This is a genomic window from Flavobacterium sp. XS2P24 (assembly GCF_030010285.1).
GTDB classification, from domain to species: Bacteria; Bacteroidota; Bacteroidia; order Flavobacteriales; family Flavobacteriaceae; genus Flavobacterium; species Flavobacterium algoritolerans.
Genome location: NZ_JASCRU010000018.1, coordinates 1 through 57,671, shown reverse-complemented (window position 1 = coordinate 57,671; position 57,671 = coordinate 1). Strand labels below are relative to the sequence as shown.

48 protein-coding genes and 3 tRNA genes (1 of these 51 running past the window's edge) are annotated in these 57,671 nt (G+C 34.4%); 23 read left to right on the top strand and 28 right to left on the bottom strand.

The features are described 5' to 3' along the window. The 3 genes from QLS31_RS11810 to QLS31_RS11800 all read left to right on the top strand — a co-directional run. Nucleotides 1-5,194, top strand: the 3' portion of a protein-coding gene (locus QLS31_RS11810; RefSeq protein ID WP_282744030.1) for a gliding motility-associated C-terminal domain-containing protein. It extends 344 nt beyond the left edge of the window; 5,194 of the gene's 5,538 nt are visible here — the last part of the coding sequence; the start codon falls outside the window, past its left edge; it ends in the stop codon at nt 5,192-5,194. A gap of 61 nt (nt 5,195-5,255) precedes the next feature. After that, nucleotides 5,256-6,173 carry a type IX secretion system membrane protein PorP/SprF gene (locus QLS31_RS11805; protein WP_099713546.1) on the top strand — a complete coding sequence of 306 codons (918 nt, stop codon included), beginning with the start codon at nt 5,256-5,258 and terminating at the stop codon, nt 6,171-6,173. Between the two features lie 19 nt (nt 6,174-6,192). After that, nucleotides 6,193-8,058: an OmpA family protein gene (locus QLS31_RS11800; protein WP_282744029.1), complete on the top strand. Its 1,866-nt coding sequence runs from the start codon at nt 6,193-6,195 to the stop codon at nt 8,056-8,058. A gap of 86 nt (nt 8,059-8,144) precedes the next feature. Here QLS31_RS11800 and QLS31_RS11795 read toward each other — a convergent pair whose 3' ends face one another. Continuing rightward, the gene (locus QLS31_RS11795) at nt 8,145-8,726 is read right to left on the bottom strand and encodes a tRNA-(ms[2]io[6]A)-hydroxylase (RefSeq protein WP_099713544.1); all 582 of its coding nucleotides are present in this window, start codon (nt 8,724-8,726) and stop codon (nt 8,145-8,147) included. Nucleotides 8,727-8,836: 110 nt separating this feature from the next. Here QLS31_RS11795 and QLS31_RS11790 point away from each other — a divergent pair, with 110 nt between their 5' ends. Further along, nucleotides 8,837-10,078 carry a glycosyltransferase gene (locus tag QLS31_RS11790; RefSeq protein ID WP_282744028.1) on the top strand — a complete coding sequence of 414 codons (1,242 nt, stop codon included), beginning with the start codon at nt 8,837-8,839 and terminating at the stop codon, nt 10,076-10,078. A 56-nt stretch (nt 10,079-10,134) separates the two neighbouring features. Here the strand turns inward: QLS31_RS11790 and QLS31_RS11785 are convergent, their stop codons facing one another. The 5 genes from QLS31_RS11785 to porU form a co-directional block, all read right to left on the bottom strand. Beyond that, a complete protein-coding gene (locus tag QLS31_RS11785) occupies nt 10,135-11,790 on the bottom strand; it encodes a pyruvate dehydrogenase complex dihydrolipoamide acetyltransferase (protein ID WP_282744027.1) in 1,656 nt (551 codons plus the stop codon). A 7-nt stretch (nt 11,791-11,797) separates the two neighbouring features. Beyond that, the gene (pdhA, locus tag QLS31_RS11780; protein WP_113637949.1) at nt 11,798-12,796 is read right to left on the bottom strand and encodes a pyruvate dehydrogenase (acetyl-transferring) E1 component subunit alpha; all 999 of its coding nucleotides are present in this window, start codon (nt 12,794-12,796) and stop codon (nt 11,798-11,800) included. A gap of 143 nt (nt 12,797-12,939) precedes the next feature. Further along, on the bottom strand, nt 12,940-13,422 hold the full coding sequence (cdd, locus tag QLS31_RS11775; RefSeq protein ID WP_099713540.1) for a cytidine deaminase: 483 nt from the start codon (nt 13,420-13,422) through the stop codon (nt 12,940-12,942). Nucleotides 13,423-13,496: 74 nt separating this feature from the next. Then, nucleotides 13,497-14,666: a type IX secretion system outer membrane channel protein PorV gene (gene porV / locus QLS31_RS11770; protein WP_282744026.1), complete on the bottom strand. Its 1,170-nt coding sequence runs from the start codon at nt 14,664-14,666 to the stop codon at nt 13,497-13,499. A 38-nt stretch (nt 14,667-14,704) separates the two neighbouring features. After that, complete coding sequence (gene porU / locus QLS31_RS11765; protein WP_282744025.1) at nt 14,705-18,541, bottom strand: type IX secretion system sortase PorU; 3,837 nt, start codon at nt 18,539-18,541, stop codon at nt 14,705-14,707. 220 nt (nt 18,542-18,761) lie between these two features. Between porU and gldJ the strand changes: the two genes are divergently transcribed. Next, nucleotides 18,762-20,447, top strand: coding sequence for a gliding motility lipoprotein GldJ (gene gldJ / locus QLS31_RS11760; RefSeq protein WP_282744024.1), 1,686 nt, complete (start codon nt 18,762-18,764; stop codon nt 20,445-20,447). A 63-nt stretch (nt 20,448-20,510) separates the two neighbouring features. Beyond that, nucleotides 20,511-21,797 (top strand): UDP-N-acetylmuramoyl-tripeptide--D-alanyl-D-alanine ligase, encoded by a 1,287-nt coding sequence (murF, locus tag QLS31_RS11755; protein WP_282744023.1) that lies wholly within the window; start codon nt 20,511-20,513, stop codon nt 21,795-21,797. Between the two features lie 282 nt (nt 21,798-22,079). On the opposite strand, the gene QLS31_RS11750 is transcribed toward murF, so the two are convergent. Further along, nucleotides 22,080-24,410 (bottom strand): glycoside hydrolase family 3 C-terminal domain-containing protein, encoded by a 2,331-nt coding sequence (locus QLS31_RS11750; protein ID WP_282744022.1) that lies wholly within the window; start codon nt 24,408-24,410, stop codon nt 22,080-22,082. A gap of 325 nt (nt 24,411-24,735) precedes the next feature. Between QLS31_RS11750 and QLS31_RS11745 the strand changes: the two genes are divergently transcribed. Further along, nucleotides 24,736-25,491 (top strand): NUDIX domain-containing protein, encoded by a 756-nt coding sequence (locus tag QLS31_RS11745; protein ID WP_121340919.1) that lies wholly within the window; start codon nt 24,736-24,738, stop codon nt 25,489-25,491. 236 nt (nt 25,492-25,727) lie between these two features. Here QLS31_RS11745 and QLS31_RS11740 read toward each other — a convergent pair whose 3' ends face one another. The 7 genes from QLS31_RS11740 to QLS31_RS11710 form a co-directional block, all read right to left on the bottom strand. Beyond that, nucleotides 25,728-25,988 (bottom strand): GIY-YIG nuclease family protein, encoded by a 261-nt coding sequence (locus QLS31_RS11740; RefSeq protein ID WP_282744021.1) that lies wholly within the window; start codon nt 25,986-25,988, stop codon nt 25,728-25,730. A 49-nt stretch (nt 25,989-26,037) separates the two neighbouring features. Continuing rightward, nucleotides 26,038-26,109: transfer RNA gene (locus QLS31_RS11735), tRNA-Arg, on the bottom strand. After that, nucleotides 26,104-26,355, bottom strand: a complete 252-nt coding sequence (locus QLS31_RS11730; RefSeq protein ID WP_099713525.1) for a GIY-YIG nuclease family protein — start codon at nt 26,353-26,355, stop codon at nt 26,104-26,106. The genes QLS31_RS11735 and QLS31_RS11730 overlap by 6 nt, the downstream gene beginning before the upstream one ends. 49 nt (nt 26,356-26,404) lie before the next feature. Then, nucleotides 26,405-26,476, bottom strand: a tRNA-Arg gene (locus QLS31_RS11725). Then, nucleotides 26,471-26,722, bottom strand: a complete 252-nt coding sequence (locus QLS31_RS11720; RefSeq protein ID WP_282744019.1) for a GIY-YIG nuclease family protein — start codon at nt 26,720-26,722, stop codon at nt 26,471-26,473. The genes QLS31_RS11725 and QLS31_RS11720 overlap by 6 nt, the downstream gene beginning before the upstream one ends. 49 nt (nt 26,723-26,771) lie before the next feature. Beyond that, a tRNA-Val gene (locus QLS31_RS11715) sits at nt 26,772-26,846 on the bottom strand. Nucleotides 26,847-26,931: 85 nt separating this feature from the next. Continuing rightward, the gene (locus tag QLS31_RS11710) at nt 26,932-28,164 is read right to left on the bottom strand and encodes a folylpolyglutamate synthase/dihydrofolate synthase family protein (protein ID WP_282744018.1); all 1,233 of its coding nucleotides are present in this window, start codon (nt 28,162-28,164) and stop codon (nt 26,932-26,934) included. A gap of 129 nt (nt 28,165-28,293) precedes the next feature. On the opposite strand from QLS31_RS11710, the gene QLS31_RS11705 reads away from it, so the two are divergent. Together QLS31_RS11705 and QLS31_RS11700 are read left to right on the top strand one after the other, a co-directional pair. Continuing rightward, nucleotides 28,294-28,989, top strand: a complete 696-nt coding sequence (locus QLS31_RS11705; protein WP_282744017.1) for a MotA/TolQ/ExbB proton channel family protein — start codon at nt 28,294-28,296, stop codon at nt 28,987-28,989. Between the two features lies 1 nt (nt 28,990). Beyond that, nucleotides 28,991-29,386 carry a biopolymer transporter ExbD gene (locus tag QLS31_RS11700; protein WP_282744016.1) on the top strand — a complete coding sequence of 132 codons (396 nt, stop codon included), beginning with the start codon at nt 28,991-28,993 and terminating at the stop codon, nt 29,384-29,386. 104 nt (nt 29,387-29,490) lie between these two features. Here QLS31_RS11700 and QLS31_RS11695 read toward each other — a convergent pair whose 3' ends face one another. From QLS31_RS11695 to QLS31_RS11685, 3 genes are all read right to left on the bottom strand, one after another. Further along, nucleotides 29,491-30,390: an energy transducer TonB gene (locus QLS31_RS11695; RefSeq protein ID WP_282744015.1), complete on the bottom strand. Its 900-nt coding sequence runs from the start codon at nt 30,388-30,390 to the stop codon at nt 29,491-29,493. 194 nt (nt 30,391-30,584) lie between these two features. After that, entirely contained in the window at nt 30,585-31,811 is a 1,227-nt protein-coding gene (locus QLS31_RS11690) for a Glu/Leu/Phe/Val dehydrogenase dimerization domain-containing protein (protein WP_282711823.1), read from the bottom strand. Nucleotides 31,812-31,878: 67 nt separating this feature from the next. Further along, nucleotides 31,879-32,949, bottom strand: coding sequence for an anhydro-N-acetylmuramic acid kinase (locus QLS31_RS11685; protein WP_282744014.1), 1,071 nt, complete (start codon nt 32,947-32,949; stop codon nt 31,879-31,881). 88 nt (nt 32,950-33,037) lie between these two features. Here QLS31_RS11685 and QLS31_RS11680 point away from each other — a divergent pair, with 88 nt between their 5' ends. From QLS31_RS11680 to QLS31_RS11635, 10 genes are all read left to right on the top strand, one after another. Next, on the top strand, nt 33,038-34,177 hold the full coding sequence (locus QLS31_RS11680) for an acyl-CoA dehydrogenase family protein (RefSeq protein ID WP_121340926.1): 1,140 nt from the start codon (nt 33,038-33,040) through the stop codon (nt 34,175-34,177). A gap of 100 nt (nt 34,178-34,277) precedes the next feature. Next, the gene (locus QLS31_RS11675; protein ID WP_282744013.1) at nt 34,278-34,955 is read left to right on the top strand and encodes a Crp/Fnr family transcriptional regulator; all 678 of its coding nucleotides are present in this window, start codon (nt 34,278-34,280) and stop codon (nt 34,953-34,955) included. Between the two features lie 80 nt (nt 34,956-35,035). Continuing rightward, entirely contained in the window at nt 35,036-35,635 is a 600-nt protein-coding gene (locus tag QLS31_RS11670; RefSeq protein ID WP_121340928.1) for a peroxiredoxin-like family protein, read from the top strand. Between the two features lie 2 nt (nt 35,636-35,637). Continuing rightward, a complete protein-coding gene (locus QLS31_RS11665) occupies nt 35,638-36,096 on the top strand; it encodes a YHS domain-containing (seleno)protein (RefSeq protein WP_282744012.1) in 459 nt (152 codons plus the stop codon). A gap of 14 nt (nt 36,097-36,110) precedes the next feature. Continuing rightward, nucleotides 36,111-36,491: a DoxX family protein gene (locus tag QLS31_RS11660; RefSeq protein WP_282744010.1), complete on the top strand. Its 381-nt coding sequence runs from the start codon at nt 36,111-36,113 to the stop codon at nt 36,489-36,491. 9 nt (nt 36,492-36,500) lie between these two features. After that, nucleotides 36,501-36,989, top strand: coding sequence for a DinB family protein (locus QLS31_RS11655; RefSeq protein ID WP_113636783.1), 489 nt, complete (start codon nt 36,501-36,503; stop codon nt 36,987-36,989). Beyond that, complete coding sequence (locus QLS31_RS11650) at nt 36,977-37,687, top strand: NRDE family protein (RefSeq protein ID WP_282711811.1); 711 nt, start codon at nt 36,977-36,979, stop codon at nt 37,685-37,687. The genes QLS31_RS11655 and QLS31_RS11650 overlap by 13 nt, the downstream gene beginning before the upstream one ends. A gap of 10 nt (nt 37,688-37,697) precedes the next feature. Beyond that, complete coding sequence (locus QLS31_RS11645) at nt 37,698-38,732, top strand: D-alanine--D-alanine ligase (RefSeq protein WP_282744009.1); 1,035 nt, start codon at nt 37,698-37,700, stop codon at nt 38,730-38,732. A 4-nt stretch (nt 38,733-38,736) separates the two neighbouring features. Then, nucleotides 38,737-39,390: a hypothetical protein gene (locus tag QLS31_RS11640; RefSeq protein ID WP_282744008.1), complete on the top strand. Its 654-nt coding sequence runs from the start codon at nt 38,737-38,739 to the stop codon at nt 39,388-39,390. 18 nt (nt 39,391-39,408) lie between these two features. Next, nucleotides 39,409-40,389: a M28 family peptidase gene (locus tag QLS31_RS11635; protein ID WP_282744007.1), complete on the top strand. Its 981-nt coding sequence runs from the start codon at nt 39,409-39,411 to the stop codon at nt 40,387-40,389. A gap of 1 nt (nt 40,390) precedes the next feature. Here QLS31_RS11635 and QLS31_RS11630 read toward each other — a convergent pair whose 3' ends face one another. Further along, nucleotides 40,391-40,960 (bottom strand): GNAT family acetyltransferase, encoded by a 570-nt coding sequence (locus QLS31_RS11630; protein WP_282744006.1) that lies wholly within the window; start codon nt 40,958-40,960, stop codon nt 40,391-40,393. Between the two features lie 131 nt (nt 40,961-41,091). Between QLS31_RS11630 and QLS31_RS11625 the strand changes: the two genes are divergently transcribed. Both QLS31_RS11625 and QLS31_RS11620 read left to right on the top strand, forming a co-directional pair. Then, nucleotides 41,092-41,769: an SDR family NAD(P)-dependent oxidoreductase gene (locus tag QLS31_RS11625; RefSeq protein ID WP_282744005.1), complete on the top strand. Its 678-nt coding sequence runs from the start codon at nt 41,092-41,094 to the stop codon at nt 41,767-41,769. A gap of 17 nt (nt 41,770-41,786) precedes the next feature. Next, nucleotides 41,787-42,389, top strand: a complete 603-nt coding sequence (locus QLS31_RS11620; protein ID WP_113636767.1) for a SprT-like domain-containing protein — start codon at nt 41,787-41,789, stop codon at nt 42,387-42,389. Nucleotides 42,390-42,391: 2 nt separating this feature from the next. Here the strand turns inward: QLS31_RS11620 and QLS31_RS11615 are convergent, their stop codons facing one another. The 8 genes from QLS31_RS11615 to gcvP all read right to left on the bottom strand — a co-directional run bounded on the left by QLS31_RS11615 (nt 42,392) and on the right by gcvP (nt 52,942). Next, nucleotides 42,392-43,153 carry an ATP-binding cassette domain-containing protein gene (locus QLS31_RS11615; protein WP_099713472.1) on the bottom strand — a complete coding sequence of 254 codons (762 nt, stop codon included), beginning with the start codon at nt 43,151-43,153 and terminating at the stop codon, nt 42,392-42,394. After that, entirely contained in the window at nt 43,150-43,899 is a 750-nt protein-coding gene (locus QLS31_RS11610; protein ID WP_099713471.1) for an ABC transporter permease, read from the bottom strand. Before QLS31_RS11610 ends, QLS31_RS11615 begins: the two co-directional genes overlap by 4 nt. Before the next feature lie 68 nt (nt 43,900-43,967). Further along, a complete protein-coding gene (locus QLS31_RS11605) occupies nt 43,968-44,816 on the bottom strand; it encodes a glycosyltransferase family A protein (RefSeq protein ID WP_282744004.1) in 849 nt (282 codons plus the stop codon). A gap of 94 nt (nt 44,817-44,910) precedes the next feature. Beyond that, nucleotides 44,911-45,438 (bottom strand): methyltransferase, encoded by a 528-nt coding sequence (locus QLS31_RS11600; RefSeq protein WP_099713469.1) that lies wholly within the window; start codon nt 45,436-45,438, stop codon nt 44,911-44,913. Between the two features lie 235 nt (nt 45,439-45,673). Further along, nucleotides 45,674-46,732: a ketoacyl-ACP synthase III gene (locus QLS31_RS11595; RefSeq protein WP_099713468.1), complete on the bottom strand. Its 1,059-nt coding sequence runs from the start codon at nt 46,730-46,732 to the stop codon at nt 45,674-45,676. Nucleotides 46,733-47,079: 347 nt separating this feature from the next. Further along, nucleotides 47,080-48,627, bottom strand: a complete 1,548-nt coding sequence (locus QLS31_RS11590; protein WP_282729683.1) for a DUF6770 family protein — start codon at nt 48,625-48,627, stop codon at nt 47,080-47,082. Between the two features lie 23 nt (nt 48,628-48,650). After that, nucleotides 48,651-49,997 (bottom strand): M48 family metallopeptidase, encoded by a 1,347-nt coding sequence (locus tag QLS31_RS11585; RefSeq protein WP_282744002.1) that lies wholly within the window; start codon nt 49,995-49,997, stop codon nt 48,651-48,653. A gap of 95 nt (nt 49,998-50,092) precedes the next feature. Further along, the gene (gene gcvP / locus QLS31_RS11580; protein WP_282744000.1) at nt 50,093-52,942 is read right to left on the bottom strand and encodes an aminomethyl-transferring glycine dehydrogenase; all 2,850 of its coding nucleotides are present in this window, start codon (nt 52,940-52,942) and stop codon (nt 50,093-50,095) included. 147 nt (nt 52,943-53,089) lie between these two features. Here gcvP and QLS31_RS11575 point away from each other — a divergent pair, with 147 nt between their 5' ends. Then, the gene (locus tag QLS31_RS11575) at nt 53,090-53,902 is read left to right on the top strand and encodes a hypothetical protein (RefSeq protein ID WP_282743999.1); all 813 of its coding nucleotides are present in this window, start codon (nt 53,090-53,092) and stop codon (nt 53,900-53,902) included. On the opposite strand, the gene QLS31_RS11570 is transcribed toward QLS31_RS11575, so the two are convergent. Beyond that, a complete protein-coding gene (locus QLS31_RS11570; RefSeq protein ID WP_282743998.1) occupies nt 53,882-54,343 on the bottom strand; it encodes an SRPBCC family protein in 462 nt (153 codons plus the stop codon). The genes QLS31_RS11575 and QLS31_RS11570 overlap by 21 nt on opposite strands. Before the next feature lie 249 nt (nt 54,344-54,592). Further along, the gene (locus QLS31_RS11565) at nt 54,593-56,620 is read right to left on the bottom strand and encodes a M3 family metallopeptidase (RefSeq protein WP_282743997.1); all 2,028 of its coding nucleotides are present in this window, start codon (nt 56,618-56,620) and stop codon (nt 54,593-54,595) included. A gap of 227 nt (nt 56,621-56,847) precedes the next feature. Between QLS31_RS11565 and QLS31_RS11560 the strand changes: the two genes are divergently transcribed. Beyond that, on the top strand, nt 56,848-57,519 hold the full coding sequence (locus QLS31_RS11560) for a hypothetical protein (RefSeq protein ID WP_282743996.1): 672 nt from the start codon (nt 56,848-56,850) through the stop codon (nt 57,517-57,519). Nucleotides 57,520-57,671 lie beyond the last annotated feature (152 nt).

Genomic DNA, 57,671 nt, shown 5'->3' with positions numbered 1-57,671 from the left:
TCCAAGTATTAGTTCAACTAGAACATATTATGTGCGTAGTAGGTCAGGAAGTGATATTAGTACACGTGTACCGGTTGTAGCATCAATTTATGTAGCGCCTTCAGCGGTTACTTTGACAGCTTCTCCACCAAATAATACGACAAGTCCTTTATGTTTAGGAACACCAGTTACTTTCACTGCTTCAGGTGGAGCAGATTTATTCGAATTTTCTGTTGATGGTGTTGTTATGCAAGGCATGTCAACAAATAGAATGTTTACAACTAATGCTTTAACTGATGGTCAAGTTGTTAAAGTAAGGACTAGATATGCAGTTACTATGGATGGATCTATTACTGAGACATCATGGGGAACGGGAGCTTTAGAGGATAACTTTCTTTCCGCTCCATTGTCAACTAATGCTTCAACAGGATATTTAAATTCTTTAAAAATAAGTGCTTTAGAAGATAAGGTAGTTTTAGGGATTGCTGGTAAAGTTTTAAATAATAGAAGTATTTTGTTGTTTCTTGATACTAAAAATGGAGGATTCAATATTTCAAATTATGGTGATGAAGCAGGTTCTGATCCATTAGTTAGAGCCTTTAATATTTTTAATAATAATCCTAGTACTTTCGATTCTTATTTTCAGGCTGATTATTGTTTAGTTATTTCTACAGATGCAGCCGGAACAAATTATTATGCTAATGTTATTGAATTAAGAACAGGCACTTCAGTTAAAACTTATTTAGGAAGTGCTGCGACAGGTTTTCCTTCAGCAGTAATGGGTGTTAATAAAAATAATACTGGGATTAATGATTATAGTCTAGGTTTTGAAGTAGAAGTTTTAAAATCTCTTATTGGTTATACAACAGGAGATATTAAGTTTTTTGCATTAACAATGAATGACAAAGAAGATGGTAGTCAGTCGGTTACTAATTCATTTTTGAGTCCGGAAAGAACTAGTAATTTAGATTATGGGATTGCTGCTGTAGATTATAATCTTAAAGATCCAAATCCTGTAGTTGTTGCTTCAGCGGCATTAACGCCTTGTTATTCAGAGGCAAATATTACGATGAATTTTGTTTCAATCCCTACAACGGCCAGCATTACACAACCAACATGTGCTTTGCAAACCGGAACTATTATAATTGCAACACAACCTGGGGTTGAGTATAGTATAAATGGTACTGTTTATCAAGATTCTAATACATTTTCGGGATTAGTACCTGGGAATTACACCTTATATGTTAGAAATAAATTAGATAATTCTTGTGTGCTTTCATCAGCTACTCCTGCTGTTGTTAATGCAATTCCAACTCCTCCAGTGGTTCCAACAGCGGCAAACGTTATTCAACCTACGTGTGCTATGCCATCTGGAAGTTTAGTTATAACAACGCAAACTGGAGTAGAGTATAGTTTGGATGGTACGACCTACCAATCTTCAAATACTTTTACGGGATTAGTTCCAGGAGGTTATACATTGTATGTTAGAAATATAGCAGATAATACCTGTGCCGCTTCATCTGGATCTGTATCAACAATTAATGCAGTTCCAAATCCACCAGTAGTTCCAACAACGATGAGTGTTACTCAACCTACGTGTGCTACGCCATCTGGAAGTATCGTAATAACGGCACAAGCAGGAGTAGAGTATAGTTTGGATGGGATAACCTATCAAGCTTCAAATACTTTCAATGGGCTAGCTCCGGGGTCTTATACTTTGTATGTTAGAAATACAGCGGATACTACTTGCGTAACTTCATCAGCTTCAGCAACAACAATTGACGCAGTTCCAACTCCTCCTGTAGTTCCTACTACAGTAAGTGTTACACAACCAACGTGTGGAACACCATCTGGAAGTATCGTAATTACGACACAAGCAGGAGTAATGTATAGTTTGGACGGCACAACGTATCAAGCTTCAAATACTTTCAATGGATTAGCTTCTGGTAATTATACTTTGTATGTTAGAAATACAGCTGATAATACCTGTGTGACTCCATCTGGGTCAGCAATAACAATTAATACAGTTCCTATTCCTCCTGTAGCTCCAACAACAGCGAGCGTTGTTCAGCCTACTTGTGGAACACCAACAGGAAGCATTACCATAACAACACAATCTGGGGTAGAGTATAGTTTGGATGGTGTAACATATCAAGTTTCGAATGTTTTCTCAGGATTAGCTCCAAGTACTACTTATACTCTTTATGTTAGAAATACAGCAGACAATACTTGTGTAACTTCTTCCGGGTCAGTAACAACAATTAATGCAATTCCAAACCCTCCAGCAGTTCCTACATCGGCTAGCGTTACTCAGCCAACATGTGGTACACCATCTGGAAGTATTACTATAACAGCACAATCTGGGGTAGCGTATAGTTTAGATGGTATAACCTATCAAGCTTCAAATGTTTTCAGCGGATTAGCTCCGGGTAATTACACTTTGTATGTTAGAAATATAGCGGACAATACTTGCGTAACTTCGTCTGGGTCATCAACAACAATTAATGCAATTCCAACTCCACCTGTAGTTCCAACTACAGCAAGTGTTACTCAACCTACGTGTGGTACTCCATCAGGAAGTATTAGCATAACAACACAAACAGGAGTAATGTATAGTTTGGACGGCACAATGTATCAAGCTTCAAATGATTTCAGCGGATTAGCTCCGGGTAATTACACTTTATATGTTAGAAATACAGCTGATAATACCTGTGTGACTCCATCTGGGTCTTCAATAACCATTAATGCGATTCCAACTCCACCGGTAGTTCCAACAACAGCAAGCGTTGTTCAACCTACCTGTGGAACACCAACAGGAAGTATTACCATAACAACACAAACAGGAGTAGAGTACAGTTTGAATGGTACAATGTATCAGGCTTCTAATGTTTTCTCAGGATTAGCTCCAAGTACTACTTATACATTATACGTTAGAAATACAGCGGACAATACTTGTATAACTTCTTCCGGGTCAGTAACAACAATTAATGCAATTCCAAACCCTCCAGGAGTTCCTACATCGGCAAGCGTTACTCAGCCAACATGTGGTACGCCATCGGGAAGTATTACCATAACAGCACAATCTGGGGTAGCGTATAGTTTAGATGGTTTAACCTATCAAGCTTCAAATACTTTCACAGGATTAGCTCCGGGTAATTACACTTTGTATGTTAGAAATACTGCTGATACTACTTGTGTAACTTCATCGTCTTCAGCAACAACAATTAATGCAATTCCAATTCCTCCAGTAGTTCCAACTACGGCAAGTGTTACTCAACCAACGTGTGGAACACCATCAGGAAGCATTACCATAACTACACAAACAGGTGTAGAATATAGTTTGAATGGTACAACGTATCAAGCTTCAAATGCTTTTAGCGGATTGGCTCCGGGTGCTTATATTTTGTATGTTAGAAATATTGCTGACAATACTTGTATAACTCCATCTGGATCTCCAATAACGATTAATGCAATTCCAACTCCTCCAGTAGTTCCAACAACAGTAAGTGTAGTTCAGCCTACCTGTGGTATACCATCAGGAAGTATTACAATAACAACACAAACTGGAGTAGAATACAGTTTGAATGGTACAACATATCAAGCTTCAAATACGTTCACAGGATTAGTTCCTGGAACTTATACATTATATGTTAGAAATACAGCCGATAACACTTGTGTAACTTCATCTGGATCTGTAACAACAATTAATGCAATTCCAACTCCACCAGTAGTTCCAACAACGGCGAGTGTAACTCAACCTACGTGTGGAATGCCATTAGGAAGCATTACCATAACAGCACAAACAGGAGTAGAATATAGTTTGAATGGTACAACGTATCAAGCTTCAAATCTCTTCACAGGATTGGCTCCAGGAACTACTTATACTTTGTATGTAAGAAATCTTTCGGATACTACTTGTGTCACTTCTTCGGTATCAACAACAACAATTAATCCTATACAAGTAGTGCTAGTGCCAACAGCAGTTAGCGTGGTACAACCAACATGTGCTGTGCAATCAGGAACTATTGTAATAACTACACAACCTGGAGTAGCGTATAGTTTAAACGGTATAACGTATCAGGCTTCAAATACATTTGCAGGATTGGCTCCGGGTAATTATACCTTGTATGTAAGAAACACAGCTGATATTAGCTGTTTAAATACATCAGCCTCAGCGGTAACGATTAATGCAATTCCAACTCCTCCCGTAGTTCCAACAACGACTAGCGTTGTACAGCCAACATGTTCCGTTACATCTGGGACTATTGTGATAGCAACTCAATCTGGAGTAGAATATAGTTTGAATGGTACAACTTATCAAGCTTCAAATACATTTACGGGATTAGCTCCAAACAATTATATATTATATGTTAGAAATATTGCTGATAATACATGTTCAGTTCAAAGTCTGACAAGTGTAACTATTAATCCACTTCCTTTATTACCGTCAACTCCAACTTTGGTTCAAGTTGTACAACCAACATGTTTAGTACCATCAGGAAGTATTACAATTAGTACTCAAGCAAACGTTCAGTACAGTTTAGGTAATGGTTATCAAAACAGCAATGTGTTTAATAATTTGGCGCCAGGGAAATATACAATGAGTGTGCGATTTACAAATAGTATTGCCTGTATAACTATAGGTGCTGAAATAACTATAAACGCGATTCCTCCACAAATTCAATTTGAAACAATAGGTGATTGCGAAAATAAAGAATATGTTATAACAGCAAATCCACTATTAGGCTCATATGATCCAAACAATGTGTCTTACCAATGGAAGGATAATACTGGAGCTCCTATCGGAACTAATTCAAATGTGTTAAACGTAACTGATGTGATAGCATCAACTCCAAGCGGACAAGTAGTGTTCCCTGTAACATATACCCTTACTGTAACTTCTACGAATACGGGTTGTGAAACATCAAATAATGTAGTTATAGAGTCTGTTTATTGTAATATCCAAAAAGGAATTTCCCCTGATGGGAACGGTTCAAATGACTTCTTTGATTTAAGATTGATGGATGTTAAAAAACTGGAAATATTTAATAGATATGGTATCAAGGTTTACAATCAGACGAATTATACAGACCAATGGAAAGGTCAGTCAAACAAAGGAGAAGATCTTCCAAGTGCTACCTATTATTATGTGATAGAATTTAATAGTGGAGAACCAAAAACAGGTTGGATTTATTTAATCAGAGAAAAACAGTAATTAATAAACTTATTTGTCTGTAAATTTTTAAATAGACCAATAAACCGAAAAATAAATAGATATGAACAAAAAAATATTGATGTCTCTTTTAATTCTTATTGCCTATATGGATGTAAAAGCGCAACAAGACCCACATTATACTCAGTACATGTATAATATGAATGTTATTAATCCAGCCTATGCAGGTTCTAACGAGAGTATTTCTTTTGGTCTTTTATATAGAAAACAATGGGTAAACATTGAAGATTCACCAGCTTCATTTACTTTCGCAGGTCATACTCCAGCGGGAAAGAATGTAGGTGTTGGTCTATCATTTATATCAGATAAGATTGGACCGGTAACAGAGCAAAATGTATTTGGAGACTTCTCTTATACTTTGAAATTAGGAGACACACAAAGATTGGCATTTGGTTTAAAAGCTGGAGTTTCTTTTCACAAAGTAGGACTCAGGGATATTCAATCCAGTTTGCCGGACCCTAATGAAGGTATTTTTGGAGAAGACATCAACGATACATCATTTAATTTAGGATCAGGGTTGTTTTATTATACAGACAAATATTACGTGTCTTTTTCGATTCCAAATATGATTAAATCAGCGCACTTAGATTATAATGGACGTGAATATGGTTCAGATGTGTCTCACTATTTTTTAACCGCAGGTTATGTTTTTGATCTTAATTATGAATTGAAATTCAAGCCTTCGTTAATGTTAAAATCGGCGTTTAATGTATCTCCGTCTTTAGATGTTTCTGCCAATTTTTTATATCAAGAGAAATTTGAGATTGGAGCAACTTATAGATTGGAAGACAGTTTTGGCGGAATGGTCAATTTTGCTATCACACCTGAATTAAGAATTGGGTATGCTTACGATCATATTATTTCAGATTTGAAAGTAACTTCTCCATCATCACATGAATTCATATTGTTATATGATTTATTTGAATCGAAAAAAGTTTCACGTTCTCCTAGATTTTTCTAAAATTTAATTTTTATAATTAATGAAAAAAAATACACTTTTACTGTTTTTTGTGCTGGCAGGTTTCTCACTTTGCGCACAAAATAAAGAGACTAAAAATGCAGATAAATTATTTGAAAGCTACGATTATGTTGAAGCTGCTGAAGGATATCTAGGTTTAGTTGAAAAAGGAAATACAGATGCTTATGTGACTAAACAACTTGGTGATAGTTATTATTATATGCACAATACCGTAGAATCCGAAAAATGGTACGCCAAAGCTGTACAAACAAAACAAGATGCAGAAACGTATTATAGATACGCTCAAATGTTGAAATCTAACGGTAAATACGCGGAGTCTAATGCTCAAATGAAAACATTTTCAGCTTTAGTACCAGACGATCAGAGAGCTAAACAATTCAATAAGAATCCAAATTACCTTTCGGAGCTATTGAATAAAGAAAAACTTTTTGTTGTAGATAAAATTTCAGTTAATTCTCAAAGATCAGATTTTGGAGCAAGTCTTTATGGAGATATACTCTATTTTGCAAGTGCCAGAAATGAAAGCAATAAAATATACGGTTGGAATAACGAACCTTATTTAGACATTTATCAGTCTACTTATAATGCTGATGGAAGCTATTCAGAGCCAATTCCTGTAGATGAATTAAACAGTAGGTTTCATGAAGGTCCTGTTAGAATGACCAAAGACGGTAATGTTGTTTATTTTTCAAGCGAAAGTTTCAAAGATAAATTATTCGAGAAAGATAAAACACACAAGCTGAAATTTGGTCAAGTGAATCTTTACAAAGCTGTTAAAGAAAACGGTAAATGGGGATCTATTACTCCACTGCCATTCAATAGTAAAAGTTATTCTATGGGGAACCCATCTATAGATGCAGATGGGAAGGTTCTTTATTTTGCTTCTAATATGCCTGGTTCTGTAGGAGGAACTGATATTTGGAAAGTAACAGTGAATAATGATGGAACATATGGCGCGCCAGAAAATTTAGGGAATAAAATTAACACAGCTGGTGACGAGAATTTTCCTTTTGTAACAGAGGATGCTATTTTATATTTTTCTTCAAACGGCTTGACTGGTTTTGGAAGCTTAGATGTTTTTTCTGTTGATTTAAATAAAGATGAGGAACCATATAACATTGGAAAACCTGTAAATACGGAGAAAGATGATTTTGCTTTTACATTTAATAAAGAGAAAAACATTGGTTATTTGTCTAGTAATCGTAGTGGTATAGACCATATCTATAGTTCTATTCCAGTATGTAAAGGGCAGATTCTTAGTGTGGTAAAAAATGCCAAAACTGGAGAACTATTGGCTAATTCTAAAGTTGTTATTTTAGATGCGACTAATACTGTTTTAGACACTAAAATGTCTAATATGAATGGAGAAGTTCTTTATGACGTAGAATGTCAGAAGCCATATACTATAGAAGTTTTTAAAGATGGTTATGTTTCAAAATCTTTTCCTGTAGCCAAAATTAGTGAAGGAAAAGTTACCGTTGATGCAGTAATTGATCCAATTGAAGTGATAGTTACAGAAGCCGAAATTATTTTAAATCCTATTTATTTCGAATACAACAAAAGCAATATAACTAAGAATGGTGCTGCAGAACTTGATAAATTGGTTTATGTAATGTCTCAAAATGATAAGCTGAAAATTTATGTTAAGGCACATACTGATTCCAGAGGTACTGATGAATTTAACTTAGATCTTTCTGAGAGAAGAGCAAATGCTACTGTAGCATACATTATTTCAAAAGGAATTAGTGTTGATAAAATAACTGGAAAAGGTTTCGGGGAATCAGAATTTAAAGTGGATTGTCAGGAAAATTGTACCGAAGAAGAACATGCTTTAAACAGACGTTCTGAGTTTATGATTGTGAAATAAGCTACTTAGAATTGTAAATATTAAAAAACAGGATGCCGTTGAGCATCCTGTTTTTTGTTTCTATTAGATTTAGATTTTGTTTTTAATTAACCGTGGATTGTTTCTTGTTTGCCATAATTAGTGATAATCGAAGTTTCAAATTCAATCCATTCTTTCCAGCGTTTGTCTACATCAATGTTGTCAGCATATTTTCGAGCAAAACCTAAGAAAGTGGTATAGTGTCCTGCTTCGGAAATCATGAGGTCTCTGTAAAAAGTGGCTAATTCGACATCTTTTATGTTTTCTGATAAAACTTTGAATCGTTCACAACTTCTGGCTTCAATCATAGCTGAAAATAACAATCGATCACAAAGAGCATCTTTTCGGCTGCCATCTTTTTTCATAAATTTAAAAAGTTCATTTACATAATGATCTTTCCTCTCTCTGCCTAAAGTCAGTCCTTTGCTTTTGATTAAATTATGTACTAATTGCAAATGATCTAATTCTTCTTTTGCAATAATCAGCATCTCGGTTACTAATTCTTCCAATTCGGAGTTATATGTAACTAGGCTTATCGCATTTGATGCTGCCTTTTGTTCACACCAAGCATGATCCGTCAAGATTTCTTCTATATTCGATTCGACTATATTTACCCAACGAGGGTCTGTGGCTAATTTTAATCCTAACATGGTGCTGAAATTTATTTAGAACAAAATTAGTGTTTTCTAATCTATTTTTTGTCCAAATGACGGGATTGAACACAAAATAGCATTATTTTGCAATTGAAATTTATAATAATATGAATCAGGTTCAAAAGCTTTTAATTATTGGTTTTGTTTGGCCGGAGCCAAATTCGTCCGCAGCAGGAGGAAGGATGATGCAGCTGATTTCACTTTTTAAAGCACAAGGTTTTAGTGTTACGTTTGCTAGTCCTGCGCAAAACAGCGATTTCATGGTTGATTTAGGTGTATATGAAGTGGATAAAAAATCAATCGAACTGAACAATTCCAGTTTTGATATTTTTGTAAAAGAACTGAATCCAGCTGTAGTTTTGTTTGATCGTTTTATGATGGAGGAGCAATTTGGTTGGCGTGTAGTTGAAAATTGCCCGGATGCGTTACGAATATTAGATACTGAAGATTTACATTGTTTGCGATTGGCTCGCCAGAAAGCGTTTAAGGAAAATCGTTCTTTTAGTACAACTGATTTATTTGTAGAAGAGGTTGCGAAACGCGAAATCGCCAGTATTTTACGTTGTGATTTGTCTTTAATGATTTCCGAATTTGAAATGGAATTATTAGAATCTACATTCAAAATAGATAAAGCATTATTGTATTATTTGCCTTTTTTATTGGAACCAATCATCAGTTCTGAAATAGAGGAACTGCCTTCTTTCGAAAATCGAAAAGACTTTGTTTTTATCGGAAATTTTCTTCATGAGCCCAATTGGAATGCCGTTCAGTATTTAAAAGAAACGATTTGGCCTTTAATAAAAAAGCAAGTGCCAGAAGCTGTTTTGAATGTTTATGGTGCTTATCCTTCACAAAAAGTAATACAATTGAATAATGTCAAAGATAGTTTTTTAATTATGGGACGAGCTAGTAACGCTCAAGACGTAGTTACGGAAGCGCGAGTTGTTTTGGCTCCTTTGCGTTTTGGAGCCGGTATTAAAGGGAAGTTATTGGAAGCGATGCAATGTGGAACACCAAGCGTAACGACTACTATTGGTTCTGAATCCATGCACGGGGATTTGCCTTGGAATGGCTTTATTACGGATGATGTAGCTGATTTTGTCGATGCAGCAGTACAATTGTATCTAGACAAAACAGTTTGGGTTAAAGCCCAAAAAAACGGAATTGAGATTGTCAATCAACGATATTCTAAAGGTTTGTTCGAAACTGACTTTAGTACTAAAATAGAATTTTTACGAACTAATTTTGAGCAACATCGGTTGAGCAATTTTATGGGAGCTATGTTGCAACATCATACTTTAAAAAGTACCAAATATATGTCTCGTTGGATTGAGGAGAAGAATAAATAAAAAATCCCGTCAAGTTTTAAAAACAAGACGGGATTTGTATTTTAAGAACCAAGTTATTACGCAAGCATCGTAACTGGGTTTTCTATAAATTGTTTCAATGTTTGTAAAAATTGAGCTCCAGTTGCACCATCAATTGTTCTGTGGTCGCAAGCTAAAGATAACATCATTGTGTTTCCTACAACAATCTGACCATTTTTCACAACCGGTTTTTCTACAATAGCTCCTACGGATAGGATAGCAGAATTGGGTTGATTGATGATAGAGTTGAATTCTGTAATACCAAACATTCCAAGATTAGAAACTGTAAAAGTACTTCCTTCCATTTCTGTAGGCAATAATTTTTTGTTTTTAGCTCTTCCTGCAAGATCTCTAACGCTTCCGCCAATTTGAGATAAACTCATAGCATCTGTAAAACGTAATACAGGAACTACTAATCCGTCTTCAACAGCTACAGCAACTCCAATATTCACGTGATGGTTGATGATGATAGCATCTTCTCTCCATTGAGAATTTATTTTTGGATGTTTTTTCAATGCTAATGCACACGCTTTTATTACCATATCGTTGAATGATACTTTTGTGTCAGGAACGCTGTTAATGATAGCTCTTGATTTCATTGCTTCGTCCATAGTTACCTCTATTACTAAGTTGTAATGCGGAGCCGTAAACAAAGATTCTGCTAAACGTTTAGCAATGATTTTTCGCATTTGCGAATTCTTGATTTCTTCTGTGAAAACTTCTCCTGCAGGTACAAATGGTTTTGCAGCAGCTACAGTTTCTGCTTTCGCTGGTGCTGCACTTGTCGGTGCTGGAGTAGCGCTAGTTTGTGGTGTGAAGTTTTCGATATCGCTTTTTACAATACGTCCGTTTTCACCAGAACCTTTTACTTGAGTCAATTGAATTCCTTTGTCACTTGCAATTTTCTTTGCCAATGGTGATGCTAAAATTCGTTGACCGTCAGTTGATGGTTCTTGAACGATTGGTTCCGAAGCTTTTTCTGTTGAAGCAACTTCTTTTTCTTCTGCTACTGCAGGAGCTGCTTGTGGCGCTCCGCCAGTTTTGTAATTTTCAGCAATTCCGCTTATATCAGTTCCTGCAGGTCCAATGATTGCCAAAAGACTATCAACTGGTGCAGTATTTCCTTCTTCGATTCCTACGTATAATAAAGTTCCTTCGTTGAAAGATTCGAATTCCATTGTTGCTTTGTCGGTTTCGATTTCAGCAAGAATGTCTCCTTCGCTTACTTTATCACCTACTTTTTTCAACCAAGTAGCTACTGTTCCTTCTGTCATGGTGTCGCTTAAACGCGGCATCGTGATCACTACAACTCCTTTTGGTAATGAAGTTGTTGCAGGTGCTGCAGCTTTAGTAACTTCAGGGGTAGTTGCTGTTGTTTCTTCAGTAACTTTTGTTTCTTCTTTAGCTGGAGCTGCATCAGCTGGTTTTCCTGCTAATAATGCCGAAATATCCTCGCCTTCTTTTCCTATAATAGCTAATAAAGAGTCAACCGGTGCAGTTTCACCTGCAGGGATTCCTATGTGTAAAAGTGTTCCTTCGTTGAAAGACTCAAATTCCATTGTTGCTTTGTCAGTTTCAATTTCGGCAAGGATATCACCTTCGCTTACTTTATCACCTACTTTTTTTAGCCAAGTCGCTACCGTTCCTTCCGTCATCGTATCGCTCAAACGAGGCATTGTAATTATTGTTGCCATAATTGATTTATAGTTTATGAGGTAAAAATGGATAGTTCTCTTGTTCGTATACTACATCGTATAGCTGTTGAATAGGAGGGTATTCAGATTCTTCGGCAAATGTTACACATTCTTCCACTAAATCTTTTACTCTTTGATCAATTGCTTCGATTTCTTCTTCTGTAGCATATTTTTGATCTTTAATTACATCTAAAACTTGAGTAATTGGATCAATTTTTTTGTACTCTTCTACTTCTTCTTTCGAACGGTATAATTGTGCATCCGACATAGAGTGACCTCTATAACGGTATGTTTTCATTTCTAGGAAAGTTGGTCCGTCTCCACGACGTGCTCTGTCAATTGCTTCGGTCATTGCTTCAGCAACTTTTACAGGGTTCATTCCGTCAACTGGTCCACAAGGCATTTCATATCCTAAACCTAATTTCCAAATATCAGTATGATTGGCTGTTCTTTCTACAGAAGTTCCCATAGCGTAACCATTGTTTTCAACAATGAAAACAACTGGAAGTTTCCATAACATAGCCATGTTAAAAGCTTCGTGTAAAGATCCTTGACGTGCTGCACCATCACCAAAATAAGTCATAGTAACACCACCAGTTTCAAAATATTTGTCTGCAAAAGCTAATCCTGCACCTACAGGAATTTGTCCTCCTACAATTCCGTGACCACCATAAAAACGGTGCTCTTTTGAAAAGATGTGCATAGAACCACCCATCCCTTTTGAAGTTCCGGTAACTTTTCCTAAAAGTTCTGCCATTACGCGTCTAGGATCAACTCCCATACCTATTGGCTGAACGTGATTTCTGTAAGCAGTAATCATTTTGTCTTTTGTCAAGTCCATTGCGTGCAATGCACCGGCTAATACGGCCTCTTGACCATTGTATAAATGTAGAAATCCTCTAACTTTTTGTTGGATGTATAATGCTGCAAGTTTGTCCTCAAACTTTCTCCAAAGCAGCATATCTTCATACCACTTTAAATATACTTCTTTTGTAACTTCTTTCATCTGAATTTTTCTTTTGCTAAAGTGTTATTGTATTATCAATTTGTACCTATAACGCAAAATAGTTTCCTCCCACAAATTTGCGAAATGCAAAAATAAGACATTCCAAGTAAGAACTAAAATTTAATAGGCAATTTTTGGAATTTTTACAAGAATTTTTTATCGAACATAAATGGAAGCAAGTTTTTCAGGGATTCTGATTTGTAAATTGCGCCAATTTCTCCCATAAAATAGATTTCGATAGGGGTCTCTTGTTTGATTTCGTATTCGGCTATAGATTGTCTACAAGATCCGCAAGGAGGAATCGGAGCTGTAGTTTGATTCGAGTCAGAAGCAGCTGTAATTGCCATTTTTAAAATTTTGGCTTCCGGATACACTGCTCCTGCATAAAAAATAGCGACACGTTCCGCGCACAGTCCCGAAGGATAAGCTGCATTTTCTTGGTTTGAACCTAAGACAATTTTACCGTTGTCTAAAAAAATTGCAACTCCAACTCTGAATTTTGAATAGGGAGCATAAGCATTTTTTCGGACTTCAACGGCTTGCGTCATTAATTCCTGAATGTCATTTGGTAAATCTTGAATAGAATCGAATACTTTGAATTGAGTGGTAATTGTTATTTCTTTCATACTTTTTTAAGGAAAAAAAATCCAAACTTCATAGTGTTGAAATTTGGATTGTTATTTGTGGATTTTATTTATGTTTAATATTCGTCATATTTATCTCCAAAATTGAAGGTAAGAGAAAAACGAAGCGTGTTCTCTAAGGGGTTTTTTACTTTTGATGCCGAGAATAAATAAGAAACATCTACTTTGACAACATTGTATTTGAAACCTGCTCCAAGCGATAAAAATTGTCGAGCTCCTTTTAGAGGACTTTCGTGAAAATATCCCAAACGCATAGCAAAGGAATCTTGGTACAAATATTCGGCACCTACAGCGTAAGTAACTTCTTTTAATTCCTCGCTAAATCCATCAGGAGCATCACCAAATGATTCGAAAACACCGGAAGTCCACCCAATAGCACGGTAATTCTGGTTGTTTTGATTGCGTTCTTCAGTTGTTACGGTTCCGTCACCATTTAAATCAGGATCTTGTGGTGTAGGAACTAATAGTTTGTTAAATTCAACATTGACAGCAACCTTGTTATAGTCGTCTAAAATAAAATCAAAACCAGTTCCTATTTTTAAATTGGCAGGTATGAAGTTGTTGTTAAAGTCATCGTTGTCATAACTGATTTTTGGACCTAAATTTTGAATATTAAATCCTGCTCTCCATCTTCCGTTGAATTCGTTGTACGCTATTTCTTCGGATTGGTAAAAACCGGCTACATCAACAGCAAATGTACTTGCAGATGATGCATCGTTATTATCTGAAGCCACTTTTAGATTTGAATTGATAAACCTTCCTGCAATAGCCATAGAGAATTTCTCGCTTAGCTTTAAGGAATAAGAACCATCGATGGCAAACTCGTTTGGAGAAACTATTCTAGGCGTTTCGTTAGGATCGCCTGTTTCGCGTAATTCAATTTCACCTAAACCAAAGTAACGAAGGCTTCCTGCAAAGGCACTTCTTTCATTTAATTTTTGATAATAGGTCAATTGTCCTAATGATATATCATTAACCAGGTCGGTAAGGTAAGGTGTGTAGCTTATAGAAAATCCTTTTTGGTCCGTTGCAAAAGCATATTTAGCCGGATTCCATTGTTGTGAAAAAGCATCAGCTGATGTTGCAACTCCTACGTCTGCCATACCTGCAGCTCTAGCGTCGGCTGCAACTAATAAAAAGGGAACCCCCGGGTTTATAACTCTATCTTGTGCTTTTGTGAAAGAAATTACAAATAAAAAGATAAAAAGTAATGTTATTTTTTTCATTATTGTAGGAAGTTTTATTAAACAAATATAGTATTTTATTAAAGTATAACAAGTTTTTCAAATTTTTCAGTTTTCTTATTTGTTAGACTTGATTTGACGGTTAGTTTGTAGACATAAACGCCTTTCCCTATTTTATCTCCAAAATCATCTTTGCCATCCCAAGTGATTTCTTTTGATAAAAATCCTTCAGTTGTGATAATTTGATTTTTTGTCCAAACCACTTTTCCTGTTATTGTCATTACTTGAACTTGAACGTCCAATGGTTCAAATGGTCTGTTGTGTGTAAACCAAAACTCAGTATAATTAACGAACGGATTTGGATAATTCAACACATGTGTCAATGTTATCGTTTCGTTACCTACAACAATAAACTGAATCTCAGCGGTTATCGGGTTGTTGTATACATCCCACGCTTTGAATGTTATAGTGTGTAATCCCGGAGCTAAATTGCGCAACGGAAACCGGAGCGTTCCACTTGTAAAATCGTCTAATGTTGTTTGATAATAATCATTCAGTACAAAGGGATTGCTTACATCTCCATCAAGAATAGCAACAATATCATGACCTATTCCGCTTGCCGTATTTATTCCGTTTTCATCTTCAAGCAGTGCAACAAGAAATGGGGATTCATTAGTTGTTCCGCCAGAAACAAAAGTCTCGTCATTCATATATAACTTAACTCTTGGACTAATATTGTCTGCGGTTGCATTTTCATTTATTCCGCCTATTTTTATTGTTGAATCGTATCCGGTTTCGTTCTGTAATAACTGATTTTTTTTGGAATAAAAACTAATCCTTCCGTTGGCTAATGGGACTCTAATGTCTCTTGGTACAACAAAACTAAATTCAAACTGACCATTAGTGACCGATGCGTTTCCTCTGAATATTGTTTCGCCTAAAACATTGAAATTAATAGGCGGACTATTACCGTCATTGTTATATGTTGTTCTTGAAACTGTTTTGTCAAAAATAGTCGTGGAAACTTCTCCGTTATAATTCGTCAACAAGTTATTGTTTTCATCTGTAACTTCTCCAGTCAGTTTCATTTTTGCCAATGATTTGAAGTCGTCAATGGTTTGGGTGACCGGAATGTCATTTACTTTAGTTAATCTAATTTTTGGCTTTGGAATAGCAAGCATCAATGCAGGATCGCCAATATAAAAAACAACATTGGTGGCTGAATTTGGATTGCTGTTTTTTGAAATTCGCAGCGCTTCAGCAATTGAAGTATATTGGTTCGAATTGTACGATAATAAATTTTTTGTCAGAGCGTCATTGAAATTTTCTGCACTGAATTGTCCAATGGATCGAATGGTAGTAATCATTGCGATTGCTCCGCCTTTAGGATTCCAATAGGTGTATTCTCCAGCGGTTGGTCTTAAAGGATTGTCAAAACGGGAAAATTCACAAGTGATGGTTATAAATAAAGGATACTTGTATTGATTGCTCAAGTTCTGTCCATCTGATTTTTCCCAAATGCGTTCGCCTGATAAACCATCTTCGCCACCGTGTCCTAAATAATTAAACACCAAAGCCCCTTTTTCGAAAGCATTGAAGAAGTCCGTTCTTGCTTTTGGATATCTGGAACCTCCTGCGGATGCTTCTTGGACATAAGAATCTAAAAGAATTTTAGTCACATTTAGAAATGGTTTTTCGGAAGCAATTGTATTTGCAAGGCTGTTTTGTCTGTTTTGTAAACTGGCATCAGATGCTATATCTGAATCATCAGAAACCAATGCGAAGTTATTTCTCCAGCTTCCGTAGGATTTCAAGTCGTGATATTCGATGACTTTATTTACCATTTCGTCAGCCTGCTTGGCATCATTCACCAGCATTCTGCCCACAGCAATATCAATTCCTCCAAAATACGAAACAACATTTCCTTCTGTAGGATCCATTAATCCAAAAAAATCATCTGATGCAAAAGAGGATTCACCCGTTGTGCTACTGTTTAAGGCGTGGTAAATGGGCACGACATTAGTGTTGTTTGTGATTCTATTTTTAAAATCATAAGAGGCATCTCCAAAAAGATTGACAAACTTTACTCTTTTCTCCGGTGCCGAAGCATTTTCATAGATGTACTTAATGCAATTTCGGATTGCTGCAACATCTTGCTTTCCAGAAGAAAATTCTTGATAGATGGACTCCAATGAAATTACTTTTACATTTAAATTGGATTGGGTGCGATGAAAAGTGGCTAATTTTTCAGCTTGTGTGGCTAAAAAATGGGGTGTGATAATCACGTAATCGATGTCTTGAAATTGACCTTGTCCGTTTTTTAATACTGTTCCTTTTAGGTTTTGATTAGTGACTTTTGATTTGGTATCTTTTAAAGGAGTGTAATAATCCGAAGCATCTAAAGCGATATATTTTCTGAGTTCTCCCAAGTTTGCTTTAAAATTTATTGTGCTCTGATTTGAGTTTTCGATTGTGGTTACATTATAAATATCGGTAACATCCCAAATTTGTGGAATATCTGTTGTGTTTGAAAGGCTGTAATTCACAATCCCAAAACTTGAATTGGATTGATCGTATTGAAAATGAAACTGTTTTCCGTAGCCTTGCAGTTTTCGCTTGGCGATAAGCCTGATGTTGTCCAGAAAACCTTTGGAACCCGGAACACCATTATTATTGTATTTCAATTTTATTTTTATGTTTTCGGCACCATTAAAGCTGGTGTTGTTTGGTAAAGAACCTAAATAAAACTCAGTTCCGGAATTATTGTTTAAAGCAGGAAAAGAAATGGTGCCAACTGCAGTTCCATTTGCAGTCACATTCAAAGTAGTTGGTGTAAATGCAGCTGAAGCGGCTGTTAATAGCACTTTTACAGGAGTTGAAGGATCAAAATTCGGGAAATTAAAATCGAATTCCTGTTCGTCTTTGACTTCAAATGATTCGCCAAACCATTGGCGACCCAATCGCGCTACATTAATAAGGTCTACCTCGTGGTATTGTTGATTGTCAAAAGAAGTGATGTTTAAAGTACTGCTTCCGGAAGGTTGAGCCATAGGAGCGATTCTTTTTCCATCGGCACCTTGAATAGTAATGTAATAATAGGATTTTGTGTCGTACAGATTAGTAAAAGTCAAGCTTTCCTGGTTCCAAGTGTCAACTCCTTCGGCATAAAAAAGTATATAATCGTCGTTGTTGAAAATTCCGTCGGCTTCTCCATTGATTTGAATTGCGTTTTCGGATAAGTCGTTTGGATAAAAAATACTGTTTGATAGCGGAAGCATTCGTCCGCCATTACCATAAATTTTTATTTTTCGCGGGTCTAATGTATTTGGGTCTAACCCTAATTGTTGTAAAAAAGTTTTAGTGATTTTATATACACCGGATTTTTCAACATAAAATTGATACCAGTTGCTTGTTGCTAAAACAGAATTGATGATGCTATTTGTGCTTGCGCTTTTACTGGATTGTGATATTCTGGTAGTATTGGCGTCTACTTCATAGGAAAAAGACTTTATGCGTTTAAAACCGAAATCGTCCTTAATTATAGGTGAAAGATTGATAAAAGCGTCTCTGATGTCTCTTGAAATGCTTACATTTAGAGATGCATTTATTGTTTTAGGAATATTTTCGGAAGCCAAATCGCCAAGTTGTGAAGTTGTGATTGTTTCGTAAGTTACATTTGTGATTGTGACTTTCCCTTCATTAAAAGAGATTGGCTCTTTTATTTTTAAGGTATAAAGCAATGCCTTTAGGGAAGCATCATAATGAAAATTATTTCCTGTAAATTGAGGGATAATGACTTTGAAATCGCCATAGGACATTTCTTTTTTATCTGTCCATTCAATGACTGCGTCACCTTTAATTTGAGCAAAAGAAACAAAAGGAATCAGGCATAAATAAGCCAAAAGTATTTTTCTCATCGTTTTTTTAACGTGATTAATAGTGAGTTATTATTTATCAGTAAAAATAAACCATTTCGTGTGATTTAAATAATAAATATTATAAATTTGCGTTTTGATATATAATTTATTGTTAAAATTACATCGGCGAAAATTATTTAAAAGTATGATGTTGATTAATGGTTAATTATTATATTGCGGCACTTAAATTATTACCTACTATTATTACCTACTAAAGAGTATGAAAGCAAACAAAATTATGGGCTTACGATTGTTGATATCAATCCTGTTAGTAATTGGTTTTTCCAGTTGCAGTAAAAAGTCCAGCTCCAAAAACACCTCAAGAGCAACCGGTTGGAATATGGACAGCAAAAAAGCAGGTTCAAGTAAAAAACAACAAGCAGGGCCAGGTTTGGTTTTTGTGGAAGGTGGTACATTTACTATGGGAAAAGTGGAGGATGATGTTATGCATGATTGGAATAATACGCCAACACAACAGCACGTTCAGTCTTTTTATATGGATGAGACTGAAGTTACAAACTCTATGTATTTAGATTACTTAGATTGGTTGAAAAGTGTTTACCCACCCACTGAAGAAAATTATAAAAACATATACGAAGGAGCCTCACCTGATACGTTAGTTTGGAGAAATAGATTGGGTTACAATGAAACGATGACCAATAATTATTTAAGACATCCCTCTTATGCAGAATATCCTGTTGTTGGAGTAAATTGGATTCAAGCAGTTGAATTCAGTAACTGGAGAACGCAACGTGTAAATGAAGCGCTTTTGGAAAAAAACGGATATCTTAAAAAGAATGCAAAGACTTTAGATGTAACGGCTGACAGTAATTTTGATACAGAAACGTATTTGAATTCACCTACTTTGGCATACGGAGGAAATGAAGAAATTGTATTAAAAGGAAAAAATGGAGGTAAAAAAGCTCCTAAAGCTGGAAAAGACGGTAAAGTTATTGAGCCTAAAAATGTTTATGCACAACGCTCTTCTGGAATACTTCTTCCTGAATACAGACTACCAACTGAAGCAGAATGGGAATATGCAGCTGCTGCCGATGTAGGACAAAGAGAATACAATATTTATAAAGGTCAGAAAAAATACCCTTGGTCAGGAGGTTATACTCGTTCAGGTAAAAGACAAAGTAAAGGAGATCAGTTAGCCAATTTCAAACAAGGTAATGGAGATTACGGTGGAATTGCAGGTTGGTCTGATGATGGTGCAGATATTACCAATGAAGTTAAAAAATACCCTGCAAATGATTTTGGATTGTATGATATGGCTGGAAATGTTGCTGAATGGGTACAAGATGTTTACAGACCTATAATCGACAATGAAGCGAATGACTTCAATTATTTTAGAGGAAATCAATACACTAAAAATAAAATAGGGGCAGACGGTAAGGTTGAAATTGTTACTAAAGAGAATATGAAATTTGATACTTTAAGTAACGGTAGAATAGTTGCCAGAAAATTCCCGGGTCAAATTGCTCAAGTTCCTGTTGATGAAAAAGAAACGTATTTGAGACAGAATTTCGACAAAAGTGATAATACTAATTACAGAGATGGTGATAAGCAATCTACAAGATATTATAACTTTGGATCTTCTGAATCTGACACCGAAAAACTAAAAGATGAGAAAATCATGTATAACTCTCCTAAACATAATGTTACTACAGATAGTTTAGGTAAAATGGTTAGAAAATATGATAAGTCAAGCAAGAGAACAACTTTAATAAATGACGAAGTTAGAGTTTATAAAGGTGGTTCTTGGAGAGATAGAGCTTATTGGTTAGATCCTGCACAAAGAAGGTATTTTCCACAAGATATGGCTACAGATTACATCGGTTTTAGATGTGCAATGTCTAGAGTAGGTCCTAAAGCCGATAAGAAAAAATCAGCTAGAAATTAAATTTTTATAAAATAAAAATAAAAGCCCTTTGATTAGGGCTTTTATTTTTTTAAATCGTTTCAAATGGATATTAGTTACATTCATAGTTTGTATTTAAAGTGTAAATCGGTATCGATAGATACCCGGAAAATTGAGTTGAATTCCTTATTTGTCGCTATAAAAGGGGAGCGTTTTGATGCGAATACATTTGCTAAAGAAGCATTGGATAAAGGTGCTTCTTATGTTATAATTGATGATGAATCTTATTTTATTGATCAAAGAACCATCTTGGTTGATGACAGTTTAATCGCCTTGCAAAATCTGGCTAAATTCCATCGTGAATATTTGAAATTACCTATAATAGCCCTTACGGGAAGTAATGGTAAAACAACAACCAAAGAACTGATTCATGTCGTTCTTTCTAAAAAATTCAATACCAAAGCTACCGTTGGAAATCTTAATAACCACATTGGCGTTCCGTTGACATTACTTTCATTTAATTCAGAAACAGAAATTGGAATTGTTGAAATGGGGGCGAACCACAAAAAAGAAATTGAATTTCTATGTGAATTAGCAAAACCGGATTATGGCTACATCACTAATTTTGGGAAAGCACATTTAGAAGGTTTTGGTGGTGTTGAAGGTGTGATTGAAGGAAAAAGCGAAATGTATCAGTACCTTTCTGTAAATGATAAACTTGCTTTTATAAATCTGGAAGATCCTATTCAAGTTGAAAAGTCAATGTCGTTAAAGGCATATTCTTTTGGCATAAATAAAACAAACGCGGATGTAAATATTATCTCAGTCAAAGCAAATCCATTTGTGGCAATAAACTATTCTGATATAACTATTTCAACGCATTTAATAGGCTTGTACAATGCCAATAACATCAATGCTGCGCTAACTATAGGAAAGTATTTTAAAATTGATGGTATAGCAATAAAAGAAGCTTTAGAAGGCTATGTCCCTGAGAATAACAGGTCGCAGTTATTGACAAAAGGAACTAACCAAATTATTCTGGACGCCTATAATGCAAACCCGAGCAGCATGGCTGTAGCTATTGAGAATTTTCTGCAGTTAGAGAGTTCAAATAAGGCAATGATTTTGGGAGACATGTTTGAGTTGGGAGCGGAAAGTGAGCAAGAACATAAGTCAATAGTTACTATGTTGTCAAAAGATAAAAATGTAAAGTGTTATTTTGTTGGGTCTGCATTTTATGAAAGTAAAATTGAAAAGGATAATTTTTGGTTTTACGATACTTTTGAAAGTTTTTCAGATGATTTGTCTGAAATTAAATTCGATAATAGTACTATTTTAATTAAAGGGTCTCGAGGAATGGCGTTAGAGCGAACCCTGGGATTTATGGATTAGTTAAGAAACAATTCAACCAAAAAAATGCCATCACGATTTATTTTGATGGCATTTTTGATTTTATTAAAAAACTCAATCGACAGTATTTCTAAGAATACTGTCGATTGAGTTCTAAAATAAAAAAAGTATTGACTCTACATCTATTGCCTAACGAACTTGTAGTTATGGTATTTAATTAGGGAAATAGACTTGATGAGAGGGAATTTAATTAGATGTGCTCTATAGACGATATCCAATTAAATTCTTTTTCAATACTTTTTTAACAACAATTAATAACAATTTTTAATTTTGGTTGACAGCCTTCAAAATACCATCCAGATTTTCTTCTGTGAATTTTCCTCCTGATAATAAAAGAAATTTATTGATTGGCATATCGGCTAACATTGCTTCTAAAAATGAAGCTGCTTTTTTCTCATCTTCCGTTTCTGGTTTTTTATTGGCACCAGTGAAACTTTGAACCAGTTGTTCGTATATCGCTTGACTGTTTGGAGATTTTTTGAATTCCTTAAATAATGATTCACGTGTCAGCACTATTTTTGCAGCTTTTGTAGATTCAATAGTGATGGTTTGTTTTAAAGGCAAATCACGAGAGGAACTTCCAATAAGGATGTCAAATTTTCCTGATTTTATTGCCCAATCATGAGATTTTGAATTAAAATAAGCAAAGTCACGTGAAGTCAATTGAAATGTAACTGTTTTTTCTTCTCCGGCTAGCAATGTTACTTTTTCAAAATGTTTCAGTTCGTTTTCAGGTCTTGCCACTTCGCTTTCTTGTTCATGAACATAAAGTTGAACAACTTCTTTACCTGCAATTTTACCTGTGTTTTTTACTTTTACTGATATGGTGATTGCATCAGAATCTTTAGCTGATGTAGTATTGGCTTTAATATCAGAATACGAAAAAGAGGTGTAACTCAAACCATAACCGAAAGGAAAGTTAGGTTCGATTTTCTTTTTGTCATAATAACGGTATCCAATAAAAATCCCTTCACCATAATTTGCATTTCCATCTTTTGATGGAAAATCCATTGCAGTTGGAGTGTCTTCCAAGCGTGCAGGAAAGGTTTCAGATAATTTTCCGGAAGGGTTTACTTTTCCAGTCAACACGTCAGCAATAGCACCGCCACCGGCTTGACCACCAAGATACGCTTCGACAATTGCAGCAACGTCGTTTTTCCATGGCATAGAAACAGCAGCGCCATTCATCAATACCACTACAATGTTTTTGTTAATTTTTGCTACTTCTGAAATCAATTTGTTGTGACCTGCAGGCAAGTCCATGTTGTTTCTGTCAAAACCTTCTGATTCATAACTGTCCGGTAAACCAGCAAAAACAATCACTAATTCTGAATTTTTTGCATTTTGAACTGCTTCAGCAATTTTAGCATCATCTGTTTCTCCGGCAGTATTATACCCTGTTGAAAAGGAAAATTGAGTTCCTTTTGCCATTTTTTGTAATTCATTCAGTGCATTTACAATTTGTGTAGGTCTCACTTGTGAGCTTCCTGCTCCTTGATAACGAGGATTTTTTGCAAAATCACCAACAATAGCTATCTTTTTTAAAGCTGATTTTAGTGGTAAAATCGCATTGTCGTTTTTCAATAAAACAATACATTCGCCACTTACTTGTCTGGCTAATTCATTGTGTTTTACTTTGTCCACAACGATTCCCTTTTTGTGGCTGTCTTTTGCTTTTAGAGTAATGGCAAGTAAATCAGTTACAATTTCATCCAATCTGGCTTCCGCCAAAGTTCCTTTTTTTACCGCTTCAACAATTTTTTTATCATTGAAACCTCCGCTTGCAGGCATTTCTAAATGCAATCCGGCACCAACTCCTAGAGCTCTTTCGTTTACTGCGCCCCAATCAGAAACTACAAAACCTTGTAAGCCCCATTTTTCTTTTAGCATTTGATTCAATAAATAGGAGTTTTCAGAAGCGTATGTTCCATTAAGTTTATTGTATGAACACATTACCGTCCAAGGTTGTGCTTCTTTTACGGCCATTTCAAAGGCTGGAAAATAGATTTCGTTCAAGGTACGTTCGTCAACATTAGAACTATTAGACATACGTTCAGCTTCCTGACTGTTTGCTGCAAAGTGCTTCATGGAAGTTCCCACACCTTGACTTTGAACTCCATTTATAAAACCGATGGCAATTTTTCCGGCTAGAACTGGATCTTCAGAAAAATATTCGAAGTTTCTTCCACCAAGAGGGGAACGCTTCATATTTACTCCTGGTCCTAATAATATTTGAACATCGTTAGCTTGAGATTCGATTCCTAAAGCTTCTCCCATTTTTTGTGCCAAAGCAGGATTCCATGAGGAAGCAAGTGCAGATGCTGTTGGGAAACACGTAGAAGGAACGCTGTTGGTAAAGTCAAAACCTTCCGCTTTACGTAAACCATGTGGACCGTCAGTCATAAAAATAGAAGGAATTCCTAGTCTGGTTATGGCTTTTGTGGACCAAGCTGTTTCACCGGAACACAAAGAAGCTTTTTCTTCTAAGGTCATTTGAGAAACTAATTTTTTTGCCTTAGCGCGATAATCTACTGCTTGGGCATACGATTGTGAAGACAATACAAGTCCAATAAGTAGTAAAATGATTTTTTTCATAGTCTTTAATTTGGTTGTTTTTTGGTAACTATTTTAAATAATAATCTTATGTGTTATTTTGACGCAATGTACATCTTTTTTTGATTCACAATGCATTCACTATAAAATTTCACAATTTTTTTTGTAAATGATTTTTTTTTACTATTTTTTTGTGTAAATATGTTTTCTTGTTGATTGGATTTGTTTCTTTGCCGAAATATTTTTTTGGTTTAAACCAAACAGCAAGAATGACGAGTTTTCAAAATTGGACGCACTTTTATTTTCTTAAAAAAAATAAACTAAATTGCGTCTTTCAAAGGGTATATTAATTACTAGAATAAATCACATGTTAAAAACCATTTTAGATAACAAGGAAGAATATCAGCCGGGTTTATCAATAGATTGTGTGATTTTCGGATTTCATGACAATCAACTCAAAGTGTTATTGATAAAAACAAAGTACAGTGATAAATGGGCTTTGCCTGGCGGTTTTGTACCTGTAAATGAAGATATTGATGAGGCTGCTGTAACTGTGTTACATGGCAGAACAGGATTGAAAGGAATTTTTCTGAGGCAGTTTTCTACCTTCGGAGCTGCTAGAAGGTGTAGTGTTGATGTTAGTAATGCTGTTCTGGATTTTTACGGAATCCCTTTAGACGAAGGAAAATGGTATGCTAGTCGTTTTGTAACGGTTGGGTATTATGCCTTAGTCGATTTTTTACAAACGGTTCCGCAGCCTGAAGGCAAAAATGAAATTGTGGAGTGGATTGACCATAATGCGGTACCGGAATTGATTTTGGATCACAGACAAATTCTGGACACAGCATTGGAAACCCTTCGCATGGAATTGAATTTGATGCCGGTAGGATATAATTTACTTCCCGAAAAATTTACTATTCCGGAATTACAAAAATTATATGAAACCATATTGGGACGAAAACTCGACCGTAGAAATTTTCTGCGAAAGATTATGGCAATCGGAATCTTGACAAAGTTGGACGAGAAGAAGAGTAATGTAGCGCACAAAGCTCCAAATTTATATAGTTTCGATAAAGAAAAATACGAAGAAGTCGTTAAGAACGGATTGACGCAGGGTTGGTAATCTGAAAAAGAAACATAAAAAACTCCATTAGAAATAATGGAGTTTTTTGTGTATTGCTATTTTTTTGTTGAGGTTATCTAATCTTTTTGTATGACCTCCAACTTTTGAGCTTGATCCTATTACAGGAGGGGAAAATATTTGACATAAAAAAACTCCATTATTTCTAATGGAGTTTTTTGTGGGCGATGAGGGGTTCGAACCCCCGACCACTTCCGATAGAATCGGAATGCTCTGAGCTAGTTCAACCAATCTTTTTTTGAAATTAGTTTCTGAATTTTAATCCTGCTTTTCCAAGATTTGATTTGTAATTCTCTTTGTTGAGCTAATTCTTTTGTTTCGTGTTTTTCGATATAAACAACTTTCCAATCATTTACGTTGCCGGTAAAACCTTTGCTTTTTTGATTGTGTCGAATAATACGTTCTTCTAAATTAGAAGTGAAACCAATATAATATCTATTTTTAATTCCGCTAAAAAGGATGTAGGTAATGTGTTCCATAAACTATTAGACATAAAAAAAACTCCATTATTTCTAATGGAGTTTTTTGTGGGCGATGAGGGGTTCGAACCCCCGACCACTTCCGATAGAATCGGAATGCTCTGAACCAGCTGAACTAATCTTTTTTTGAAATTAGTTCCTGAATTTTAATCCTGCTTTTCCAAGATTTGATTTGTAATTCTCTTTGTTGAGCTAATTCTTTTGTTTCGTGTTTTTCGATATAAACAACTTTCCAATCATTTACGTTGCCGGTAAAACCTTTGCTTTTTTGATTGTGTCGAATAATACGTTCTTCTAAATTAGAAGTGAAACCAATATAATATCTATTTTTAATTCCGCTAAAAAGGATGTAGGTAATGTGTTCCATAAACTATTAGACATAAAAAAAACTCCATTATTTCTAATGGAGTTTCTTGTGGGCGATGAGGGGTTCGAACCCCCGACCACTTCCGATAGAATCGGAATGCTTTGAACCAGCTGAACTAATCTTTTTTTGAAATTAGTTCCTGAATTTTAATCCTGCTTTTCCAAGATTTGATTTGTAATTCTCTTTGTTGAGCTAATTCTTTTGTTTCGTATTTTTCGATATAAACAACTTTCCAATCATTTACGTTGCCGGTAAAACCTTTGCTTTTTTGATTGTGTCGAATAATACGTTCTTCTAAATTAGAAGTGAAACCAATATAATATCTATTTTTAATTCCGCTAAAAAGGATGTAGGTAATGTGTTCCATAAACTATTAGACATAAAAAAAACTCCATTATTTCTAATGGAGTTTCTTGTGGGCGATGAGGGGTTCGAACCCCCGACCCCCTCGGTGTAAACGAGGTGCTCTGAACCAGCTGAGCTAATCGCCCTAAACAATTTGGTTACTTTCGTTTCCGTTATTGCGTGTGCAAATATACGCCACTTTTCTAGATTTGCAAGTAAAAACCAAAAAAATTATAAAATTTCTGCTACTACAAAGGTGCTTCCGCCAATGTATATAAAATCAGATTTTGCTGCGTTTTCAATTGCTCTTTTATAAGCTTCTGAAACAGAATTATATACTTCGCCTTTCAGTTCGAAAGTTGCTGCTTTTTGTTTTAAAATTAGAACATCCAGCCCGCGAGGAATATTAGGTTTACAGAAATAATAGATTGCTTTTTTAGGGAATAATGGTAAGATTTCATCTAAATCTTTGTCATTTACAACTCCCAAAACAATATGTAAAGTATCAAAATCTTCTTTTTGTATTTGATTTAATACAATTTCCAGTCCGTTTTTATTGTGTGCCGTGTCGCAAATAACTTTTGGAAACTGATTCAATTGTTGCCATCTTCCCTGAAGTCCGGTGTTTTTTACCACGTTCAACAAACCAAATTTTGTATTTTCGGGAGTGATTTTAAATTCGCTCTGACTTTTTAAAACAGTGATGGTTTGTAAAACTGTCTTTTTATTATGAATTTGATAATCGCCAATTAAATCAGAAGGATAGGTTTCTGAAATTAAATCAGCAGCAAAATAAATTTCCGAATTGCATTCTTTGGCTTTAGCCAAAAAAACAGGTTTGGTTTCAGGAGTGTATTCTCCTATTATTACAGGAATGTTGGGTTTGATAATTCCTGCTTTTTCGAAAGCGACAGCTTCTAATGTATTTCCTAAAAATTGTGTGTGATCCAATCCTATATTGGTAATCACCGAAACTAATGGAGTGATGATATTGGTAGCATCTAATCTTCCGCCCATTCCCACTTCAATAACGGCGATGTCTACTTTTTCTTTGGCAAAATAATCGAAGGCTAATCCAACGGTCATTTCGAAAAAACTCATGTCATTGGATTCAAAAAAACTTTTGTGCTCATTGATAAAATCAGTGACAAATTCTTCAGATATATCTCCCGAAACTTCGGGACTATTTATTTTTATGCGTTCCCGGAAATCCTTTAAATGTGGTGAAGTGTACAATCCAACTTTATAACCAGCCTCATGAAGTATGGATGCCAACATGTGTGATGTCGAGCCTTTTCCGTTGGTTCCCGCAACATGAATGCACTTTAGTTTTTCTTGTGGATTATGAAGATGAGCTATGAGTAAATGCGTGTTGGTTAAATCTTTTTTATAGGCCGAAGCGCCCTGAAGTTGGTACATCGGGAGTTGATTAAACATCCAATTTATGGTTTCCTGATAGTTCATTTTTGTAATAAAATAGTAGTTGTTTAAAATATTTTTCGATTTTTTTAGTTTAATAGTACATCGAAAAGTATCTTTAGTGCAAAATTGAAATAATTTTTAGAATTAATGATTAAAATACAATAATATTATATGTTTAGTTTTATACAATTACAGGCCGACACCATTACCAACGCTGCTTCAAACGTAGTTATCGAAAAAATTGCTCCAAATACCGAAATATCCACTTTGGGATTCCTTTTAAAAGGTGGTGTGTGGCTTATCCCAATCGGGATTCTATTATTTTACACTTTCTATCTGATTATTGAACGCTATTTGTACATCAGTAAAGCATCAAAAATTGATGCACTTTTGATGCGCGATGTTCGGGATAACCTAAATTCAGGAAATCTTGATTTGGCTCGATCCATTGCAGAAAGAAATAATACCGCATCGGGTAATATTGTAAAAGAAGGTATTCTGGTTATTGGGAGACCTATTATTGAGATTGAATCCAATATGGGTCGTGCTGCAGACATCGAAATAGGAGGAATGGAAAAGCACTTAGGTCATTTGGGACTTATTGCCGGTATTGCACCTACATTAGGATTTATTGGAACTATTTCTGGAGTTATTAAAATATTTTACAGTATTTCGGTAACTGAAAACATTAGTATTGGTAATATTTCTGGAGGATTGTACGAGAAAATGATCAGTAGTGGTGCTGGATTAATTGTAGGTATTATTGCGTATAGCGGATACCATTTATTAAACGGTAAGATTGATAATTTTGCTTTAAAAATTCAAAAACAAATATTAGAATTTGTAAATATTATTCAAAGATCATAATATGTCTATAAAAAGAAAAAGAAGATTTCATGCCGAGGTCGCGACTTCTTCATTAAGTGATATTATGTTTTTTCTGTTGTTGTTTTTCTTGATTATATCAACATTGGCGAATCCTAATGTTATCAAGATGACGTTGCCAAAAGCACAATCTAACGAGAAAACAAACAAGCAATACATTAGTTTATCTGTCACAGAAGATAAAAAATTCTACATCGACAAACAGCCTGTTTCATTTGAAGAACTGGAAATGACTTTGATGTCTAAAATGGATGCGACAAAGGACCAGACGGTTGTCGTGAGAATTCCATTCAATTTACAAGTACAAGACTTAGTTGACGTACTGCAAATAGGAGTGAAGAACAATCTGAAGTTTGTGATTGCCACCAGTCCTAAGTGATTTTATTAAGCGTTTTACAAAGCAATCGCATTAGTTAAGCTGATTTTAAAATAAAAAAAATGCCTCGATATTTCGAGGCATTTTTTATGTAGCTTTATATGATTTTAATTCAAATTGAAATTGTAAACAATCTTACCGACTTGTTTTTCCGGAGCATCGCTGCTGGCGTCCCATCTCGTGTTCATCGCAGCAATTCGGGCTTGATCTAATAAACATTTTGCGGTATTCGTAGTTCCTTTTACACCGACAACTGCATTTACAGTCCTTCCAGTTCTGTCAACAGAAACTTCTACGACTACTTTTCCTTGTTCATTACAGGTATATTTTGGTGCAGGTTTAGATAATGCTTTTCGGTTTCCTAAGGAGTATCCAACTCCGCCGCCAGAACCACTTCCGGTTCCTCCTCCACTTCCGGAGCCATAGCCACTGCCAGTTCCTATTCCGGTTCCAGTACCATTTCCTCCGCCTGTTCCTCCACCGGAACCACCCGTTCCATAATAACCATTAGAACTCAAGCTTCCGTTGGCTTTTCCTTTGTTTCCGGCTGCTTTGTCATCGCCATCGCCACCTTTATTAGAACCTTTTAGAATGCTGGATAAAGCATCATTTGTATTGTTAGAAACTTTAGGTTTTACAACCACTGGTTTTGTTTCTTCTTTTACAACGACTATTGGTTTTTTAGTTTTTTCTTTCGTCGGAATGACAGCAGTTTCCTCGGTGTTGTTTTCCTGAGATAAAATAGCTTCGTCAGGAGTTGATTTTGCAGGCGTTTGTCTGGTTTGATTTTTTACTTCCAAAACTTCGCTTTTATAATTTGCACCAGAACCTAAATCGCTGTCGCCAAAATTTACTGTAACGCCACCGCCACCACCGCCACCAGCAAGTTCATCCATGTTTGCGGGAGGCCAAAAGCGGATGAAAAATAAAATTAACAACATTGTCGCATACAAAAGAATGGATAGTGCTAACGATTTCTTTTGATCTGATGAAATGGTGGAACTCATTTGTATTTTAAATTTTAAAAAGTGTATTACTAAAAAACGTTGAAAAGTACTAAAAATTGTCAAGAGTAAAAAGCGACTGCCAGAATATAAATAATATTGCTTTCGCTTATAACTAGAAATAAGAAAAGGGATTAAATAGATTTTAAAATCTGCTTAATCCCAGTTCCGATAAATAGTAAAAAAAATATTTTATTTTAAGTAAGCTGCTTCAATGCGATTTCAAAAGCAGTTGCACTAATATTTGTTTTACTTGGATTCAAAGCATGCGCTTTTTCAATTGCTTTTTTGATGATTTCCGAAGTATCTTGGAAGATTGCTTCATCCGTCATTTGTACTTTCTTTTCCATGAAGTAAGCAAAAACACGAGCCATACCACAATTAGAAATAAAGTCAGGAATTAAACTCACTTTATGATCTACATCTTCCATAATTGGACCAAAAAAGATTGCTGTGTCGGCAAAAGGAACATTTGCACCACATGAAATTACTTCAAGACCGTTCGCAATCAAGCTGTCAATTTGAGATTGAGTTACTAGTCTGGAAGCGGCACATGGAGTGAATATTTCAGCACCAATTGTCCATATTTTTTGATTGATTTCTTCAAAAGGAATCATGTTTTCGGCAACCAGTTTGTTTCCGTCTTTTGCAAGAAATAAAGCTCTTATTTCTTCGAAAGAGAATCCTTCTTCGTTGATTAATCCGCCATCTCTATCGATAATACCAATTACTTTAGCACCCATTTCGGCTAAGTAAAAAGCGGCAGCAGAACCTACATTTCCAAAACCTTGTACGATTGCTTTCTTCCCTTTTACATCTCCACCATAAATTGTATAGTAATTACGAACGGCTTCGGCAACGCCATAACCGGTAATCATATCGGCAATAGTATATTTTCTGGAAACATCTGGTGAGAATTTTGGATTTTCAATCACTTTCACCACACCTTGACGCAATTGTCCAATTCTGTTGATTTTGTCTGCTTCGGTCGGCTTGAAATGACCGTTAAAAACACCTTCTTGCGGATGCCAAACACCACACTCTTCCGTCATTGGGATTACTTCGTGAATTTCATCTACGTTCAAATCACCACCGGTACCGTAGTAACTTTTCAATAATGGAGAAACGGCTTTATACCAACGTTGTAAAACGCCTTTTTTTCTTGGATCGTTCGGATCAAAATTAATTCCAGATTTTGCTCCGCCAATAGCAGGTCCAGAAACTGAAAATTTCACCTCCATGGTTTTTGCCAAAGACAAAACTTCATTCATATCCAACCCTTTTCTCATACGAGTTCCACCACCGGCAGCACCACCACGTAGTGAATTGATGACTGTCCATCCTTCGGCTTCTGTTTCAGCATCTTTCCAATGGAAAACTATTTCAGGTTCTTTATTTTCGAATTTCTTTAATAAATCTTTCATTTGTTGCGATATGTTTAATTTTGGCAAATATAAAAAATAGAATAATGTGAAATATGTATTTTTAATTTTATTTTGGAGAATAAATCATTCCAGAGCTATGATCTGTTTTTGCACCTGTAACGCTGCTTAAAACATTGATTTCTCCGCGTAATTTTAAAATACCAAGTAATGCAAAAATCAAGGCTTCTTTGAATTCCAATATTTTAGCTGACGGAATAATGAGTTTTATTTTAGGTAAATGGTGATGAATTCTCTCGATGAGAAAATCATTGTAAGCACCGCCACCAGTTATGAAAAGGTTTCCGTTTTTATTAGGCAAAGCCAAAGCAATTTGCAACGCCACATGTTCGGTAAAAGTGTGTAACTTGTCTTCAATGGGAATAGAATATTTTTCGATAATAGGTAAAACAGTCTCTTTTACAAATTCGAAGCCCAATGATTTAGGATGTTTCTTTTGGTAGAAATCCAACGTATTTAGTTCATTTAATAAATCTTTATTACAAATTCCGGTTCTTGAAATACTGCCTTTATCATCATAATCGAATCCTAGTTGGCTGGCGTAAAAATTAAAAACGGTGTTTACAGGTGAAATGTCAAAGGCGATTCGCTCTTTGTTTTTTTCGAAAGATACATTCGAAAAACCGCCTAAATTCATGCAATAATCGTATTCAGAAAATAAAATCCGGTCGCCAATAGGAACCAAAGGCGCGCCTTGTCCGCCAAGTTGCACATCCTGAACCCTAAAATCACAAACTACGGTTTGATTAATTACAGACGCGATTTCAGGCAAATTACCAATTTGAAGTGTGAATTCGTTTTGGGGCTGATGCAGAATAGTATGGCCATGGGAACAAACGGCATCGAGATTTTTTATGTCGTATTTTTCGATAAAACTTAAAATAATCGAAGCAAGATGTTGCGTGTAATCTTGGTTTAATTTTTCGAGAGCAACTTCAGAAAAATCGACAGCTATTTTCAATTTGTTTAACCAATCAATGCTATACGAAACGGTTTCAGATTCCAGGATTTGAAAGTCCCATTTGTTGTTTTTGACAGTAAAGACAATATGCGCCAAATCGACTCCGTCCAGTGAGGTTCCGGACATAACACCTATAATAGTATACTTTTCTTTAAACATTGGCTAAATTTACGAAATCGTTTGAAATTTGATATTTAATAATTACTTTTGACGACAAATTTAAGAACATTTAATTTACAATAAAAATATGGATTTTAATCTAACCGAAGAGCATTTAATGATTCAACAAGCCGCTAAAGATTTTGCTGTAGCAGAATTATTACCTGGTGTTATTGAACGTGATGAACATTCAAAATTTCCTACTGAGCAAGTGAAAATGATGGCCGATTTAGGTTTTATGGGAATGATGGTCGATCCTAAATACGGTGGGTCTGGTTTAGACAGTATTTCGTATGTTTTGGCAATGACAGAAATCGCAAAAGTAGATGCTTCAGCAGCTGTAATCATGTCAGTTAATAATTCTTTAGTTTGCGCTGGTCTTGAAAAATATTGCAACGAAGAGCAAAAAATGAAATATTTGGTTCCGCTTGCAAAAGGGGAAGTTATTGGAGCTTTTTGTCTATCAGAGCCTGAAGCTGGAAGTGATGCGACTTCGCAAAAAACGACTGCGATAGATAAAGGAGATTATTACTTATTAAATGGTACTAAAAACTGGATTACTAACGGGTCAACTGCATCAACATATTTAGTTATTGCTCAAACGGATATTGAAAAAGGACACAAAGGAATCAATGCTTTTATTGTTGAAAAAGGTTGGGCTGGATTTGATATTGGACCAAAAGAAAAGAAAATGGGAATTCGCGGAAGTGATACGCATTCATTAATGTTTTCGGATGTAAAAGTTCCTAAAGAAAATAGAATTGGTGTTGACGGATTTGGATTTGCTTTTGCAATGAATGTCTTAAATGGCGGAAGAATAGGGATTGCATCTCAAGCGTTAGGAATTGCAACTGGAGCGTACGAAATTGCTTTAAAATATTCTCACGAGAGAAAAGCATTTGGAAAAGAAATTTTCAATCATCAGGCTATTGCTTTCAAACTGGCTGATATGTATGTAAAAGTAACTGCTGCTAAATTATTGGTTATGAAAGCGGCTTGTGAAAAAGATGAAGGTAAAGATATCGCACATTCTGGTGCTATGGCAAAGTTATACGCGTCAGAAATAGCTTTAGAAGTAGCAAATGAAGCGGTTCAAATTCATGGAGGAAACGGTTATGTTGCTGAATATCATGTGGAACGTATGATGCGTGACTCTAAAATTACTCAAATTTATGAAGGAACTTCTGAAATACAACGAATTGTAATTTCAAGAGGATTAGTTTCTTAAAGGATGTAAAATAGTTCATCAAAACCCTTTCCAATTTCGGCTGGAAAGGGTTTTGTTTTTTAAATCGTTTTTTTAATACATTTACTGAAAGAATTTTTTTATGTATGAGGATTTAAAATATTGGTATTTGCGCGATCACAAATTGTTTCGAACGTTGAGTTTTGGACAAATCAGACAATTGTGTATTATCACCGGTTTTAAAAAAGCAAAGAAAGGCGAGATTATCTATTTCTCTTCTTCGGATTTGCCGAGAATTTTTCTGCTGAAAAAAGGAAATATAAAGATTGTTGCGGTCGATGAAGACGGGAATGAAACGATTAAAGATATTATTCAAAAAGGAGATTTATTTGGAGAACTGGCTTTGGAAGCTGACAGCCAGTCCAATGAATATGCAAAAGTGCTTTCGGATGATGTGGCTATTTGTAGTTTTCTAATGTCGGATTTTGAAGATTTATTGTTGCGAAATCCAAGTCTGGCTTTGTCCTATACAAAGTTCGTAGGGCTAAAAATGAAACGGATTAAGAACAGTTATTCTAATTTGATTTCTAAAGACGCAAAAACTAGATTGTTTCAGTTCCTAAAAGATTGGGCTGAAAAAGAAGGTAAAAAAATAGAAGATAAAGTGGTAATTGAAAATTATCTGACCCAAAACGATATTGCGCAAATTATTTGTACTTCAAGGCAAACAGCGACTCAATTGCTTAATGAAATGGAAACGAATGGTACCATCATTTACAGTAGGAAAGAAATCACTATAACGGATATCCGTAAATTATAATTATTTTAGTGGAACTGTAATCTAGCCGACAAATCTATTCGAAATTGCACAGTAGTTTTACAACATCAAAAAGTAACACTATGAAAAAAATAATTTGTCTGGCTTTATTTGTAATTGGATTATCCGTTCAGGCTCAAAATGATTTGCCAAAATTGGCTACGGAAATTGCTCCACTACTTATTGGAGAAAAAATTCCTAATTTCAATTTAAAATCAGTAGAAAATACGAATGTTAATTTAACGGAATTAATCAGTAAGAAAAGAACCGTTTTAGTATTTTATCGTGGTGGTTGGTGCCCGTATTGTAATGCACATTTAGCGGCATTGGGAGAAGCCGAAAAACAATTACTGGATTTAGGATATCAAATTATCGCGATAAGTCCTGATGCTCCAAAAAGCTTGAAGGTAACGGATGATAAAGAAAAATTAAATTATTTATTATTATCGGATAGTACAGGTGAATTGTCCAAAGCTGTTGGAATTGCTTTTCAAGCTCCAGAAAATTATAAGACTACGATAACTAAAGGTTCCGAAGGTGTGAATAGTTCTTTTTTACCTGTTCCTACGGTGTTTATTTTAAATGTAAATGGTGAAATTGAGTTTGAATACATCACACCTAATTTCAAAAATAGAATTTCAAATGATTTGTTGATTGCCGTTGCAAAATCTTTAAATAAATAATCATGAAAAAGCTACTATTTATTCTAACCGTATTGTGTACTTTTTCTGGCTTTTCGCAAAAGGACAACAAACGAGTGACTCTTTTTAATCTTGAAAAAAATGTGGCTATTCAAGGATATGATCCAGTGGCTTATTTTAAACAAGGAAAAGCAGTGAAGGGGAAAAAAGAAATAACAGCATCATATGAAGGTGTGGTTTATTATTTTTCGATGCCAGTAAATAAAGAATATTTTTTGAAAAATCCTTCAAAATTTGAACCTCAATACGGAGGTTGGTGTGCGTATGCAATGGGAGATTCCAATGAAAAAGTGTCTATAAATCCAGAGACTTTCAAGATTAGTAATGGAAAGTTGTATTTGTTTTACAATGCTTTCTTTAATAATACATTGAAAAGCTGGAATAAAGAGGAAGCCGGATTGATGATGAAAGCGGATGCGAATTGGAGTAAAAGGATTAAATAAAAAAAACAGGAATTATGAAATCAGTTGTGTTTTTCTGGATAATGCGACTCGCCGTGGCGGTGATTTTAGTGCAAACTTTGTATTTTAAATTTACAGCGAATGAAGAATCAGTTTATATTTTTTCTGCTTTGGGAATAGAACCGTATGGAAGAATTGGCACTGGAATAGCCGAGTTGATTACGGTAATTTTGATTTTAATACCAAGAACTTCGTTATTTGGTGCTATAATGGGTTGCGGCGTTATGGTTGGTGCGATTTTTGCTCATCTGTTTGTGCTTGGGATTGAAGTGAAAAATGATGGTGGTACACTTTTTATTTTGGCACTAATTACCTTTCTTTGTTGTGTTACTTTAGTTTTTAAGGATAGGACTAAAGTGATGAATTTGTTGAATTAAAACTTAAATATGCTAATACCTTCTATTAATAATAGTTTAAACGAACTAATTGATTTGCTGAATCAATTGTCTCAAAAAGAATATTCAAATTCTTGTACGGAATTAAGTAATGCAACTATTGGGGAGCATACAAGGCATATTATTGAAATGTTTCAATGCTTAGAAAATCAATATGATTTAGGCATTGTGAATTATGATAAAAGAGAACGAAATACCCGTATTCAAACGGATACTGCTTTTGCTATTGAAAATATTGTGTTAATTCAACAAAATTTAGATAAAAAAAATAAAAACATCGAGTTGTTGCAAATCATTGATGGAGAGGAAATTCGAATTGAAAGCAACTATTTCAGAGAGTTACTTTATAATTTAGAACATTGCATTCATCATCAGGCACTTATTAAAGTAGCTATTTTACAATGTGAAACAGTTATAATTGACGCTAATTTTGGAGTTGCCCGTTCTACAATAGAATATAGAAATCAATGTGCACAGTAAGTTTTGTAGCAACGAATGATAAAATTATCATTACTTCAAATCGGGATGAAAAAACAGTAAGACCGAGTGCAATACCTCCAAGAAGTTATACCGTAAACGGGAAAAATCTTATTTTCCCAAAAGATCCAAAAGCAGGAGGAACTTGGTTTGTCGCTAATGCTGACGGAACAATTTTGGTGCTGTTAAATGGCGCTGACGAAAAACATGAAGTGCAACTTCCATATCGAAAAAGCCGTGGTTTGATTGTCTTAGAGATGATCAGCAGTATTTCTCCAAAGGATTTCTGGACAGAAATTGATTTGGAAAACATAGAGCCTTTTACATTAGTTTTATTTCAAAATAATGCTCTTTTTCAATTGCGCTGGAACGGAAAAGAGAAAGAAACGACATCTTTGGACATTCATCAAAATCATATTTGGTCTTCATCGACTTTGTATCCATCAGCGATTCGTGAAAAACGAGCCAATTGGTTTCATACTTTTATGCATGACAATTTTCAAATTTCGGAATCAAAAATGCACGATTTTCATCGCTATACCGAAGAAGGAAATGATGAAAACGGTTTAGTCATCAATAGAAATGACGAGATGAAAACGTTGAGTATCACGCAATCGGTTATTGAAAAAAATAAAGTAGCTATATTGCATTACGATTTGATTGCACAACAGGATTTTTCGACCTCATTTATCACCGTTTAAAGAACTTAATTTGAAACTATTTTTTCATAAAATTACGCATTGGGAATACTGGCCTTTTCAGATTGTTTACATTCCAATTTATTTTCTTTGGTCCTATTATTCCATCAAGGCAAAATCTATTTTTTTCTTTAATGCTTCTAATCCAACCATAAAAAATGGCGGTTTTATGATGGAGTCCAAAAAAGAAATCTACAATTTGATTCCACAAAAATATTACCCAAAAACGGAATTAATAAAAGAAGGAATTGCTCTTGAAAAAATTGTTAATACTATTGAAGAAGCAAAAATAAAATATCCTTTGATTGCCAAACCGGATATTGGACTGCGAGGATCTGGGGTTAAAAAAATTAATACCATTGATGATTTAAAAGAATATGCTGAAAAAGCAAATTTCGATTATGTAGTGCAGGATTTAATTCCATACGAGAACGAAGTTGGGATTTTCTATGTGCGTTATCCTCATGAAAAAACCGGCAGAATTACCGGAATAGTTTCCAAAGAATTTCTGATTATTACCGGAAACGGATTCTCTACCGTAGAAGAATTAATCAAAGAAAATCCTCGATATGAACTGCAATTAAAGGTTTTGAAGCAGGAATACGGAAAAAAACTACTCGATATTCTTCCAAAAGGAGAAAAATTGAATTTGGTGCCTTATGGAAATCATGCACGAGGCGCAAAATTCATTGATGGAAGTCATTGGATAACACCAAAAATGACAAAAACAATAAACGAAATGTGTCTGCAAATTCCGGGTTTCTACTTTGGTAGATTGGATGTGATGTACAATACAATTGAAGAATTAGAACAAGGATTGAACTTTTCAGTCGTGGAGCTTAATGGCGCTGCTAGCGAACCCACACACATTTATGATCCAAAGCATTCTTTGCTTTTTGCATGGAAAGAACTCGTACGTCACATTACGTATATGTATGAAATAAGCGTGGCAAACCATAAAAATGGTGCTCCGTATTTACTGTATAAAGACGGGATGAAAGAATACAGAATGCATCTGGAACAAAGCAATAAAATTGTAAATTTCTAAAATCATGAAGGCATTAAAAAACATTTTTGTTGGTTTTTTAGTGAGCTTTATCGGTTCGATACCCTTGGGATATTTGAATGTAGTAGGTTTTGAAATTTATTCAAAAACAGGAATGAAAAGTTTGATTCTCTTTTTATTGGGAGTGATTTTTGTGGAGATGTTTGTGATTTATTTCACTTTAATTTTCGCAAAACAATTGGTCAACAATAAAAAATTAATGAAGATTATTGATTTTTTTGCCGTTTTCTTTCTGTTGATTTTAGGGTATTCTTTTTATGCAAATTCCAATCAAACAATGGAAGAGCCAGGTATTTTAGAGAAATATGCAATGTATTCTCCTTTCCTGATTGGTGTATTTTTGAACTGTATCAATTTTCTTCAATTGCCATTTTGGACCGGTTGGAACCTTTATTTGATGAATGGGAATTATATCTCCATTGTAAATAAGCTAAAATTATATTATGTTTCAGGGACTTTAATAGGTACATTTTTTGGAATGATGACTTTGGTCTTGATATTAAATACCTTGTCTCAAAACACAACCGGCTTTTCTAAATATGTAATGCCAGTGGTGATTCCGTCATTTTTTGTAGTTTTAGCTATTGTTCAAATGGTAAAAGTCTACAAGAAATATTATAGAAATAAAGTCACATTATAAAAAATAAATCTCAATATTATGAAAAAAGCATTCCTGTCTCTTTCTTTTATTTTCTTTGGTTGTTTGTCAGCTTCGTCAGTAATTGCTCAAACCGCGAGTGATGCGCAATTAAAAATTGTTGAGGCTGAATATAAAGTAACAGAAAATGACGTTGCCGAGACATTAAAATATTTGGCTTCGGATGAATTGGAAGGAAGGGAAACCGGAAAAGCAGGAATGGTAAAAGCCGCTGATTATTTGGAGCAGTTCTTCAAAAATAACAATGTGAAACCCTATTTCAAATCGTATCGCGATACCTTGTCTACATTTAAAGAACCAGCTTTCAATATTGTAGGTTTTATTGAAGGAAGCGACCCAGTTCTTAAAAATGAATTTATAATTTTAAGTGCTCATTACGATCATATTGGCTTGGATAAAAAAGGCGTAAATGGTGATTTTATAAATAATGGCGCCAATGATGATGCATCTGGAACTACTGCAGTTGCTGAAATGGCAAAATACTTCAGCATCGCCAAAAATAATAAACGAAGCATTCTTTTTGTGTTTTTTGCAGGAGAAGAAAAAGGGTTGTTAGGGTCTAAACATTTAGCCAAAAAACTGAAAGCACAAGATTTTAAATTGTATGCTCAGTTCAATATTGAAATGATTGGTGTACCAATGAAAAGAGATTATCTAGCTTATATTACCGGTTTTGATAAATCTAATATGGCAGGTAAAATCAATGAATATACTGGAAAAAATACGATTGGTTTTCTTCCGAAAGAAGCCGAATATAAATTATTCTACAGGTCAGATAATTTCTCTTTTTATGATGTTTTCAAAGTGCCTTGCCAATCCGTGAGTACATTTGATTTTGAAAATTTTGAATTCTACCATCATGTTTCAGATGATTTCAAAGCAATGGATATTCCGCACATGACTTCATTTATTCAGGAATTATTGCCTGCTGTAACGCAAATGGTGAACACGCCGACACAAGAAATCATAATGATTAAATAGTTTAAGAAACTGCCTGACTCATATCATACGCCAAAATAAAGTACTCGTTATTGTTGAATTGAAAATCTCCAATAATGGTCCATTTTAGTTTTTCAGTATGCGCTTTCGTAGACGGAATGTTGATTTTGTTGATGAAAGTTAAGGCCAATGGATATTTATGAAGCATGTGCGTTCTCATGAATTCAAACAGCGGCGTTATCAATCCTTTGCCGCGATATTCTTTGTGAATGCAAATAGGGCCATATTGAAAACTATTGTTTGTGGTGATTTCAAAATCCAAAAAGGTCAGCTCCGTAAACAAGGAACTCATGTAATTGAAAATGGGCCATTGTTTGAAAAAATCCCAACTTCCTGCAAAAATGTAAGCAATGATTTTGTTATTGTCTTTGGCAATAAATAAGTTGTTTTCATTGATGACTTCGGTTAGTTGTACAATGGTAAATGGCGTGGTAACAAACCCGGAAGCTTTTTCTTCTTCGGATAGATTAGCTACAAGATACAATTCCTGTAATGCCAATACGCCATCAATATCACTTATTTTTGCAGTTTCGAATTGTATGTTTTCTGTCATTTTATGAAAATTCTGATGTTAATTTGGTTTGTCAAAAATAAGTAAAATTATAGGAATCTTTAATTTTTATTACAGCAAGAATCCTTTGCGTAAAGCATTAGTTTTTTGTCGTTTTTGTTTATTTTTGCTCTATGAAAAATATTATCATCACAGGAACAAGTAGGGGAATAGGATTTGAGTTGGCATTGCAATTTGCTAATGCTGGACACCAAGTATTAGCCATTTCCAGAAAAATTCCTCAAGCTTTATTAGGCAACGAAAATATTACCTGTCTTTCGGTTGATTTAGCTACTGAGTCTGAATTAGTGAAAGTAAGCAATTTTTTATCCAAATCTTGGAAACAAATAGACGCAGTCATTCATAACGCAGGAAGTTTATTGCTAAAACCTTTTTCAGAAACAACTCAGGAAGATTTTGAAAATATCTATAAAGTCAATGTTTTTGGAGTTGCTAATTTGACTAGAATTTGCCTGCCTTATTTACAAAAAGGAAGCCACGTAGTGACTATAAGTTCTATGGGTGGAATTCAGGGAAGTTTAAAGTTTGCCGGATTGGCAGCCTATAGTTCAAGTAAAGGAGCTGTTATTACGCTATCAGAATTACTAGCAGAAGAATACAAAGAGCGTGGAATTTCTTTCAATGTTTTGGCTTTGGGTTCTGTGCAAACAGAAATGCTGGCTGAAGCTTTTCCAGGCTATCAAGCTCCAATAACAGCGGGTGAAATGGCAAATTATATTTATGATTTCACTTTGACCGGAAATAAATATTTCAATGGCAAAGTGTTGCAAGTTTCTTCTACCAATCCGTAACTAATTTCATAACTACTTTGAGCGAAACTTTAGCCAGATACATTCCAGAGCATGCGGTAAAACCCGTTTTCGAACTTATTGTTGCCAATCAAGTGCATCTTAAGATTGTAAACGAGCGTCAGACGCGTCATGGTGATTATCGAAAAGGGTTGAATGGAAAGCATGAAATCACGGTGAATTCAAATCTGAATAAATACAAGTTTTTGATTACGTTGATTCATGAAATCTCGCATTTGGTGGCTTTCGAAAAATTTGGTAGAAATATAAAACCTCATGGTAACGAGTGGAAATATTCTTTCCAAAGGTTGATGATTCCTTACATTCGACCAGAAATTTTCCCGAATCATTTATTGCCTTTATTGGCGAGGCATTTCAAAAACCCAACAGCCAGCAGTGATACGGATGCTACTTTGGCTTTGGCACTGAAACAATTTGATCAGCAAAATGATAAAAATTATGTGTTTGAAATTCCTTATGGAAGTGTTTTCCGAATCCAAAACGGAAAGATTTTCAAGAAAATAGCCATAAGAACCAAGCGTTTTGAATGCTTAGAAATGAGTTCCGGAAAGACTTATTTATTCAATCCAAATGCTGAGGTAGAATTGTTGAAATCAAGTTAGATTTACTCTTTTAAATATGCTTCTCGTACTTTTTTGAATAAATTAGAAGAATAAACAAAGGCAACGACAGCTTCGTTATCGGTTCTGAAAATTTCTTCTTTGGTTCCTTCCCAAGCTTTTAAACCATCTTTTAAGAATAAAATTTTCTCTCCAATTTCCATAACGGAGTTCATATCGTGCGTATTTATAACCGTTGTGATATTGTATTCTTCGGTTATTTCTTTGATAAGATTATCAATCAAAATAGCCGTATTTGGATCTAAACCAGAGTTTGGTTCATCACAAAACAGGTATTTTGGATTGTTTACAATCGCGCGTGCAATCGCTACCCGTTTTTGCATTCCTCCTGAAATTTCCGAAGGTAGTTTTTTATGGGCGTCAGTTAAGTTGACTCTTTTTAATACAAAGTCTACGCGCTCCTGAATTTTTGAATTATTGTCTTTGGTAAACATTTTCAACGGAAAACCTACGTTCTCTGCAACTGTCATAGAATCAAACAAGGCACTTCCTTGAAATACCATTCCTATTTCAGTTCGTAAATCACGTTTCTCATCTGGATTTAATTCAGAATAAATTCTCCCGTCAAATGAAATTGTTCCAGATTCAGGAGTGTGAATTCCTAGAAGACTTTTAAGCAAGACGGTTTTACCAGAGCCACTTTGTCCAATAATTAAATTCGTTTTTCCTGTTTCAAAAATTGTGGAAACGCCTTTAAGGATTTTGATACCGCCAAATGATTTTTCTATGTTTTTTACTTCTATCATGAGCCAAGTAACAATTGAGTTAATATGTAATTAAAAGTAATTATGGTAACTGAGGTCCAAACAAAGGATACGGTACTTGCGCGTCCTACTTCGAGTGCGCCACCTTTCATATAATACCCGTGAAAAGAAGGGATAGTTGCTAATAACATGGCAAAAATCAATGTTTTAAGGAAAGCATAAACGATGTGGAATGGAATAAAATCCAATTGAGCCCCATTTATAAACTCATCACTTGAAGTAAATCCGCCATAAACACCAGCCATCCAGCCGCCTAAAACACCCAGAAACATACTGATTCCAATAACGAAAGGATAAAGTAGTAAAGCTATTATTTTTGGAAAAACCAAATAGTTTAAGGAGTTAACTCCCATCACTTCTAGAGCGTCAATTTGTTCTGTTACTCTCATGGTTCCAATACTTGATGTGATAAAAGAACCCATTTTTCCAGCCATAATCACTGAGATAAAAGTAGGTGCAAATTCTAATATTACAGATTGACGTGTGGCAAAACCAATAAGGTATTTTGGAATTAATGGATTGGTCAAGTTCAATGCAGTTTGTATGGCAACAACACCTCCAACAAAGAAAGAAATGAATGCTACAATACCAAGGGAACCAATAATTAAATCATCTATTTCCTTAAAAATTAGATTTCTCATCACAGACCATTTTGTCTGTTTATTGAAAATTTCTTTTAGCATTAAGAAGTATCTTCCTATCTGCGTTATATATCGAATGAGCATCATAGTTTTGTGATTATGGGCTAAATTACAAAAATAGTTATGAGTTATAAGTTATACGTTCGTAGTTTTCGTTAGAAAATTTTTTCTTTCATTTTCTTCAAACGATACTTGCGAATAAATTTAGCTTGTTCTGCGGTTACCAATAATGGTGTTTTAGCTGCTTTTGCTTTCCAAAAACCTTTGATGTAATCTAAAAAAAGTAATGGTTTCTTTTTCATCATCGCCAGTTTTGCAGAAGCTATGGAAGTGATTAAAAATCCGTAGCCTAAAGTATAAAACGCTTCTCCTTGTTTGTAACGGGCAGTCTTATTGTAATTAGCTCCAGTTGGTTTTAAATGTTTCACGATTAAGGAAGCATCGGTAACGACTTTCCAACCGTAAAATTTTGACAATAATTCATCAACAGTATCCCAACCCATAGCTGGTTTTAAATTTCCTATTTGTTGGAAACATGCTTTTCTATAGGCTTTAAACGCACCACGAATATGATCTTTATCGGTTAGATTTTCCAGAATCCATTCGCCATTTTTTTCAATGTAGGCAAATCCGCCAGCCATTCCTATTGTCACATCTTTTTCGAAAACATTTAAAATTGTCTCGAAATAATTGTTGGGTAGAATTAAATCAGCATCCAGTTTTACGATAACGTCATACTCTTCATCCAATATTTCGAATCCTTTATGAAAAGCCTGAATAACTTTACTTCCCGGTAAATGTATCGCGCTGGAAGTTTTGTTTACTAAAGAGATAAACGGATTTTCTTTGGCGTAAGCGGTTACTATTTCAGCTGTTTTATCAGTAGAATTATCATTGACAATCACTACTTTTTTTGGTAAAACAGTTTGAGAAATCAAAGAATCTAAAGTTAAAGCGATGAAAGCTTCTTCGTTATGAGCCGGAATAACAATATAATAGTTCATTTAAAATATTTTTGAATGGAGATTAACGATTCTTGATTTCAGATTTTTACATCCATTATCACAATCATAAATCGACATTCGTTAAGCAACAATCTTAAATCTTAGCCCTTTCAGCGTAAACGATATAATATCTATTGGTAAATTTTCTCAATAAGGGACGAAGACCAAATTTCTTTACGGGATTTGTCCATTTTTCACGGTCGATTATTTTCCAGCCTGTTTTTTCCAAAAGCCAGTCCAATTGCCAATCTTCAAATTCATGGTAATGTCTGTCCCACATATCGGTTTTACTTCGATAAGCTGGTGAAAACCACAAGCGCATTGGGATAGATATAAAAAGTTTATCTGATTTTATTTCGCTTAAAATCGTGTAAGGGTTTAGTAAATGTTCAAAGATTTCGAAAGCGGTTACGACATCTTTTTTTTCTGTTGAAAATACGGATTGGTCTTTGTCTAAGTCTTCTCCTGTTGTATTTGTAACTGCAAATCCTTCGGATTTCATGATTTTAGAAAAAGGATTTTCTACGCCTAAATCTAATATGGTTTCTGAAGTGGAGACGTGTTTTTTTAGAAATTCTAAAGTATGTTTGAATCTTTTATTGGGAAACGTTTTTTCGTACATGTTTTTTTGATTTTGCCGCGAGGGCACGAAGGCACAAATATAGTAATAAATGTGTTTTTGGGCATTGTTTTTTAGCCCGGATGGGAATGAAAATCCCGGAGCTTTAAAATGTAGTTTTTCAAGGTGCAAAAAGCGACAGAATGAAGCTTTCTTGCACCTTAGAAAAACAAGTTTTGTAGTGAGGAATTGTAGTGTACAGCCGGATTAGCTCCTGATTGTTGTGTTCCTCACAATTTTAATATCTGTAAACAAATGCGTTGATGTTCATTCCTGCTCCTACGGATGCAAAGATTAGAACATCGCCTTTTTGTATGGATTGGTTTTCTATTTCTCCGCGAATTAACAAGTCGAAAAGAGTAGGAACGGTGGCTACACTGCTATTTCCTAGTTCATGAATGCTCATGGGCATGATATCTTTTGGAACGGGTCTGTCGTATAATTTGTAAAAACGTTGAATTATAGCTTCATCCATTTTTTCATTGGCTTGATGGATAAGGATTTTTTTTACGTCATCAATGCCTAATCCGCTTTTGTCCAAACAACTTTTCATTGCAGCAGGAACTTGGCTTAATGCAAATTCGTAGATTTTACGTCCATACATTTTTATGTAACGAATATCTGGATCTAAATCTGGGTTGTATGATTTTCCAAAGAACAAGTAATTAGCTTCATCATTTGCGTAAGTAGCACTTTCGTAAGCCAACATTCCTGTTTCATCATCAGAAGCTTCAATGATAGAAGCACCTGCGCCATCAGAATAAATCATGGAGTCTCTGTCATGCGCATCAACTACTCTGGAAAGGGTTTCAGCACCAATTACCAAACAGCGTTTTGCCATGCCGGATTTTATAAATGCATTGGCTTGAAGTACGCCTTCAATCCAGCCTGGGCACCCAAAAAGGATATCGTAAGCAACGCATTTTGGGTTCTTTATTTGTAATTTATTTTTAACACGTGTGGCTAAACTCGGAATCATATCGGATTGAGTTGTTCCAGATTTTACATCACCAAAGTTATGAGCAAAGATGATATAGTCAATCGTTTCCGGATCAATTCCTGCATTTTCTATTGCTTTTTGAGAAGCAAAAAAAGCTAAATCAGAAGAAGTGTATTGGTCTTCGGCATAACGTCTGTGTTCAATACCGGTAATTCCTTTAAATTTATTAATGACTACTTCATTAGGGTATCCAAAAGCTGTTCCGTCTTCATTCAAAAAAACATGTTCACTAAAGTCAGTATTGCTTACTTTTTTCTCAGGAATATAACTTCCTATTCCAGTTATTTTTATTTTCATCGGGTTGTTTTTCCAAAAATTCAGGCTAATTTAATAATAAATAAATTACTATACTCACAAAATTTACTATGCATGCATATAATTGTGAAATAATAATTTATTGGCAAAAATATTGATTATTTTATTACGAATTGCAAAAAACGATGCGATATTTATTTCCTAATTGTTGCAATTGATAAAATTGATATTTTGAGGAATTGTAATTCATATTTTATTTGTGTTTAAATACTATTATAAGATTGTTTCTAAGCTATGACTTTTTTTGATGAAAACATTAATTAGAAATTATACTTAGATTAAGTATACAAAAATAAAAAAGAGCCACTAACAAGTGGCTCATAAGGGAACTATTTAATGTTTATTTTTTCTAAATGTATATTTATTTCTTTTAATTTTTTATCATATTCCAGTAATAAAACATTTCCAACTTTTGCTGGTAAAACTCGAAAATCAGTATTGTTATTATCGCTTTTTAAATAAATTTTATCTTCGGATAGTTGTCCATTATCACAAATTATAGTTTTAAAAGCGCTTTTATTTTTTTCTCCTTTTAATCTTTCATAATCTATGAAACAAGCGTAGAAGCGATCATTTGTTTTGTCTAGTTGGGTGTATTCATAATCAAATGCTCCATAGGCTTTTAATGCGTGTGCGTTTAATTGAGGGCTCCCAAAATCAGATAAACTTGGAGCTCTTGATTTTCCTTTTTCAAATTCTTGAATTCCTGTAAGTTTAAAATCAGAGTTGAACTTAAAGACTACAGAATTTGTAATTGTAAGTTGTGTGACACTTGCTCCACCGCCACCACCGCCTAATATAGATAATGTTGTTAGTGCTATACCTCCAGCACTTGCGGTTCTTTTATAGAATTCTCCAATGGCATAATACTCATTGTTTTTTGTTCTTGCAATATTATGGAAATAAATGTATCCTTTGTCTTCAATGTAGTTTCCACTTACTTTTGCAATTTTAGCAACATCTTCTTTCCAACTAGTGAAATTTTCTTTTAAAGTTTTTCCTGATAAATCGACAACTTCTGTAAACAGGCCTAAACTTTTATCATCAATGATATTATCACCTTCTTTAAAATATTCCCCCATTAAAACAACATTATTGTCTTTGTCAAGGAATGCATTATTAATTAATCTGGGTTTACTGTTTTTGCTATATTCTTTTTCATATAATAAAACACCTGTATTTACATCAATAATTTTTGTCTTTAAAGTAAGTTTTCTTGATAAAAGACCTGGTTTTGATGTTTCTAGAGCAACAATTACTTTATCATTTACTTCAATAGGATTTATTGCCAACATTTCTTTTGAATCATCGGGAGAGTTATATTCCCATGATTTTCCACCATCAGTTGGGTAGTATTTTAAAGAGTATCCTATTTTCTTATTGTCTTCAAATTTGTTGAAAATGAATCCTTTATTTTCAACAGGAAATATAATATTAAAATCACCAGTTTGTTGCATGTATTGGATATAACGGATTTCTTTGCTTTCTAAAGGAATGTCAATAGTTGGTAATTGGTTTACTTTTTTATCATAGCTTAGTAGGCTTATTTTCTTTTCTTTAAAATTAGCCATTGCAAACATTATTCCTTGATTGTTAAAGCTACTTTTCATCAAAAAAGTATTTTTATTGTCAATGTATGTTTTCTTAGCAACTTCCACTAGATTTTTATCTAAAACTTGAATTGCAAACTCACGGTCACCTTTTTTTAGTTTATCTAATTCATAGAAAAAATAATAACCATCAACATCTTTCTCTTTGTTTAGGATAGCTCCTGAATTCTTTACTTTAAAAGTATTGACTTCGTTAATTTTTTTTTCTTGTGCAAATGTCAAATTTGCCACAAAGGAGATTAAAAGTAAAGTACTGATTCTTTTCATAATTGGTTTGTATTTGATTTGTATTAATTTTTATTTAAACTCTTGAAAAAAGTATAAGCATCTTGAAATTCAGTATCGTCTTTGGATATCAATTCATTTTTTTGACAAAAATAATAACCAATTTTCCTTAGGTCTTTTAGCTCAAGATTGTTTAAAAATAACCGTATTTCATTGATGTATTTTTCTTCGGAAAAAGAGTTTATGGGACCTACATATTTTCCGAAGACATGTTTTTCTTTTAAAACGTATACTTTTTTTAATAAGTAAGCAACATAACTATTAAAGGCTTTTTTATTCAATTCATTTTTTTTATGAAGAGATAATAATTGGTATAAGGCAAAGTCTAATTTAGAGTCGTCAAAAAAGATTTTAATGCTATTTTCAGATGTTTTTTTTTGGACTAATTCTATTTCGTTTTTAGTTGTATTTGTGGTTGTGATAGTATAATTGTGAATTAGGTTTTCTATACGAAGTGGAATGTTAGGATGTGTTTTTAATGAATCTTTGTCAAATTCTAAATCATTTACACTTTCAGTAGTGTCAAACATTTTGTCTTCTTTTTCAATCCATACTTCTTTAAATGGATATTCTTCAAATGTGAAATTTTGTTTTAAATCGGTTAGATTATTAAAAAGTATACCGTCAGTCATATCCAGTTTTTTTAGAATATTTATTGAAGCCTGTTTGTTGTATTTTGTATTATTAAACATAGTGAAACCAAGTGAGTCAGCTTGGGTCTCTGCACTTCTGCTTCGTTTCATGAAATTAAATTTCAAATCCTTTAATAATAAAGTTACAGCTGACCTTCGACCATATTTTTTATTGGAGGCGGTATTTAGTTGTTGTTTGACGTCCTTAGAGTTGAATGTTTCTAGATACTCTTCGAGAGCTTTGTCATTATGTTTTAAAATATAATGTGCTAATTCATGACAGATAATAAAAGCCATTTCATCATTATTTTCAATAAGTGAGAATAGGCCTAAATTAATTGAGAATATTCCGTTCCCATAACAGGCAGCATTAGGAATGAGTGATTTGTTAATCAGGAAATAAAAATTTTTCGAATCAATTTTGGGATTTGAATGGTATACTTCGGTAAGTATTTTTTGAAGAAATCCATTAATGGTTTTGTCAAAAATAAATGTGCTGTCCTCTACATCTTTTAAAAAAGATACTTTTCTCTCTAAAAGTATTTCTTTCGCTTTCTTTCGTTGATTAGTGCCGAACTCGTTTATTTTATTATTAGTTATTTTAGTAAGGTAATTTTCCAGCGAATCAATGCTGTTAGGGGAATAACTAAATCCATAATTTTGGGCTTGGCATGTTCCAAAGTACGATAGTAATAGAAATAATAAGAGTTTTGTTTTCAAAATATACTTGTAAGAATTGTTTTGCTAATACAAGTGTAATAAAAATGCCTCGATATATCGAGGCATTTTTGTTTTTTTTAAAATTAATTCAAAAATTAGTTTTCCATGTACGCTTCAATTGGCGCACATGAACAAACTAAATTTCGATCACCGTATGCTTCATCTGCTCTACGAACGGTAGGCCAGAATTTATTTTCGGCAATGTATTCTAATGGAAATGCTGCAGCTTCACGAGTGTAAGGGAAATTCCAAGTATCAGTAGTAACCATCATTAAAGTATGTGGCGCATTTTTTAATACATTATTTGGATTATCTAAAGTAGCGGCTTCAATTTCTTTTCTGATCGCAATCATAGCATCACAAAAACGATCTAACTCTTCTAAGTTTTCACTTTCAGTAGGTTCAATCATTAAAGTTCCGGCAACTGGGAACGAAACGGTTGGAGCATGAAAACCATAATCCATCAAACGTTTAGCAATATCAGTTACTTCAATTCCTTTTTCTTTAAATGGACGGCATTCCAAAATCATTTCGTGTGCCGCACGACCCATTTCTCCAGAATACAACGTATCATAGTGACCGTTTAATTTCTCTTTAATATAGTTCGCATTTAAAATTGCATATTCAGTAGATTGTTTCAAACCTTCACCGCCAAGCATACAGATATAACCATACGATATCAAACAAACCAATGCGGAACCCCAAGGTGCGGCAGAAATAGCTGTAATAGCATTTTCTCCACCTGTTGGAATTACTGGATTTGTAGGTAAAAATGGCACAAGTTGTGGTGCAACACATATTGGTCCTACACCAGGTCCACCACCTCCATGAGGAATAGCGAATGTTTTGTGTAAGTTTAAATGACAAACATCAGCTCCAATAGTTGCAGGATTTGTTAATCCAACTTGAGCATTCATGTTGGCACCATCCATATATACTTGTCCACCGTTATCGTGGATCAATTGTGTGATTTCTTTGATTGCGCTTTCAAAAACACCGTGAGTTGATGGATATGTTACCATCAAGCAAGAAAGATTGTCTTTGTGAAGAATTGCTTTTTCACGTAAATCTTCTACATCAATATTTCCATTTTCCAATGTTTTAGTAACCACAACTTTCATTCCTGCCATAGCTGCCGAAGCTGGATTTGTTCCGTGAGCCGATGATGGAATTAAAGCAATGTTTCTTTGGTGATCTCCTCTAGATTGGTGGTACGCACGAATAACCATTAACCCGGCATATTCCCCTTGCGCACCTGAATTAGGTTGTAATGTTGTTCCGGAAAAACCAGTAATGACATTTAATTGTTGTTCTAATTTAGCCAGCATTTCTTGGTATCCTTGCGCTTGATCTAATGGAGCAAACGGGTGAATGTTATTCCATTGTGCCATGCTTAAAGGCAACATTTCTGAAGCTGCATTTAGTTTCATAGTACAAGATCCCAATGAAATCATTGAATGATTCAATGCTAAATCTTTTCTTTCCAGCATTTTGATGTAACGCATCAAAGCGGTTTCTGAATGGTGTTTATTGAAAACATCGTGTTGTAAGAACGTTGATGTTCTGTTTACGTTTTCTGGGAAATGATTGGTTTCTGATAAACTGTCAATTGTAGTTGCCTGAGTACCTTTTGCGGAAGCGAAAACAGCAATAATTTTATTTAAATCACCAATACTTGTAGTTTCGTTTAAAGAAATTGAAATCGTATTTTCGTCGATGTAATAAAAGTTGATTTCGTTTTGTTCAGCAATCGCTTTTACTTTTTGTGCATTAGCCTTGATAACAATTGTGTCAAAGAAAGCAGTATTGGTTTGTTGTAAACCTAATTTTTCTAATTCATTTGCCAATGTTGCTGCCGAAGCATGTACTTTATTGGCAATATATTGCAATCCTTTTGGACCATGATATACAGCATACATTCCTGCCATAACTGACAATAGAACTTGTGCTGTACAAATATTTGAAGTTGCTTTATCACGTTTAATGTGTTGCTCACGTGTTTGTAATGCCATACGCAAGGCACGATTTCCATCCGTATCAACTGTTACACCGATGATTCTTCCTGGCATACTTCTTTTGTATTCTTCTTTTGTGGCAAAATAAGCAGCGTGTGGGCCACCGTAACCTAACGGAATTCCGAAACGTTGTGTAGTTCCAAGAACTACTGCAGCACCCATTTCTCCTGGAGGAGTCAGTTTTGCCAAACTTAAAATATCTGCAGCAACGGCTACTTTTATTTCGTTTTTAGCTGCTTTAGCGATAAAAGCGGTATAATCATGAACTTGTCCAAATTTCCCTGGATATTGAAGGATTGCTCCAAAATATTCCGATGAAAAATCGAATGTTTCATAGTTTCCAACTACTAATTCAACCCCGATTGGAGTAGAGCGTGTTTGTAAAACTGATAAAGTTTGTGGTAATATTTCCTCAGAAACGAAGAATTTATTGATGTTGTTTTTCTTTTGATCGCGTGAACGAACGTCAAAAAGTAACGCCATTGCTTCAGCAGCAGCAGTTCCTTCGTCTAATAAAGAGGCATTAGCGATTTCCATTCCGGTTAATTCGATAACCATCGTTTGAAAATTCAAAATCGCTTCTAAACGACCTTGTGCGATTTCAGCTTGATACGGTGTGTAAGCGGTATACCATCCCGGGTTTTCAAATACATTTCTTTGGATTACTGCTGGGATAATTGCGGCATTGTACCCTAAACCAATGTACGATTGAAAAACTTTATTTTTATTCCCTAATTTTTGAATGTGATTTGCAAACTCATATTCAGTCATTGCAGGTTCCAAGTCCAAATCAGATTTTAAACGAATATCACTTGGGATAGTTTCATGGATCACTTGGTCAAGTGTTGCTGCCCCAATTGTCTTCAACATATGTTCTAGATCATTTTCTCTTGGGCCAATGTGTCTTAATGCAAAAGCGTCTGTTTTCATTATATATAAAATGGGTTGTGTGTTTCTTGTTTTAAAAGGCTGTAAAAATAAATATTAATCTGCTATTAAAAGACTTTTTTAACTTGATTTTCTGTGAATTTTTCAACTAAAAGCCATTCTTGTTAACACTTTGATTAATTTTGTCTAATGAGGTTTTTGAAACTAATATTCGATTTTTATATTAATAGTAGCATCCACGTGGGTTTGTCTTGTTATGCCTTGGTTAGAATGACGCAACATATGTTCCACATTCCAGTAGATGAGCCAGTTGCTAACTTTGCTTTTTTTGGAACAATTGTAGGATATAATTTTGTAAAATATGATGCGCTGGCCAGAGTTCAAAGATTGCAAATGCGTAAGCAGTTAAAAACGATTGCTTTATTTAGCTTTTTTGCTCTTTTTTTAGTCGGATATTATTTTTTTAAGCTGCAAAGGATAACCCAAATAGTCGCATTAGTTTTCTTGAGTGTTACATTATTGTACACACTTTCCTTTTTTCCAAATAAGAAAAATGCCAGAAATTGGGCTGGTGTTAAAATTTATATTGTAGCATTGTGTTGGGTTGGAGTGACATTGGCTTTGCCAGTTTTGAATGCTCATGTTTCAATTACATCCGATTTCTATTTAAAATGCATACAGCGCTTTATCTTGATTTTTGTATTGGTACTTATTTTTGAAATTATTGATTTGGCAAAAGACGATCCGCATTTAAAAACCGTGCCGCAGCAAATAGGAGTGAAGCGCACTAAAATAGTAGGGTTGTTGCTTTTACTTCCGTTTTATTTTTTAGAATTTTTTAAAAGTAATTTTGACAAAAACCAATTGATTATCAACTTGATTTTAGTGATGATCATTTCGTTTTTTATTCTTTTTGCCAATGAAAAAAGGGCAAAATATTACACTTCCTTTTGGGTAGAAAGCGTGCCGATTGTTTGGTGGTTATTGCTTCTCATTTTCTGATAAAGCTTTCAGTGTCTTATTTCTTTCGATAATAAAATTAATCATGTGATTTTTCAAAAATAGTAAATCAAATAATTCTCCAAAAAAACCATAAGGGACTTCGTAATATAATTTATCCTTCACTATAGTAACTCCGTCTTTTTCATTAAATATATGTTCATGTCGGAATGATTTGAATTTTCCTTCCTCCATTTCATCGACAAAATAGTCGTAAAAGCTCATTGCTGTGATTCGGCTTTTATGAGTCAAATAAATACCAAAATGTTTGCCTCGCCAAGTGACAGTTTCTTTGTAATTGATTAAGCCGGAAGTGATTCCGTCGATTGCAGTTTCTTTTGTAAAATCAGCAGATTTTTGATGTGCATCAACATTTCTGGATAAATCAAAAACAGTTTGTATTGGGGCGTTTATTTTTGTTAAGACCTTAATAGTTGTCATCATGTTTAGATTTTTAGTTTGTCTTAAATGATAATTTTAGAATTAACAGAAAAAGAAGTTGTATTTAAATTCCTGATAAAAGCTAATTGTTTTAATGTAATTTTGATTTATTCAACTTAAAATCAAATAGTTAATTATTCAAAAGTAATATAAAAAAGTATTTTAATTTAAAATTAACTGACATTTTTTTTTAAAAAAACCGAAGCTTTCACTCCGGTTTCTAATGATCTAAAAATCTAATTGTTCAAGAATCTAAACCAATCCCGCTCTTCTTAATAGCGCTTCCGGTTTTGGTTCTTGTCCTCTAAAACGTTTGTACAAAATCATAGGATGCTCTGTTCCGCCTTTAGAAAGTACGTTTTCTTTGAATTTTGTAGCTACTTCTTTATTGAAAATACCTTTTTCCTGAAAATATTCAAAAGCATCAGCATCCAGAACTTCAGCCCATTTATAACTGTAATACCCTGAAGAATAGCCGCCTTGAAAAATATGGGAGAAAGAGGTGCTCATCGCATTTTCTTTTACTTCAGGATACAATTGTGTGGTTGCAAACTGTTCGGTTTCAAAAGCTTTGATGTCTTTGATATTGGAAGGGTCTTGAGCATGCCATCCCATATCCAATAATCCAAAACTCAATTGGCGCATCGTTGCAATTCCTTCTTGGAAACTGGCACTTTCTTTAATTTTATGCACTAATTCCATCGGAATCATTTCGCCAGTTTGATAATGATACGCAAACAAAGCCAAAGCTTCCGGTTCGTAACACCAGTTTTCTAAAATCTGGCTTGGTAATTCTACAAAATCCCAATATACACTTGTTCCGGATAAACTTGGGTATGTCGTGTTTGCCAACATTCCGTGCAATGCATGACCAAATTCATGAAACAAAGTCGTTACTTCGTTAAAAGTTAATAATGATGGTTTTGTTTCGGTAGGTTTCGTAAAATTGCACACAATTGAAATATGCGGTCTTTCGTTGATTTCCTTTTTGATGTATTGCGATTTAAAAGACGTCATCCAAGCACCGTTTCTTTTGCCTTTTCTTGGAAAGAAATCAGCATAAAAAACAGCAACCAGTTGGTTATCCTCGTCTTTTACTTCGTATGTTTTTACTTCCTCATGGTATTTATCTACTTCGAAAATTTCTTCGAAAGTGATTCCGTATAATTTTTGCGCTACTGCAAAAGCACCGTCCAGAACTTTCTCTAATTGAAAATAGGGCTTTAATATTTCATCATCTAAATTGAATAATTGTTGCTTCAATTTCTCCGAATAATATGCGCCATCCCATTTCTCTAGTTGTTCGATTCCGTGAAGTTCTTTTGCGAAAGCTGTCAATTGTGCAAATTCTTTCAAAGCTGCCGGTTTCGCTTTTTCCAATAAATCATTCGAAAATGTTTTCACTTTCTCCGGACTTTCTGCCATTCGTTCTTCAAGTACAAAATGAGCATGAGTGGCATAACCTAAAACCTGAGCTCGGTCAAAACGTAATTTTGCAATTTTAAGCACAATTTCCTGATTGTCAAATTCATTGTTTTGAAAACCTTTGGCACCAAAAGCGATTGCCATTTTCTTGCGCAATTCACGATTATCAGCATAGGTTACAAACGGAACATAACTTGGATAATCCAGCGTGAAAATCCAACCTTCTTTTTCTTGGCTTTTAGCCAAAGAATGAGCGGCTTCGATAGTTCCTTCCGGTAAACCGGCTAAATCAGATTCATTTGTAATATGCAATTGATACGCTTGTGTTTCGGCCAAAACATTTTCGCCAAACTGCAAACTCAATTTCGATAATTCTTTGTCTATTTCTCGCAATTGATTCTTTTTGTCTTCTGGCAAATTCGCTCCGTTTCTGGAGAAGCTTTTGTATTTTTTATCCAAAAGTGTGGTTTGTTCTGGATTTAAATTCAGTTTTTCTCGTTGCTCATAAACCGTTTTTACTCGGGCGAATAAATCAGGGTTAAGACGAACATCATTTCCAAATTCAGATAATAAAGGAGAAACTTCCTGAGCGATTTTTTGAATTTCATCATTCGTCTCCGCTGAATTCAAGTTGAAAAAGATACTTGAAATTCTATCCAAAACATCTCCGCTGAATGCTAATGCTTCAATGGTGTTTTCGAAAGTAGGCTGTATGGGATTTCTAACAATAGCATCGATTTCGGCTTTTGCCAATTCGATTCCTTTTTGAAAAGCAGGAAGAAAATCTTCGTTTTTAATTTTCGAAAAAGGTGCAGTATTATACTTTGTATTGAAATGGTGTGTTAAGATGCTCATTTGTATTTTTTAATAAAAAATAATTCGATGTTTAAAGATAACAAATGTACGGATTTAATAAAAAAAATGAAGTTGATAAAGCAATTGATTTATTTCAAAATCCCGTTGCTGATTGTGTTATTTAAATGTTATTTATTTCGTTTCACAGTAATAAAGCCCTAAATTGTAAAAAAAGATTGGTTTCTGAAGAAACAAATCAAAGTAAGAAATAAATATTCAAAGAAAACATGAACTATCAAATTACAATAAATAGCGCAAATACTGTAGACGAAATTGAAACCTATTGGACAAATGATGATTATATTAAACTGCTTGAAAAATTCGATTATCCGGATGCTTCGGATGCGGATGCTTCCAGTTTAAGAGAATTATTATTTATGGCGATTTCTGATTTTGAACCCAAAGAGGCAGCCGTAATCGTATTAGAATATAAATTATCAGAACATTTAAACGAAGGGCAAATTCACCAAATTTCTAATGATATGTTTTTGGATAAAGTGTGTGAAGAATATCCGGAGATCGGTTTGCATTCGACTTTATTTCATATCAATCAATTGCTTTTTAAAGCCTATAACGGTAAATTTCCTAATGCGAAAGCAACAATTATAACGGCAACAATTGCATCATTAGAAAGTGAAAATGAGATGCAGTTGACCAAAGAGAATGTGCTTAAATTATTGAGCAAAGGATTGTCTGACAGTAATCTGATCAAACGATTGTTTGATCACGCAATGAATGAAAATGCTCCTTTTCCGGAAGCTGAGGATGTTTTGTGGGATTTAACAACTGTGGATAATCTGAATTATACCATTACCACCTCTGAGTATTGGCTGAATAAAGAAGATATAATTGCTTCGGAATTTGAAGGAGTTTTAGAAATAGCAGTAGATGTGGAATAAATGATTCGAAATTTTAAATAAAAAAAGCTCCATTATAGACTGCACCCAAAAAGTTAGACAAATTTATAATTAATTTTGATAATAATGAGCTCGATATTTTATCGGGCTCATTTTGTTTAAATTTGATTTAATTCTTTCGTTGTTATAATAGA

Coding starts and splice junctions, on each gene's coding strand:
- QLS31_RS11805 (WP_099713546.1), top strand. CDS start 5,256: ATGAACAAAAAAATATTGATGTCTCTTTTAATTCTTATTGCCTATATG.
- QLS31_RS11800 (WP_282744029.1), top strand. CDS start 6,193: ATGAAAAAAAATACACTTTTACTGTTTTTTGTGCTGGCAGGTTTCTCA.
- QLS31_RS11795 (WP_099713544.1), bottom strand. CDS start 8,726: ATGTTAGGATTAAAATTAGCCACAGACCCTCGTTGGGTAAATATAGTC.
- QLS31_RS11790 (WP_282744028.1), top strand. CDS start 8,837: ATGAATCAGGTTCAAAAGCTTTTAATTATTGGTTTTGTTTGGCCGGAG.
- QLS31_RS11785 (WP_282744027.1), bottom strand. CDS start 11,790: ATGGCAACAATAATTACAATGCCTCGTTTGAGCGATACGATGACGGAA.
- pdhA (WP_113637949.1), bottom strand. CDS start 12,796: ATGAAAGAAGTTACAAAAGAAGTATATTTAAAGTGGTATGAAGATATG.
- cdd (WP_099713540.1), bottom strand. CDS start 13,422: ATGAAAGAAATAACAATTACCACTCAATTCAAAGTATTCGATTCTATT.
- porV (WP_282744026.1), bottom strand. CDS start 14,666: ATGAAAAAAATAACATTACTTTTTATCTTTTTATTTGTAATTTCTTTC.
- porU (WP_282744025.1), bottom strand. CDS start 18,541: ATGAGAAAAATACTTTTGGCTTATTTATGCCTGATTCCTTTTGTTTCT.
- gldJ (WP_282744024.1), top strand. CDS start 18,762: ATGAAAGCAAACAAAATTATGGGCTTACGATTGTTGATATCAATCCTG.
- murF (WP_282744023.1), top strand. CDS start 20,511: ATGGATATTAGTTACATTCATAGTTTGTATTTAAAGTGTAAATCGGTA.
- QLS31_RS11750 (WP_282744022.1), bottom strand. CDS start 24,410: ATGAAAAAAATCATTTTACTACTTATTGGACTTGTATTGTCTTCACAA.
- QLS31_RS11745 (WP_121340919.1), top strand. CDS start 24,736: ATGTTAAAAACCATTTTAGATAACAAGGAAGAATATCAGCCGGGTTTA.
- QLS31_RS11740 (WP_282744021.1), bottom strand. CDS start 25,988: ATGGAACACATTACCTACATCCTTTTTAGCGGAATTAAAAATAGATAT.
- QLS31_RS11730 (WP_099713525.1), bottom strand. CDS start 26,355: ATGGAACACATTACCTACATCCTTTTTAGCGGAATTAAAAATAGATAT.
- QLS31_RS11720 (WP_282744019.1), bottom strand. CDS start 26,722: ATGGAACACATTACCTACATCCTTTTTAGCGGAATTAAAAATAGATAT.
- QLS31_RS11710 (WP_282744018.1), bottom strand. CDS start 28,164: ATGAACTATCAGGAAACCATAAATTGGATGTTTAATCAACTCCCGATG.
- QLS31_RS11705 (WP_282744017.1), top strand. CDS start 28,294: ATGTTTAGTTTTATACAATTACAGGCCGACACCATTACCAACGCTGCT.
- QLS31_RS11700 (WP_282744016.1), top strand. CDS start 28,991: ATGTCTATAAAAAGAAAAAGAAGATTTCATGCCGAGGTCGCGACTTCT.
- QLS31_RS11695 (WP_282744015.1), bottom strand. CDS start 30,390: ATGAGTTCCACCATTTCATCAGATCAAAAGAAATCGTTAGCACTATCC.
- QLS31_RS11690 (WP_282711823.1), bottom strand. CDS start 31,811: ATGAAAGATTTATTAAAGAAATTCGAAAATAAAGAACCTGAAATAGTT.
- QLS31_RS11685 (WP_282744014.1), bottom strand. CDS start 32,949: ATGTTTAAAGAAAAGTATACTATTATAGGTGTTATGTCCGGAACCTCA.
- QLS31_RS11680 (WP_121340926.1), top strand. CDS start 33,038: ATGGATTTTAATCTAACCGAAGAGCATTTAATGATTCAACAAGCCGCT.
- QLS31_RS11675 (WP_282744013.1), top strand. CDS start 34,278: ATGTATGAGGATTTAAAATATTGGTATTTGCGCGATCACAAATTGTTT.
- QLS31_RS11670 (WP_121340928.1), top strand. CDS start 35,036: ATGAAAAAAATAATTTGTCTGGCTTTATTTGTAATTGGATTATCCGTT.
- QLS31_RS11665 (WP_282744012.1), top strand. CDS start 35,638: ATGAAAAAGCTACTATTTATTCTAACCGTATTGTGTACTTTTTCTGGC.
- QLS31_RS11660 (WP_282744010.1), top strand. CDS start 36,111: ATGAAATCAGTTGTGTTTTTCTGGATAATGCGACTCGCCGTGGCGGTG.
- QLS31_RS11655 (WP_113636783.1), top strand. CDS start 36,501: ATGCTAATACCTTCTATTAATAATAGTTTAAACGAACTAATTGATTTG.
- QLS31_RS11650 (WP_282711811.1), top strand. CDS start 36,977: ATGTGCACAGTAAGTTTTGTAGCAACGAATGATAAAATTATCATTACT.
- QLS31_RS11640 (WP_282744008.1), top strand. CDS start 38,737: ATGAAGGCATTAAAAAACATTTTTGTTGGTTTTTTAGTGAGCTTTATC.
- QLS31_RS11635 (WP_282744007.1), top strand. CDS start 39,409: ATGAAAAAAGCATTCCTGTCTCTTTCTTTTATTTTCTTTGGTTGTTTG.
- QLS31_RS11630 (WP_282744006.1), bottom strand. CDS start 40,960: ATGACAGAAAACATACAATTCGAAACTGCAAAAATAAGTGATATTGAT.
- QLS31_RS11625 (WP_282744005.1), top strand. CDS start 41,092: ATGAAAAATATTATCATCACAGGAACAAGTAGGGGAATAGGATTTGAG.
- QLS31_RS11615 (WP_099713472.1), bottom strand. CDS start 43,153: ATGATAGAAGTAAAAAACATAGAAAAATCATTTGGCGGTATCAAAATC.
- QLS31_RS11610 (WP_099713471.1), bottom strand. CDS start 43,899: ATGATGCTCATTCGATATATAACGCAGATAGGAAGATACTTCTTAATG.
- QLS31_RS11605 (WP_282744004.1), bottom strand. CDS start 44,816: ATGAACTATTATATTGTTATTCCGGCTCATAACGAAGAAGCTTTCATC.
- QLS31_RS11600 (WP_099713469.1), bottom strand. CDS start 45,438: ATGTACGAAAAAACGTTTCCCAATAAAAGATTCAAACATACTTTAGAA.
- QLS31_RS11595 (WP_099713468.1), bottom strand. CDS start 46,732: ATGAAAATAAAAATAACTGGAATAGGAAGTTATATTCCTGAGAAAAAA.
- QLS31_RS11590 (WP_282729683.1), bottom strand. CDS start 48,627: ATGAAAAGAATCAGTACTTTACTTTTAATCTCCTTTGTGGCAAATTTG.
- gcvP (WP_282744000.1), bottom strand. CDS start 52,942: ATGAAAACAGACGCTTTTGCATTAAGACACATTGGCCCAAGAGAAAAT.
- QLS31_RS11575 (WP_282743999.1), top strand. CDS start 53,090: ATGAGGTTTTTGAAACTAATATTCGATTTTTATATTAATAGTAGCATC.
- QLS31_RS11570 (WP_282743998.1), bottom strand. CDS start 54,343: ATGATGACAACTATTAAGGTCTTAACAAAAATAAACGCCCCAATACAA.
- QLS31_RS11565 (WP_282743997.1), bottom strand. CDS start 56,620: ATGAGCATCTTAACACACCATTTCAATACAAAGTATAATACTGCACCT.
- QLS31_RS11560 (WP_282743996.1), top strand. CDS start 56,848: ATGAACTATCAAATTACAATAAATAGCGCAAATACTGTAGACGAAATT.